This window comes from Terriglobia bacterium, assembly GCA_020072565.1.
Classification (GTDB): Bacteria; Acidobacteriota; UBA6911; order UBA6911; family UBA6911; genus JAFNAG01.
The window spans coordinates 1-57,671 of record JAIQGI010000033.1; the positions used below are offsets into that span (position 1 = coordinate 1).

The window sequence follows — 57,671 nt, forward strand, 5'->3', positions numbered from 1 at the left end:
TCCGAATCGCCACCTTCGGATCCAGCTTGTGCAATACCTGCGTGATCGCCGACGTCAACGTCGTCTTGCCGTGGTCAATGTGCCCGATCGTCCCGATGTTGACGTGCGGCTTGCTGCGATCGAATTTCTCCTTCGCCATATGTCTCTCCTAGCTTTGCTACAGCCTCGACCTGATGATTGCCTCGATATCGATGACGGCCAACTTAAAGAATTTTGGATTTTGGAATTTGGATTTTGGATTGTGGGTCCTGGAAGAAAAGATCACGAAGTCCATTCTGCACCTGGACTCTGCATTGATCCCTCACTTCCATTTGTCCTTTCAAATCAGAAATCCAAAATCTAAAATCCAAAATCCTTATGGATTCCCCACTTCTCATTTGTCCTTTCAAATCCAAAATCGCAAATCCAAAATCTAAAATTCCTAGAGTTGTGGAGCCCACGATCAGAATTGAACTGATGACCTCGTCCTTACCAAGGACGCGCTCTGCCAACTTAAAGAATTTTGGATTTTGGAATTTGGATTTTGGATTGTGGGTCCTGGAAGAAAAGATCACGAAGTCCATTCTGCACCTGGACTCTGCATTGATCCCTCACTTCCATTTGTCCTTTCAAATCTAAAATCCAAAATCTAAAATCCAAAATCCTTATTGATCTCCCACTTCTCATTTGTCCTTTCAAATCCAAAATCGCAAATCCAAAATTCCTAGAGTTGTGGAGCCCACGATCAGAATTGAACTGATGACCTCGTCCTTACCAAGGACGCGCTCTGCCAACTGAGCTACGTGGGCTGAAACTCTGGAGCGGGAGACGGGACTCGAACCCGCGACCAATAGCTTGGAAGGCTATGACTCTGCCAACTGAGTTACTCCCGCTCGCCAAAGGATTTTGGATTGTGGCTTGTGGATTTTGGATTGGTTCTTCTCAAGCGTACAAATCCAAAATCGCAAATCCAAAATCTAAAATTCCTAGAGTCGCTGGTGGAGAGGGAAGGATTCGAACCTTCGTAGTCCCGAAGGACGCTGGGTTTACAGCCCAGTGCCATTAACCGCTCGACCACCTCTCCCAAAAACCTGCAGATGCGGGATTCCTGGGCCTGCCCTCGACCTCAGGAGTGGATCTAAGAACCGCGGAAGCCGAACACCCTTCACGTCTCCGGCCGCTGAACATCGTGCCCAAACAGTCGGACTCTAACAACCTCGCCCCGCCGCGCCTGGGTTCGCAAATCCTATTCCCGCTGCCGCCGCTATAGCAGAAATGCCGTTCCCGCTCTCCTCAAATGGAGCTGGCGAGAGGATTTGAACCCCCGACCCGCTGATTACAAATCAGCTGCTCTACCAACTGAGCTACGCCAGCGCTGACAAAGCTATTAGTCTAACATTGTCGCGATAGGTCTGCAACCTTAAAAAAGGACACACTACTCCACGGCAAGCCGAACCAAGTCAACCATATAATACCTTTTTGCCAACCGCTGTCACGGGCTAAATTCAACGATCGAGCCGGACCTCGGCCAGCGCCAGCCAGTCGGCAACCAGATCGCCCTGCGGACCGCCCGAAATCCGTATCTCCAAATACGCATCTCCCGCTCCGCTCAGATCGAGCGCGATTTCGAGCGGGATCCAGTCACGGTCCTCAGCCTTCCTGCCGGCATCAAAGTAGCGCCCGTAGACCTGTTTGAGGGCACCGGCGCCTCCTACGAGCACGTCCATCTGCAACCCATCCCCGATATTGAAGACCGGCGTCGCCAGCAACTTCAAGGTGTGGGTCCCTGACAGTCCCGCAAGGCTGGCACGAATCTCAAGCGGCGCGACCAGAGTCATCGCATCTTCCCGCCTGCCGTTGCGGGTAACCACCGCATGCCGATTGAAGGAACCACTGCTCCCCTCTGCGGCCGAAATGTGCCGGCCGATGGTGAATCGATCAGCCAGATCGATCGCGCCCGCGGCAGGCCGATGCGGTTGCGGCGGCGGAGTGCATCCCGCCCCGGCTATTTCTCCGCAGAGGGCGCACAGTATGCTGAGATGGGCGAACGCTCGTTTCATTTCGTTTCCTTCGGCGTCAAAAGAGCTTGCGCGAACGCCCCCGTGATCCCGCTCGGCCCGCTCGCACCATAACGAAATGCAAGCGTCTCACCCGCGGCGACGCTCGCCGGCAGCAAAAGCCGCACAGGCTGCCACTCCCGATCCTCCTTTCGCGTTCCCGGACAGAGACCCTTTTCGATCCGCGACAGGATTTTGCCGCGCGCATCACAATGCAGAATCTCGAATTCAAAAACGGTGTCGCCCGCAGACGCGCCATCATGCAGCACGCCAATTTGAAGGTTCAAAAGCATGGAGTGGCGCAGTTCCCAGGGATATGTAATTCGAGTTCCGGGCTTGGCCAGAACGGCTGTTGTGCCTCCCCCGATAGGCACCAGGCCAGGCCAGGGCATCACCCCGGAGGCGCTTTCCAGGCGTGCCCATGGAAGCCTTTCCACCATGAAACTGACCTGACGGATCTCAAGGGTCTCCAGGCTCTGCGCTGAAAGCGAAAATGGGATCAATCCCCATGCGGTGGAGTAGAAGCCTGCCGGTGTACGCCAGTCCATAGTCCGGAAAGGCGTGCGCAGGTCAAAAGAGAGGCTGGCGTACGGGATGGTCATGGAGACCAGATCCGCAGGTGCATCGTAGGGCATGGCCAACTTCGGTTTGACGAGCAGGCTGCCTCCGCGCACGGAAGACTCCCGAGCCGGCAGCGGTTCTGCCCCGATCCGCGCGAAGTAGCAGCGGAATCCCCATTCGCCGGTGACATAGGAGTCGAGACCGGAAGACAGGCGGGAAAAAGCGGCGGCGGCGCGCGGATAAATGCGGGCAAACTCGAAATCCGCCTGAGCCAGGAACAGTCCCCACGCCAGCGACAGGACCAGGCTGCCACTCGCAACCATGGCCGAATTCAAGATCGGGCTCCGGTCCGAGCGATACTCCGACACCTCGCTGACCTCGAGCCACCGGAAGAAAAAGATCAAAAGGGGTGGAACCAGCGGCAGGATATAGCGCGCCGAGCCCCCCGTAAAGAGAATCAGGCAATATGCCGCGACGCCGAAATACCAGAGCGCGATGAATTGCGCCTCCACGCGCGTGAACCCGAACACCTCGTCTGTTCCCCTCACGAAGGCCTTCCTGAGCAGGGCCAGCATGCGCACCGTAATGAACAGACCGGTGACCAGCCCGACGACGAAAATGGCTTTGTCCACTATGCGATAACCGGGAACTTCCGCCTGGGCCGCGTAAATGGAGACCAGCAGCGCCAAGCCGAAAACGCGTCCCTTCATTCCCCGCGCAAAGATATAGAGCAGGAAGAACGGAAATACGATCAGCCAGCCCTGGTATTGGAGCAGCGCCAGCGCTTTGGTGCCGAGCAGACCTGGAGCGGCGGCCTGGTTCGACTGGACGTACGCGAACGTGTCCCGTAGCACAAGCCGGCCATAATGGGCGGAAGTCACTCCGAGCCACGCGCACATGCCGGCCAGGGGCAGGAGCAGCGAGAACCAGCCGGCAGCCCGCCCGCGTTTGCGGATGTGGTAGAAGCCGAGCAGGGGCACCAGCGCGATGGCCTGATAACTCGCGAACATGGCGGCAAACTGGAACAGGGCGCTTGCCACATACAGACCCTTCCGACTCAATTCAGTGGCCCACAGGAAACAGGCGCTGGCGGCCAGCCAGAAGGCCAGCGTCGGCAGGTCCGCCATCAGCGTGTGCTCCATGATCAGGACCAGCGGGCAGACCGACATGACCAGTGATGGCCAGATCGGTCTCTCCACGAAAACGGCGGCAATGAAGTACATGGACACGGCCGCGAGCAAGGGGAACAGCAGCGCCACCGTATGAAATATCCATTCCCTGCCTTCTCCCTCGCCGGCAAAACGCTGCACAACCGCCAGGAAATACGCCTGCAGCGGCGGGTGGGAATGGGACGCCATGTCGGGCACATGGAAGCCGCCAAAATCGTAAGGCACATCATACGGGTGCAACGGATGGGCTCGGGCGCCGCGCGCCATGTCCATATAAAAGCTGTCGTCCATGTGAAAGGGCTGAGACAGGAAAGGAACGGCACAGCCGATCACGACGAGGACGAGCAATGCCAGGTCGCGATGCACCTGGAAACGCTGCCAGGCCGGGTAACGAGTCGACGCTTTCATAAAAGCCTCAACGCGGAGCACGCAGGGCGCGTAGAGGAGCATGGAATGGAGCTCTGACGGTAGGAAGAAACGATGTCCTTCTCCGCATCGACTCTTCGGGGTCCATCCTCCTCAGTGGAGCTGCGGTGAATGGAGTAGAGGCGCGCGCAACTGCCGTCGGGGAGAATATAGAGTTCCACGAGCCGGAAGGTGCGCGGGTCATCCACAATGATCTCGCTCAGCGCCCGGCTGAATCCCGTCGTCCATGACATTCCCTGATCGCCGTCGGTCATGACCACATATTGAAAGCCGTCGAATGCCTGAACCCCATCGGGCTGGGTCCTCAGGTGCCGGACATGCACGGGCCACCCTCGCAACCGTGCCGTAAGAGTGAAATTCATCGCATTAAACCGGGGCAGATCTGGAATCAGAGCAAGGTCCGGAGGGGCATTTCTGGTTCGGGCATCCTCGGCTACTTTGCCGAGAATCGCCTCCAGCTTCCAGTCTTCGCGGCGTGGCGCTCCCAGAACATGGAAATAGTGCTGAAGGTAAAGATTCCAGTCCCAACGCAGGCTGCCGCTGTAGCCGTGCGCCAGCACGATCTCCTGCGGGAGCCAGCGCACCCCGAAGTTGGCTGCATACGCCTGAAAGCCCAGGACCAGGGCCAGCCCGGCCTTGAGCACGTATACCTGCCGGGTGTTGCTCCAGGATTGCAGCCAGGCACCGGCCACGATGAACATGGGTCCGAGCAGCGGCATGGTGAAGCGGGGATCCTTGGTGCGCAAGAGGGTCATCGCGAGCCAGCCTCCGCACACTGCCGCGATGAGAAACTTACCGTCGCGCAGCAGGCGCCGCCTCCATGTGAAGACGACGGCAAGGATCAGAAGCAGGAACAGGATGCCGAAAAGCTGGTAGCCTTCCAGCAGCCGAAGGTAATAGATGAGCGATTGGAAGGAAAACACTCTCGGTTCGCCTTCCAGCGCGCCGACCTGCGCGTTCTCCATGAAGTAGCGCGTCAGGTTCGGCAGATTCGGGAGGTACCACACACCCGCTCCCAGACCTGCAACCAGAAGAGCGTCGGCGAGGTGAAGCATGCGCGCCCGGTCGCGCCAGATCCGGAACCGGATGCCCACATAGAGCAGGGGAAGAAAGAGAAATGCGGCGAAAAACCACTTTGTGAGCATCCCGAGAGCGCAAGTCAACCCGAAAAGGAAACTGCGAGAATGGGACTCGAACCCTTCCGTCTTCCGGAGCGCGACGAGGCCGGCCGCCACCCAGGCAGCAAGCCAGTAATCGAGCACCGTCTCGCGGGACATCCACAGCAGATACGGCGTCAGCGCTGTGAGCAGGCACGCCCACCTCGCCGCTCGCGCACCGGCTAGATCCCAGCCCAGCATGTAGACCGCCCAAAAAAGCAGCATCGTGGCCGGGATGTTGGCCAGAACCGCGATATGCGGGCTAGGATGAAAGATAAGGAAGCAAAGCGCGATCGTCATATGGACGAAGGGCGGATAGTTTCCGGAACGTGACGCCCACGACATCGCTTGCGCCGGCTCCCGGGACTGCGGCACGTAGTTGAGGGCATAGCTCTGATGCAGCGCCATGTCCCAAACAGGAGGGCGAGTGTCGCGCTGCAACCAAAGGATGTTCACGGCCCAGAGGGCGGCCGTGAACGCGAGCACGGTGACCAGGCACTGAGTCTGCCGTCCCATCGGCATCAATTCCCTTCTTTGATCGCGCGTACCCGAAAGCCGAGCGAAAACTCTCTGTTCTGATCCAGCGGGTCCAGAAAATACAGGAGCAGGGGCAGCAGCAGGCCGAAGAAGGGGGCCAGAGGAACGAACAGAATCCACCGCCAGCCTTGTTGAAAAAAGCCCAACAAACTGACACAACGCCGGGCACATACCCAGAAAAAACCACCCATTGGGCAGAGTAGGTCTACCCGAAGCGGCAAGTTTTCCAGGAGCAGGCGGACGCCGTGACGCGTGAATCGAAGGTAATCATGCGGCGCCTGGTGCTCCTCCCAGAGAAAAGGCACGACGAGAAAGAGCGAGCCGCCGGCCTTGAGGACACGGGCGAACTCGCTCAGCACTCGTCTGGGATCACGCGTATGCTCAAGGACCACCATGCAGAGAACGCAGTCCACGGAGCCCGATCCGAGGGGCAGATGTTCCAGATCCGCCTGAACATCGAGGTGAGAGTAGTCCCAATCCGGATCCCCGGTTCCCGAATCCAAGGCCACATAGCGCCCGCGCGTGAAATATCGTCTATGACGCGCTTCGCCCGCGCCTGCATCAAGCACCACCTGCCCGTCCGCGATCCGGGCTGCAGCGACCTTCGCTTCCGATTCGACGATCTCCTGAATCGGATCCAGCCGCGCGACCAGAAAATGCGGCAGCAACTTTTCTGCAAGCGACTTCAGTCGCGGATTTATCAAGCTACTCTCCTCAAAGTCCCGCTGCACGGAGTGGAGAAAACACTCCCCAACCCATGCTTCGAAAATAGCTCCTGGCGCCTTCGAGTCTTTGAGTTTTGGCGGTTAGCCGCCTGCTTGACCGCCAAGACGCCAGGGCTCCAAGACTCTGTGTTCGCTTCCTCTTCATGCGTCGCCGGGTGGGCCCCCAGCTCTTTTGGGACTGTACCTGAATTTTTCAATCCCGCAGCGCCAAGTCCCTGGCAGAGATCCGATACCTGTGCAGCAACGCGTAGAATTGCCGGTATGTGATCCTCCTGCTGCGGAAAACCATCCTCCGCTTCCTCAGGATTTCGCCCAGGCCTTGCAGGCCGGAAAGATAGGCCCGCACCAAGGCAACAAACAGGCTGCCGGCGCTGTACTCCCTAGTCACGCCGCCCGCCAGACCGCGACTTCTCAGAATGCTGGAAAGATGCCAGAAAAAGCGCCACAAAGTAAACAGCGGAGAGATCAGCAGCAACGGCATCGGGAAAAGCTTCACGGCCACCCAGAGCCGGTTGCGTTCGACGAGAAATGCTTTTTGGGGGGAATACTTGCCGAGACTCCTCGAGTGGCGGTGGTACACCTTGGCCTCCGGGGCGTATCTGCAAATCCAGCCGCGCCAGCGCGCCCGCAAACCGAGGTCAGCGTCGTCCCCATAGGCGAAGAACTGCTCGTCGAACATTCCGATATCTTCGAGCATGCTGCGCCGGTACAGGGCCGCGCAGCCGTCCGGGAAGAAGACATCATCGCTTCGATCATGTTGTCCGCGATCGACATCCCCGGCACCCCGACCCCGATTGAGGCCGTCAGGGTAAAGCAGGTGACCGACCTTGTCGATGATCTGGCGCTGTTCGTAAAAGAGTATCTTTGAGGCCGCCATGCCCACCTCGGGATTCTCCATGCACGCGGCCAGATTGGCCAGCCAGTTGCTATCGGCGACCGCATCGTTGTTCAGCAAGGCAACGAATTCTCCCTGCGAGGCGCGGATTCCCGCATTAACGCCCCCCGCGAATCCCAGGTTTGAAGCCAGCTCGATCAGCCTCCACTTCTCGCCGCACCTTGCCTGCAGCCACGGGCGCGAACCGTCGGTCGAGCCGTTGTCGATCACAAGGAGTTCGGTAGCGAGATACGACTGGCCTTCGATGGAGTCGAGGCACTCTCCGAGATAAGCCAGGCCATTCCAGTTGACGACGATGACGGAGACCAGCCCCTTTTCGATTTTGGATTTTGGATTGGGGGTTTCAGGCTGCAAAAAGTCCTTCCCTTTGCCGGTTCATCCATCAAATGACAGGGAACTAGAAACCAATCCTATTCACAGGGGGATACGGGGCGATCGACAATCTTGAAGATCGCGTACATTCCTGGTCGCCACTCTCCCAACCCAGAATCAGCAATCCAAAATCTCACGATTTGTTTCCGAAGATCGCCTCGTGGTAGTGACGGCTGACCACTTCGGGCAGGGTTCGGTTGAAGATCGCCGGGCGGTACAGGCCCAGGCGCTGGAGCGAAAAGCTGAGCATCACCCCCAGGGTCTTGATCCCATATTTCGTGCTCACACGAAAATTGACGCTTGATGCCTCCGGGAAATAACGCGCCTGAACGGCAATTTCACGGATCTGGAATCCGTAGTTCAAGGCCTGGGCGATCATCTGCGAATCAAAGACGAAGTCGTCGGAATTGAGCAGGAAGGGGACCTTGGTGAGAAGTCTGCGGCTGTATGCCCGGAAGCCGCTGTGGCAATCGGTGAGGCGGGTCCGATAGACGATGTTTTCGAGAATCGTGAGAGCCCTGTTGGCAACGAACTTCCAGAACGGCATGCCTCCGGCAAGCGCCTGTCCGTTCAAGATCCTCGATCCCATGACCATGTCGGCCTCATTTTCCAGGATGGGACGAACCAGTTCCGGAACCAGCTTGGAGTCGTACTGGTGATCCGGGTGCAGCATCACCACAACGTCGGCGCCTTCTTTCAGGGCTTCCAGGTAACAAGTCTTCTGGTTGCCCCCGTAGCCGCGGTTCTGGACGTGGATTACGACTGAGAGCCCGAGCGCGCGCGCAATCTCCACGGTTTGATCGTGGCTCACATCGTCCACAAGAATAATCTGATGGACCTTGTCCTTGGGAATGTCGGCGTAGGTACGCTCCAGGGTTCGGGCGGCGTTATAAGCCGGCAAAACCACAATAATTTTGGATTCTGTCGTCGTCATATATGATAGAGCTCGCGCTTATATTGAGCCGGGCGCGCCTGAAACCATCGGATGGTCTTCTCGAGGCCATCTGCCAGCGATACCTCAGGACGCCAGGAGAGGAGTTCGGCCGCCTTGCGGTTGGACGCATACAGCCGCTCAACCTCGCTCGTGCCCGGCCGTTGCCGCTTCGGTTCAAAAACAACCCGCAGGCGCTTGCCCAGAATGGATCCGATCAAGGCAACCAGCTCTATGACCGAAGTCTCCTGCGCAGAGCCAAGCTGGATGGTCTGGCCTTCGCACGCGGGAGCAGTCGCAGCCGCTGCGAATCCCCGGGCGGTGTCCTTTACATAAGTAAGGTCCCTGCGCGGGTCCGTGCGCCCGAGATGGATGGTCGAAGACTTCAGCGCCTGCACTATGATCGTGGGGATGACTGCCCGCGGCGATTGCCTGGGGCCGTAGGTGTTGAAGGGCCGAATGATGACCACAGGCAAGCCATAGGTGCGATGAAAGCTCTCGGCCAGTTTGTCGGAACCCGCTTTCGATGCGGCATAAGGCGACTGGGGATTCAGCGGATGGCCCTCATCCATGGGCACGAATTGTGCGGTCCCGTAGACTTCACTTGTCGAGACCTGCACCAGCCGCGAGATGCCGGCCTCGACACCGGCCTGCAGTACGTTCAGGGTGCCGACGACATTCGTCGCCACCACGTCTGCGGGATTGGCACAAGAGTAGGGGATACCGATCAAGGCTCCCAGATGGAACACCACAGTGCAGCCCCTGACGGCACCCCGGACCGCCTCGGCATCGCGCAGGTCGCCGGCGACAACCTCGATTTCCCGCAGTTGTCGCTTGGCCAGGCACTCGAGCATGCCCCAGTCGTTCCGCGAGTTGTAGTGCACGAAGGCGCGCACACCGGCGCCCTGGGCAAGCACAAGCTCGCAGAGATGGCTGCCGATAAAGCCGCCGGCCCCGGTGACCAGCACCTTTGCCTTCGACAGTTTGATTTTCTCCATTGCGACTCCTGCGAATTGAAAACTATAACCGCAGATAGCGCAGAGAAAAACGTAAAAATCTGTTGCCAAAGAAAAAGAAGCGGCGGAGGGAATTGCCCTCACAGCACACTCTCGTCGTTTTCTGCGCGCTCCGCGTTGATTTTTTGGCTGCGCGCGTGAACCCAGATCGTTCCTCCGTGCCCGCACAGGCTTTCGATCAGCGCGGGCGGCAGCGCCAGCAGCACGAGCCCGAAATAGCAGAGCTCGAGCGCCCCCTCAACAATCGAGCTCTTGTGCTTCCCGCGCCCCCTGCGCCCGATCGGATCCAGCCTCGTGGCGAGGCTTGATGCCAGGGAAGCCGGATTGTCCCGGAGCGAAAAACGCGAGACCAGCTGACAGGAAAATCCTGCCTGACCTAGAAGAATGGTGAGCGCCTCGGGCGTGAAATTGATCAGGTGGCGCGGTACATCGAGTCCGTACCAGCGCGCGCCGAGCAAGCGCGCCTGAAAGGACGATGCGTTCGGCACCTGCAGGATCAGGCTTCCGCCCGGTTTAAGCAGCCGGCCTGCGCAAGTGAGGGCATGCCGTGGATCATGGAGATGCTCCAGCACGTGGAACATGGTAATGAAGTCGAAACTGTTCCCATCCCAGGCATCTCCGCCGATGTCCCCCTGTCGCACCAGCAGATCGTATTGCTCACGCGCCGCGGCGACCGCGCGCGCCGACACATCCATCCCGTGGCAAAGAAATCCTCGACGGCGCGCAAGGTGGAGAAAGGTTCCGCTGCCGCATCCGATGTCGAGCAGCGACCGGCCGCGGGCTCCGGCCGCGCAGCGCTCCAAAAACCGCACGTGATCCATGGCCACGAACTCGCGATAGGCACGTTCCATGCGGCTGAGGGCCCCGGATAGCTTCGACCCCTGATCTTCCGACCACCAATATTCCTCGGGATAGAATGAAGCAAGGGCGGCAGGTTCAGGAAGAGGGTGCTGGAATATGCAACCGCAGGCCCGGCACTGGTGCAGGTGGAAACTCCCGGCGGCTATGCCGAACAACCGGTCGGGGACGAGAGCGTAGATCGCGGCGCCCGGTGTGGCGCAGATCGGGCATGCGGGATGAGCCTCAGGTCTGCTGGAAGGCCGCTCTGCGATCACGGGAGTTCTCACCCCTGCTTCGCCGTCCTGGCTTCGCGCAGGGCGGAAGGGGTGCGGCTGCGTGTGAAGCGTTTCCGGATCAGAAAAACGAGGTTGCGATAGCCGTCCCGCCAGGGCTGGAGCTTGATTTCCCCCATCCGGTTGGAATAATCGACGTAGATTTCCTTGAAACCGATCCTGCGCTTGCGGATCGCCTCAATCTTGATCTCCTCGCTGAAGGCCATGCCGTCACTCCGCAGATCCATTTCCCGCAAGCTCTCCCGCTCAAAAACCCACATCCCCGATTGTGAATCCCGAACCCAGCGGAAAAAAAGGATGGACAGGAGCATGCTCAGGAGTTTGTTCCCGACCCAATGCTTCAGGGACATGGCGCGCCTGTTTTTCAGCGGGAAGCGCGAGGCGGAGAGAAAACGGACCTCGGAGTGGAGGAAGACTTCGAGCAGATAGGATATTGCATCCACGGGGTAGGAGTGGTCGCCGTCGAGAGTGACGATGATATCCCCCTGGGCTTGCATCAGGCCGGTCTTGTAAGCCCGACCGTACCCCCGGATCTTCTCATGAATGACGCGGGCACCCAAGCGGCGCGCCATCTCCGCCGTACGGTCGGTCGAATCGTTGTCGACGACGATGACCTCGTCGACGAAAGAGGGCATGCGCGAGAGCACCTGCACGATCCCCTCTTCTTCATTGAGGCATGGAATGACAATTGTGATGCGGCGGTCCCTATACACGGTGCGAGATCATAACAAAAGACCACCCCCAGAGAAATGCAGAAAAATTCCCCCGCCCGGGAAGCGTCCATGACGCATAAACGATGCAGAGGGCTGACTGTGCTCGCAGCCGTATGTGAAGGCCCCACCCGGCAGACGACTCATGAGGTACTCGGCACTCATTTGACGGCATGGCGCTTGTTCCACTCCTCGTCCGACATTATCGTGTCAATCTTGGCTTTCGTCTTGAGATCGGCGAGGTGTTTTTTGGTGGCCTCCTGCCTGCCTTGGCGTGCGAGGAAGTCCTTGATTTTCGGCTTGGCCGCTTCCAGAGGGATTTTTCCCGCCGGTTTGAGTTCGATCACGTTGATCAGTTGGTAGCCGATATCAGTCTCTAAGATCGGCGTGAGGGTCCCCGGCCTGGTCGCAAACGCCGCATCCTCGAGGGGCTTGAGCATAGCCCCGCGTTTGAAAAAACCGAGATCGCCGCCTTTCGGACCAGTCGTCTTGTCATCGGATTCCTTGATGGCAGCTTCGGCAAATGTGATCTTGTGGTTCTCTATGTCTGCCCGGATAGCCTCGAGTTTCTTCCGGATCTCAGCCTTCTGCTCGGGGGTGGCGTTTTTATCCACTTTCAAAAACAGGTTCGCGGCGCGCATCTGCTCCGGCTCCTGGAAGGATTGGGAATTTTCATCGTAAAACTTCTGGATCGCGGCATCCGTGGGAGCGGGAATATCTTGAGCCACAAGGTCGAGCACCTGCTGACATAAAATATTGGTTTCAATCGAGTTGCGCAGATCCGCCTCTTTGAGACCCTGCGTCTGCAGCGCCTGTTGAAACTGGGTTTCGTTCTGGAACTGTCCCTTCATCGACCGCAAGGTCTCTTCGACTTTGGCTTTGTCGGCGACGAGGTTTTTCTCTTTGGCTTCATTCTTCAACAAGATGGTCCCGATCAAGGTGTCGAGGGCGTCCCTGTAAAATAGAGTGTTCTTCTGCTGCAGCTGCTGTTCGGTGGCCTGCTGCTTGTTTGCCAGCTGGATCATGAGTTGATTGATAGTATCCAGAACCTGCTTTTCGGTAATGGACTCGCCGAGTACTTTGACGACGACCGGATCGGCAATGGCGCCTTGTGTTGCAGGAGCACCTTTGGCATCCTGACGGCCTTTTTCCACCGACCCTGTCAATGGTGGAAACGCCAGGAACAAGACGATCAGGACCGTCAATTGTTGGATCATCGAAATAAGTTCTCCTTGGAAGACTTTGTATCTTGCAACCGATTCCTGAAACGCGTCCGCGCAGCGTCTGGCTCGATCGAATCATGCCGAACGGCAGCGGGCAGGCTCACGGAAAATCAGCCCTAATTGTCCATAGACCCGGCGTGTCAGTCAAGGAGTTGAGCTTTGGGGGCGCCTGCGACCTATGATAAGATCCGTTCGGCCTTTACTCGCTCAGCCGGCGCCAGGGATGAATGCCGCCAGGAGACTTAGCGGCGGATCGCATTATTTTCCTAAGGTTCCCGGAGATAACGAGTTCCGCATGGGCGCTATCGTTATATTTATGGAACCGATGCGTCTATGACATCGAGCGGATCGACCAACGTGCTGATTTCCGTCGGTCGGTGGTGGGCTTCCGTCCACTCCCCCCTGGAGGAATAGTTCATCATCCCGATTTAATTTAATTGAACATGACCGATTCCGGACGAGACCGTCGTGGATCCGGTCAGGAGGAGTAGAAAGCAATGATTCCCAAGAAACTCTTCAGGGTGGCAGCCGGCGTTTTGCTGTTGGGGCTCGGCGGGTCCCCGCTTTTCGGGCAGGCGATCTTGACGATCGCATCGATTCCGCGGACCGCTGCAGATATCGGCGTTACGGAGTTGAGCGGACAGATGGTCATTGGCGTGGTTTCGGGGACGACGGTTTCGCAGCAGCTTCTGATCCAATATTCGACGCACATCACCAACAATGCGGCAAGGGAGATTTCGATAACTGGGACGGGAGGCCTTGCGGGCGCCTACGTTCCGGTCCTCGTGGCCGGGGGCGATGGTCTCATCCTCGATGTCCCCGGCGGCGGCGGACTCGGAGACGCGATCACCATTCGAGGCGTGAGACTGGCCATAGCAGGTCAGAATCTCACCCACGTCATCGCCACCGTATCTTCGCTGTCGAGTTCCGGCAACGGATTTACTGCAGGTCATAACACAGCCACAGTCATAAGCGACATACAGTCGCCTTTCTCCGTCGATTATGGCGAGTCTAAACCGCTTTCGTTCACCAATGGCAAAGTGACCAATGGCACCACAGCCTTCGATATCGCCCCGAATTACACCGGAGCCTTTACAGACGCCGTAGGAGTTTTTGGCCAGACAGTCTCAACCAGGATCCGGATCATCCCGTTCCCTTCCATCCCCGCCGGCGTCAAATGCGTTTTCCCTGGCAGGGTGACTGCCGAATCGGGCGCGGTACTGACCACGACTTCCGGTGATGACGAGACGATTCCCCGAGACGATGGCACGACTTCCGTCACCTACATCTTCACCTCGGCCCCAGTCTTCACGGACGCCCCGGATTCATTTCAGGTATCGGTCACAATGACGGAGATTCCTACCAGCGGAACAGGGACGATATCATTTCAGGCGGCTCTTTTTCCCATAGGGATCGCCACGCCGAACGAGAACTTTCCGTCGACGGACATTCCACGCTATTGGGAGAACGAGTTACCGAATGCGTCTGACTTGCCGGGCCTGTCGGGCACCACGATGCTGGCATTTCCCTTTCGCGCTCTGGTCGATGCTACCTACACCGGCATCGCCCTCACAAATCCGCTGGATCTCGCCGTTAAGGTGACGCTGACGCCTTTCGATGCTGCAGGTTCCGCCATCGCACAGCCCGTACTCCTTACCATTCCACCGAAGGGGCAAATGGCAAAGCTGGCCACCGATCCCGGTCTTTTTGGACCCGGATTCAACATGCTTTCATTTGGCACCATTCTGGCGGTGGCAAAAGCTCCGGTTATGCCGGGATTCTATCTTCTGGGCGATGACCAGGGGTCGAGGCTGGATGGGGCCACCGCGTATGCAGGCACTCTGCAGAAATGGGTATGGCCCGTCGTCTTCCGTCAGGCCTCAGCTCCTTTTACAGTTTTTGAGCTGTTCAATCCGAATACCACCTCTGCCGACGCAGCAATGACATTGTACGATGCCAGCGGCGCCCCCATCTCGACGGCTTCGTTAAGCATTGCATCCAATGGGACGATGAATCGGAGGCTTCAGGAACTTTTCCCTGGAGTGGTTCTGGACTCGTTCGCAGGCGGCTACATAGCCGGGCAATCCGGGCTCCCTCTGGTCATACGTGAGACCTTCGGCAACTCCCTCGATTCCAACGTGCTGCCGGGACAACAACCACTGCAGCTGAGCACCTTCTATCTGCCCCACTTCGCATCGGGCGGTGGATATACATCAGAGCTGACTTTGGTGAATACCGATGTGAACGTGGTGGCGAATCTCACCGTGACGTTGTTTGACAACAACGGAGCCACACTCGGAAACCCGGCCAAGATTTCGATTCAGCCGGGCGCGCAGGCGATCCAAACGATCGCAAGCCTGTTCCCTTCCCTGGGTGCAACGTTGGCGACCGGATCTATCCGTGTGGACGTAGCACCATTCCTGGTGGGGTGGTTCAGTGAGACGCCGGCCGTCGTAGGATCAGTACGATTCAGCGCCGCGAATGGCTCCGGGTCGGCGGCACTCCCGCTGTCTATTCCTCCGGCCTCCGATTTCGTCTTCTCGCACGTGGCCGAGAATGCAGGTTATTATACCGGTGTGGCAATCCTGAACACCAATCCGTCCGCAGCTGCTTCAATCTCCCTGGAGGTTTTCAATAACTCAGGGATTCGCATCGGGACTTACTCGACAACGCTGAATCCCGGCCAGAAGATGGCCAAGCTGATTCACGAATTGGTACCCGCATCGGCGGGCCAGTCAGGAGGTTACATCCACATACTGTCCAGCGTGCCCGTCACGAGTTTTTCTCTTTTTGGAAGCCTCGACGGACTATCACTGAGCGCGATCCCAGCGCAAAACATAGGCAACTGAGGAATTTGGGATCAATGACGAGCGGCAAATGACGGGGAGTCGCCATTTGTCGCTCGTCATTTTTTGATCGGCAGGCCGGCTTTGCTCATCCACTCCTCGATTTCCTTCAGCCGAATATCGATCGGCTTTGGTTCCTCGTAGTTGAAAATGACGCCGATGGTGAGGCCGCCCTTGCCTTCTACCGGTTTGGCAAAGCCCAGAGAGAGCGGTTCCCGGTAGTTTTTATCTGATGTATTCAGGAGCGCGCTCACCTTGAGCCGGCATTCTCCTCCGGGTGGCAGAGTCTGCGGAAGGGGTTTTACGGCGAAATTGACGCTCTCAGGTGCTGTGATGATCACTTCCGATTTGGAATTGTTCCTAACAATTATCTCTTTTTCGCGCTCGCCGCTCAGAAATTTCAAAACCGCGGGAGTGGAGGATACTGGGGCATAAACGAACCCATGGATGTTGAACTGATATGAAACCCCGACATCCTGCCGGCTGATGACGGTCGTAAACTCCTCATTAATCTCTCCTGCGTAGTTTTCGGTCAGGAGCTCCATCTTTATGTTCCGCCCTTTCCCGGACGGCAATTTCCTGTCCGGGAGGTTACGAACAAATAGAGCCTCCGGAGAGTTTTTTACGGCAATCCCGAGCGCCTCCTCGCCCGTCAGTTGGTACCCCAGGGAGAGACTGACGACATCTCCTTGACGAACGGTCCCGAACTCAAGGGTGCTGGTTTCGAACTGAAGCGCATCCCTGATTGCCTGCTCGCGTTTTTCAACTTCTCCCGGACTTAATGACGGAGTTTTCGCCTGCCCAGGCGAGTTGGGGAACATGGGCATTGCCGAAACCTTCTCCACCAACACGAACCAGTTCCCGTTGCGAAAAACCCACTTCTCTGTCACCGGCCAGGAGACGTTTGCAGGCAACATGGGGAATTTTTTCTTTACCTCGACAGTCACGGATACTTCCGCGGGTTTTCCCGTCAGGGTGAGACCAGTAATCCGGGGCTCGGAAAAATCCGAAGCCTGGCGGTCCTGGAAGTTTTCGCGGGCAGAGGGCTCTACGTACGCCAGCGCCAGGCGCTTTTGCCCTCGCGCCAGCAAAGACCAATACGAGTTCGCCCTTGAGAGAAGCAGATCGAGTGACGGCTTTGCGGCACTCCTGGGTGGGGAGGCGCCGGCGCCTTGGGGGGAGGGCTTTGGCGCACCCTGGCCGCCTGCAAAAACGCCTGAAGGCGCCTGCACGAGGAAAACTCCCAGCAAGAATCGAATTGTGAGCGACCGCAGTCCACCAAGAGGCGTTGGACTGCTGGATAATTGCAGCATCCGGGTCCTACTCTTTCTGAGGCAATCTATCGTTCGTTTTCTTGCAAGACGGCCGATGGCCCTTCGCAAAGAGAATACTACACGAGGAGGCCTCTTTGTAGTATCAGATACACCGACCTTATGACCTTCGTGTCTCGGACGCGGTTGACAACTTGCCGACCGTATTTATTCATCGAGGGAATCGAAGAGGACGGATAAAAAAAGGGGTTGCCCTCGGGCAACCCCTTTTTATCATTGGCAAACCAGGGAAACTAGTTACCTGTTATTTCGGGCAGGAAAGCGCGATTCGAAAGCACCTGCATCAGCGCGCTCTGACCGAATGTGACGAAATTGCTCAGCACAAAGATCCCATGACCGTTCGAGAAGTTTGTGACAGCAATAACGTAGCCATTGAACGGGCCCGGGGTACCGGTTGCTGTCAATAGCTGCGACAACAGCACCACATACGTGCTGCCGGAGATCACGTTCCCGGAGGAATCCAAGCCTGATCCTGGAGAAGTGCCGACCGTCGTATATGGATTGGGGTGCGTTGCAGTCCCCTGTGGGAAGAAGTAGAAGGTAATGGTGCCACTCTGAGGAGTTGCAGCAGTGGTCGTTCCCATTACCGCAGCCCCAGGATCCTGTGTGGTGTTCGAGATCGCGATGCCGGTGTCGAAGCCCGATCCGAACGTGGCATACGGCATCAGCAGGGCAGTCAGGCGACCTGCGATAATCACAAATGGGGCAGGCCCAAGGTCAGTGGCCAGGAAACGGGGGACCCGGTTCGTAATAATCGAACCGTCATTGTTGAAGGCATTCCCCGTCGGCGCCAACGATACCTTGTAATTAAGGACCACAGACGCTAACGGCAAGGTCTCCTGAGTCGGATCGGATGCAATCGCCACCGAGATCGGCAAGAGCTCGAGCACCGAGTCTCCGATGTCGGAGGCGCAATAGTAAAACACCGAAAAGGAATTGCTGCTGCTGCTGAGGGTCGTTGTCGACGTCACCAATGATCCAGTGCTATCCCCTCTCTGGAACTGGCTGCCTACAGCTGCGCCGCTGGCGGCATTCGTGGTTGCCAGCAAATTCGGGAATGTGTAAGTCACCCCCTTCGGCGGCGCATCCACGGTGATCCGGACGCCTACGCCGGTAGTGGCTCCCTGGCCATTGATGGTTCTGTCGGTCCACGCCTGCAGGAACCCTTCCTTGATTGTAATCACCGCGGTAGCAACATCAACGGCGCCTGTTACCGCGTTGATCTTTCCAGGTACGGCCACGGTTATCGGCGGACTGCCACCGTCGGGCACGGCAATCGCGCTAATGCCCGCCGCGATCGAGCTGATCACCAAAGCGGAGGTTTCGCCGGCGACGATAGCATTTCCGGTGGTCGTGAGGGTGACGCTCAGGCTGGTCAGTGAGGTACCGGCAATAGCCACGCGGATGCCGCTGACGATAATCACGTTGCCTGCGGCAACGCCACCCGGAACCGTAATCACCAACAGACCTAAAGCGTTGTTTGAAGCAGTGCTGACAGTCACTCCCGCTCCAATATACCCGGCCGAACTCTTAGTTAGCAGAGTCTGGCCTGCGGTCTGCAGGTCGGGAGAAGTGATCGGCACGCCATAATTGATCGTGATCGTGCCAGCGGCAGAGGTGCCCGATACCTGAGTAAAGGTGACGTCTCCCGTTCTCTCAGCCTGACCGGTGTTGATGACTGTCGTCACCGGGATGCTGCCCACGCTGAACGTCGCCGTATTCTGGGCAAAAGCGGCCGCCGATATAACAACAAAAATCACGGCTGCTATTAAAAGCGTTTTAGTTTTCATCTAGGCTATGCTCCTTATTGAGTGTTGTAAGTACTTACTCACCACTAGTGGTCGTGCTGCAAGAATATCAACTACTGCTATGGGTAATTACTGGTGCCGCTGGATTCGCCTCTCGCTGTCAGCGGGATGCGCCTCCTGACTCAGGCACCGGGCCGCTGATGCGTGCCCGGGTAAGCTTTTTCTGATTCCCGCGAACGGGACAGATTTTTAGCTGTTGATGCACGCCGTACGATGCGTACAGTCATACAGATGCGCGACCCCTTCAAAGGTGGCTAAAAAGTTTCTGCTTTGCGACTTTACCAGGGGTCGAACATCTGTATAATTGCCGGTCGATGAAGAACGACTCGGAGATCAGGAAGCTTGTGCGGGACGCACAGGCGGGAAATCGTGACGCATTCGAAGCGATTTACAGCTGCTTTGTATCCCGCATCTACAACTTCTTGTATAGGTTGCTGGGTTCGCGCGAGGAAGCCGAAGACCTGACCCAGCAGACTTTCCTGATCGCTCTTAAGCGACTTGTAACCTTGAGAGATCCGGGTCAGCTTGAGTCGTGGATTTACAGGATTGCGCGTAACGAAGTCTATCAGAAGTTCCGGCGCAAAAAGGTCGATTCTCTGGCCGCTGAAGACCCTGACGGCAGCAATTCCATCGAGCCCAAGGAGAACCGGCTGCACGCAAATCCTGAGAAAGTTCTTCTGAATGTGGAGTTGGGACAGAGGCTTCAGGCAGTGCTCGACGGCTTGCCACTGAAGCTTCGAGAGGTGTTCATCCTGGCTGTGGTCCAGGAGATGAGTTACAAGGATATAAGCGCTGTGGTCGGCCGTTCGTTGTTATCGGTAAAGACGGATATTTACCGGGCACGTCTAACCGCCAGGGAAGAACTTGGAGGATACCTCAATTTGAATCCTGGCACCAAGGCAAACGGATGATGAGCCACATTTCCCGGAAACAGATCTCAGCCTGGCTGGACAGGCAGCTGGATAGCAGCTCAGCTCAGCATTTGGAACAACATGTTGAATGCTGTCGCAGCTGTCGTGCCCTCCGAGACGAGATGTCCGCGATGAACCGGCTGTTCCGCGAAATGGAGTTTTTCGAGCCGCCTGCGTACCTCTGGTCCAGAATTTCCGTGGGTCTTGATCGGGAAGAACCGGCCTCCAGGGACTGGTTTTCAAATCGCGTGTTCACCCTCGGCAAGCCGGGCTGGCTCCGCTTGGAGGTTTGGGCCCTGGCAGCGACCCTAGTAATTGGATTAAGCGTGGCGTTCTTTCACTGGTCCGCCGTCCGCGCCGAAGCACAGCAACTGGCCGAAATTGATCGTACCTATCACGCACTTTTGCCGCAAAATGCGGAATCATACAATCCTTTCGCTACGTCACCTTGGAACAATACCAAGATCAATCCATTCAGGCACGACGGGCCGGACACCGGATCCAGCCCTTCCCGAACGCTCGAGAAAAGGTGAGAGGAGCGGAGATCATGAATAAGACTAAGTTCGGGAAAATAAGCCACTTACACCGGGGCTGTCTGGTCTTTGTCGTCACTTTTTGCTTAGCGATAACCTCGCTGGCCGCCCCCCCTGCCCAAACCGGCGCACAATCGGGGCAGCAAGGCAATACTGCGGCCGGAGAAGTAAGCCAGCGACAAGTCGATCAGATGCTCTTAAGCGCCGGGGCAAAGCATGAGATTGTCAAGGGTTTGATCGAGCAAGGGCGCTTCGATCGTGTTTTGCCCGAAATGAGGATGATCTTCGCGCTCAATCTGCCCGATAAGGAAGAAGACAAGATTGCGCAATCGGCATCCATCATCGCCGACATGCTCGTCACGGCAAAACAGTTCGCGCTCGCGCATAATGTCTTGGACGAGGCCTTCGCTCGAATGAACAGAAACGTCGACAAGGCCTCCGTGCTTTACATCAAGGCGCATGTCTATGCATCCGAAGGCAAGGTCGATAAGGCGCTGGAGACATATAGCCGGGCTCAGGCGCTTGACAAGTTGTAAATCCCCCCTAAGTGATAGAAATCACAGAAATATGCTTTTTCGGTTGCTGTGCGTTTCAGTTTGTGTACAATAGGGCAGCTATGCCGGGATCGCGTTGAACCTGGGATCCGGTGGTGTAGCCGCAGCGAATTTCGAGTTCAAGCTGGAGCTTAACCAAGGCTCAATCATGCGAAGTGGAATAGCTGTTTTGCTCGCCGCGATGTCGTTGGTCCTCGGCGGCTGTTTCCAAGAGGATCCTGCAGCTCCAGGTTCCGCTCGACAACTGTCTCGGGTGAGCCCGAGAGCCCTCCACGGCCCATCATCGTCAGGAATGCCGGATCAGCTCCCCGAGGTCGACCACGCTGCTCGCGCATCCTGGCGATCTGCCTTTCCGGCCATGGTTTACATGTCCAGCCCCCAGGATCTGGATCTTCCCACAGTGATCGCTCCCGATGCAGAACCGCACCTCATCGTCGCCGGGCAGTCGGGCAATGCACGTGGGACTTTCAGTAACAGGGTGGGAATCAATCGATCCTTCCAGCCAAGAAACCAGCTGGCGACACAGAATTTTGCCGACCTTGTGCTCAATTCCTCTTTCAAATCTCTGTTCACCAGCGTCTTTAATCGCCGCGATGGAGCCTTGACTCGCGACACCCAGGCAGCCAAAGAGGATCTTCCCAACCCCTTCATTGAAGCCAGGAAGAACAGCGAGATCGAGAAAGCGGAGCCCGCCGCTCCTGCGGCAGCCGCCACGGCACAGCAGTCGTCGGCCCCAAAAGAAACAAACCAATCTTCCTCCTCCCAGTCGAGGCAGGCACAGGATATTGTGGGGGGGATGTTGGGCTTCCATGAAGAACGATTCACGTTTCTGGGAGATTTCGACGGCAGCGGTATTCTGCAAAGCGCCTACGCCAAACGTGTCGGCGTAGCCGCATTTTCCTTTGGCGAGACTGAGCGCACGTTTGTCATTTTTGACAATCAAGCGGCAGTGGAAAACCAACGCTCTTTCGCCATGGAAGACCTGGACGGCAACGGGACCATGGATCTGGTCCAAACCAGCCGGGCCTCACTGTTCGGCGCCGTGTTTCACGGGGATGGCTCGGGCAATTTTCAATATAATCCGTATACGGGTTATTTTTTGACTGGATACGAACCCACAGTTACCGTGCCGGGGCCAATGGGAGAGGGGGGACGTGAGATTCTCTCAGTCAACCTCCGCACAGGGTCGTACACAGCCTTCCGCCCCCATGGCGCTTATTGGCCATACCGCCAAGGCAGTCTCAGTTTTGTACCCGACTGTGTCGCCCACCTTGTGGATCTGGGGAGTGGCATGGATTATCTTTGGGCCGCCCGACGCGGGAATGCGTCGTACGCATATCCATGGCCCGGGGGCGGCAGTTTGCCGGCGGCATCTGAGGTCTTGCCGGCAGACACAAGCATCTCGATCAGCGGAAATCCTCAACTCGATGAGGGAATGGGTGCCCTTCAAGTGTATCAAATCGGATCCTACGCCTCGGTCGTGCTTACAAACAGCCAGGGGCAGGCATTCAACGTTGCCAACCTGCGCGTTACGCCCCAGATCTTCCTGGTATTCGGCAACATCGAGAAACGAGGCACGCTCGATGTTGGTATAGCGTACTTGTTGTCAGCTACTCCCTCCAAGTAACCTGATTCATCCGATATCTCAAACCCGACCCACCGCCGCTCAGACAGGAGACCATCCGTTGGCAGATTCGGCCTGATATCTGAAACTCCCATTATGAAACACACCGGAGAATCCCCCATGAAGCGGCATTCGTCCCCGACCGGAAAATCCCAAAACCAGGCTGCTGCGGCACAAGCGAAGAAACATGGGAGGAAAAACTTGCGCGGGTCTGCTGTTGCCGGCGAGGGGCTGATCCCGTTCGTCCGTGACTGGCCGCCGCTGCGGTCATGCGTACTTCTGACAGTTGTCACACTCCTTTGCCTGGTTCCTTTCTCGGGCAGGGCCTTTCACATCGATGACCCGCTCTTCGTCTGGGCCGCGAAGCAGATAGTGAATCATCCATCGGATCCCTACGGTTTCAAGCTGGTCTGGTACAAAATGGCGGAACCGATGTCGGCAGTGACCAAGAATCCTCCTTTGGCCTCTTACTACGGCGCCGTCGTCGGTTATTTCGCCGGATGGTCCGAGCGGGCGTTCCATCTTGCATTTCTCCTGCCGGCACTCGGGATAATCCTCGGCACCTATCGCCTTGCCCGCCGGTTCTGCCGTACGCCTCTTTTGGCCGCTGCAGCGGCGCTCTTGACACCAGGTTTCCTGGTGTCCGCCGGCACGGTGATGTGCGACACAATGATGCTGGCCTTCTGGATTTTCGCGATTATTTTCTGGATCGATGGGCTGGAGCCGATAAAACCACTGTACCTGTCCGCAGCGGGTCTGATGATCGCTGCCGGCGCCCTGACGAAATATTTCGGCATGTCTCTGATCCCGCTCCTGCTGGTATATACGCTGGTCCGGCAACGCCGCTTGGGAAGCTGGGCATGGTTTTTTCTGATTCCGGTCGTCGTCCTTGCCGGGTACCAAATGTGGACGGGCGCGTATTATGGCAGGGGATTGCTCCTGGATGCGGCTCAGTATGCCAGTTCCTTTCAGGGCACTGAAAACGTCTCTACGCTGGCAAAGGGACTGGTCTGCCTCGGCTTCATCGGAGGTTGCATGCTGCCGGCACTGACCTTCGCTCCCGTCCTATGGTCGCGCGTTGTGATCCTCATCGGAGCCATGCTGAGTGGCTGCGCGGCACTGGTCATCGGGATGGACTGGGCGAATGCGGGAGCGCTGGTCGCACCGGACCACGGAGGACTGGTCGGCCTGCAACTGGCCTTGTTCCTCGCCGGGGGGGGCTGCGTTCTGGCGCTGGCAGCCGCCGACATCTGGAAATGGAGAGACGCGAATTCTCTGTTGCTGATCCTTTGGGTGCTCGGCACTCTGCTGTTCGCCGGCTTTTTTAACTGGACGGTCAACATCCGGTCCGTTCTGCCGCTGGTTCCGGCAGCAAGTATTATCCTTGTGCGACGCCTCGAGGCTGTCGGGGCCTCTCCCGGATACCTTTGCGCACGGCTGGGTGTGCCCCTGCTGGTCTCAGGCCTTCTTTCCCTCTGGGTCGCCTGGGCGGACGCCGACTTGGCGAATTCCGCGCGGAGAGCAGCCACCCTCATCCAGGAGAGAGCCCAAAGCAGGCCTGGCGCGGTCTGGTTCCAAGGCCACTGGGGATTTCAATATTACATGGAAGCGTTCGGAGCGCGGCCATTGGATACCAGCAAGAAAGAGCTTCGCCCCGGAGACCTCCTGGTGATACCGGAAAACAATAACAATACTTTTGCAATACCGGCAGAAGTCGTCGCCTCCCAGGAGACCATCGAAGTGGCGATGCACCAGGGGCTCGCAACCATGAATCGCAACCTGGGCGCGGGCTTTTACTTTTATCGCTGGGGCCCGATTCCCTTCGTTTTTGGTTCCGTTCCCCCGGAACGCTACCATCTTCTCCGATTAGCTCCCCTGCCAGGCAGAAAATAGCATCCCTGCTGCAAAAACAGACTTTGCCGGGCGCCCCGACTGTGGGAGAACGACCTGGCATTGGGGATCGACAGCGGGTGGGGTATCGGGCAAAACTCGCGGAAGGCTCAGGGAATCCGTTTTGACCGTCCCAGGCTTGAGAGAATCAGATCACGGTTTCGGCGGGCTTCCGCGTAATCCGGTCTGACGCGCAGCGCCTCCGTGAAAGCATCCAGGGCTTTTTGTACCTGCCCCTGGTTGAACAGCAACGTTCCCAGATTATTGTAGGCATCCGCAAAGTCCGGCTTTACGCGGATCGCCTCGATGTAGTTCGCCACCGCACCCTGGAAATCGCCCTGGCTTCCCAGGGCCACTGCCAGATTGTAGAAAGCGTCTGCATAATCCGGTTTGAGACGTATTGCTTCGCGGTAATGGACGATCGCCTCGGCCTTCTTCCCCTGGCTGTAAAGGGCAACACCCATATTATAGTGCGCTTCGGCATAGTCCGGCTTGAGCCGCAGGGCCTCAGCGTAATGGGATAGCGCCTCGTCGATGCGTCCCTGACTGAGCGAGATATTTCCCAGGGTGTCGTAAATCTCCGGGTAATCAGGCTTGATCTGAAGAGCCTTCTCGAAACTGCGTACAGCATCCGGTGTATTGCCCTGCTGTGCGAGCGCGACGCCGAGGCCGAACTGCGCCTCAACATAAGCGGGCTGCATAGCCAAAACCCGATTATAGACATCTATGGCTTCCTGATTCTTACCAAGCTTTGCGAGGGCATTGCCGAGGGAGGAACAAAGAACTAGGTTCTCGGGCATCTTAGGCTCGGCCCTCCTCAGGAGTACCACAGCCTCCTCGAACTTGCCCTGGTCGTAGAGCGCCTGCCCCATGTTCCTCAATGCGATCGGGTAGTCCGGTTTGATCTTGAGCGCCCTTTGATAGAGTTCCAGCGCCTGATCTTTCTTACCCAGCCTATAAAAAGCATAACCCAGATTGCACATGATCTCAGTATCCGCAGGCTGAAGCCGGAGCACCTCTAAATAATGCCGTATCGCCTCCTCGTACTTGCCATGCAGAGCCAGATCTGTTCCCGCGATTCCGTGCGCCTGGTAGTTGTCGCCGTCAATCTCAAGGGCGTGCGCGAAAAGCGACGAAGTGTTCCGCCATAATCGCACCTGAAACCAGGTTGTCACAGAGCAAGCCAATACCATCATCATTCCGGCCGCCGCCAGGGACCTCTTTGCGCCGGGCCATTTCGCGACCAGATCTGGAACGCCCCAAACGACAACAACAAAAATCCCAATCAACGGGACATAGGTGTATCGGTCCGCCATCGCCTGTCCCCCGACCTGAACCAGGCCGATCACAGGAACAAGCGTACCCAGGTACCAGAACCATCCGACGGCCAGATAGGGAAAGCGGCCCGCAAAATGGAGGGCCAGGACAGAGACACAGAGTAGGAACGCTGCCGCCGCAGTTACTTCCCAGGCTGGATAGCCGCCGAAAGGCAACCGATAAAAGATGCTTAGATTGTGAGGCCAGGCTGTCTTCATGAGGTAGGCAACGTAAGAATGGAGCACATTGGCGATCCTGGTGTCGAACGATATAACTTCGACCGTCCTGACCGCCCCCCCGGCCTTCTGGACAACGAAAGTGATTATGCTGGAGGCGGCCGCGAGCAGGAACAAGGGGATCTTCTCGCGGAGCAGAGGCAGAACAGGCACAAGAAATCTATTGATGATTGACGGCGCCGGCGGCCGAGCGCTCCCCTTTCGGACCGGCAAGTCCAGAGCGAAGCGGCGAAGGGGCCAGAAATCAAGGAGGAGGAGCACGAAAGGAAGGGTGACCAGCATGGGCTTGGCCATCAAGCCGAACCCGAAGAGGAAGAGCATCAGCAGATACCGGTTGCGGCCCGGATTTCGCACGTAGCGGGTGTAAGCCCACAGAGTGAGAAGCCAGAACAGAGTGCTCAAGACATCCTTCCGCTCGGCGATCCAGGCGACGGATTCAACGTGAAGCGGGTGAAGGGCGAAAAGCGCCGCAACAAAAGCAGATTTCCACTCGGCGCGGGTCAGATCCCGGAGCACCAGGAACAGCAGCAGAGTGTTGGCCACGTGGAGGAACAGGTTCACCAGGTGTTGCGGCCCGGGATTGAGGCCAAAGACCTGGCAATCAATCATGTGAGAAAGCCAGGTCAAAGGATGCCAGTTTGAGGCATAACCCGTGGTAAAAGCCCAGATTATATTATTCGCGGTCAGTCCGTTCGCTATACGCCAGTTATCAAGGACGTATGCGCCGTCATCGAAATCAATGAAATCGTGCCGGTACACCTGGGCATAGACCGCCAGCGTGGCAACCGCCAGGAAAACGCAAATCCACACCTGATGCCGATCCCAGTTCTTCTCCAACTTGGGAGTGTTTTTATCGCGAAGGGGACTCGGGCGCAAGCGAAATTATGGGAGTGAAGTTATCGGGAGGATCGTTTGAGGCTGTCCAGGAAGGTCTGAAGCTCAGCGGCCACCTTTGGCGACAGAGTGGCAGCCTTCATTGCGGTTTGGCGTGCGAGGTCCACTTCACCCAGGTCCCGGTACGTGCCGGCCAATCGAGCCAGAACGGTGGCATCGTTGGGGGTTTCCTTGAGTTGCTCCCTGTAAAGCTCGACTATGGGTTCCAGTTTCTTGCTGGCATCGTAAAAGCTGATCACGCGATCGTAGTCCGCCGCAGTCAGCTTGAACCCTCGCTCCTTGAGGTCTTGCCATTCTCTCGCAGCGTCGTTAAAACGGCCGCTCGCGATATACAGAGTAATGAGGTCGACGTGCGGTTCCTTGATCGCGACGCACAGCGCCGCACCTTTTTCAAATGCGGCTAGTCGATCTTCTGGCCGGCCCAGAAAAAGAAAAGTCTGGCTTCTTTCGAGGTACACCTGCGGGCGGCTCGGGCTTAGGACTTCTGCTTTCTGCAGCATTGCCAGGGTTGTCTCTGCCAGCGATCCAGCCAACAGCGGATCGGCCTGACGAACGATATCGGACGTGGCATTTACCAGACTTGCCATGTAGAGGTAGTAACGTGCATTGGCGGGTATCCGTTGAATGCTCTCCTTGAAGAAATCGACTCCCTTCCGGATCACACGGATCTTCCAGTCGATCGGGATATCGGATGAACGAGCCACGTCCAATGCATAGTTGGCAAACACCTCATGCAGTTCATGGCACCCGGTCGTCTGATATTCATCGGCCCGCTGATAAAGCCCCATAAGTCCTTCGCCATAAGCAGTGCGCACTGCGCCTGTTCGCGGATCAATTACTTTGCTGGATAATCTTGCGCGCTGGAGCAGTCGATTCGATTCGAAAGGCCGGCTGACGGCAAAGGTCCAGGCTGCAGGCAGAATTATCGCGGCCGCTCCGATCGAGGCCCGACCCTTCCAAGTCACTCCGGTCTGCACAGGTCTCCGCACCGGATCGGGCTGCGGGCTCTTGGATCCGGCGTGCAGGTAAACGACATACGCCAGGACGAGGTAGAGGGTCACGTCGGTATTTATGGTATCGAAGGTAAAAAGACCCTGGAGCAGATAGGCCAATAACAAAGCGACAAGTACGAGGCTGCCTGCCGGATCTTTCGTCCGATACCACTGCCGCATGAGAAATGTGAGGATCAGGCCATAAAAAGTGAGATAAGCCGCCAGCCCGATCAAACCGGTCGTCGTGGCAACATCAATGAACAGGTTGTGAGCACGATCGAACCATACTTCCGTGTACAACGAGCGATAGATTTCGTTGGGAAAGTGGGCGTCGAAAGCGTTCTTGAAATTCTCAAGCCCCCAACCGAAGATGGGCCGGTCCTGAATGGCAACGGCAGCGGCTCTCCACGTGGCGACACGATTTTCGATGGAGGGGTCTTTGAGGGAGAGCGTGGTGTAGCGAAACAGTGTCGGATGACTCCGCACCCAGGCTGACTGGCGGTTGAGGAGCATGAGCGACGACATCAAAACTACGAATAGGAGCAAACCGCCACACACCAGTTTCGCCTTCCTGGATGCGCTGCCCCACAAATACCAGCCCAGGAGGAACAGAACGGATCCGACCAGACCGAGCATGGCGCCGCGGGTCTGTGTCAGGTACATCCAGAAAATGCACCACGCGCCGAAAAGAACGAGGAAAACCTGGCCGGCGCGGACGTTGCGGCGCATGATGAACCAGCAGATGGTCGCGGCATGGAGGATGAGCGCGAAGATGGCAACTGGGGGCAGTGCCAGTCCGGAAGTGATACCGGCGCCGCTGAACTGGTCCCAGCATATTGCGAACAGATCCAGCAAGACCAAGAGTGTCAGCCACACTTTTGCAATTAGGGGATAGGCCGAGTCCTTATCCTTGCGGCTTAAGAGCCACAGGACAATGAAGAAATTGAGCAGCATGTTGGCGGCAAGAAAGCCCGCATTCCCCGCGGCCCCTTCGATGCGGCTTTCCTGCGGGAACCGATACAGGTAGCCCAGCCCCAGATACTCCACCATGCCCGAGAATCCCATCAGCACGCCGAAGAAAAGCGAAGCCGTAAACAGGCTCAGCCAGTCGCGCTCGCGCTTGAGACTCTGACTCAGAACGAAGAAATAGGCTAATAGATGCAACTGCGAGACCAGGCCTCCCATGCGCCTGAAGTCTCCCCACCAGCTGGTCCAGGCGTCGACGCTGACGCCTGGCAAAGAGCTGATGAACATAACGCCAAACCAGGCAAGCAACGCGTAGGAGATAAGGTGAAGCCGGGGTCGGTACGCGGGAGCAAGCGCTGCCAGCACCACATAGAGCAGGAGCATGCACTCAACCACAGCTCGGAACAGGACGCTTTTCAGGAATATGAGGGAGAAATAAAAGGAATCATTGGCAACTACAGGTAGGAAAAGGGCAAAACCTGCGGCCACCAGGATTGCGCGAGCCAGAATGGGGATAAGAATATCGTCCCCTCGGTGGGTCGCACCGGCCTGTCTCTTTTGTGGTCCTTTAGCTCTCGAGTGAGCCTTTTTCATTGACGGGACAGACGAAAGGAGTCAGGGGCAGAATAAATCCCAGTTGTGCAGCGATCCTTGATCAGACTCTAGCCCGGGGCGACGCTTCGTTTGCCCCGGGCTACCCCTTAAGGCGCTTTCCTTCGGCGCTATCTTCTCACATCTTCTGAATCCCGCCTTCATAATTTTGACTTCCTGCCGTTTACGCTCTCAGATCGTTGAGCATTCCCTTCAGACGGTCCGATGCGGGAAGTCGAAGTCGGGGATCCGAGGTCGAACGTCGGCTGACGGTTCTTCCTCTTTCTTGATCGGCGGAGGCGGATCGGACTTTTGTTCCGACTTTTTTATCTGCTTCTGCTGCTGGTCGAAGCGCTCCTTGAGTCCCTTTTCCTGATCTTCCTTGATCTCCTTCTGCTTCTCGTCCGCGTACTTGCCTACGCTACGCAGGGAATCCTTAATCTGGTCCGTCATTTCCCGGAAGCGTTCCGGCGTCCTGATCACGTGAGGCGTGATCATGATGAGCAGCTCGGTTCGCGTGTTGCTGCGATTGGTGCTCCCGAAGAGGGCGCCCAGCAGCGGGATGTCGGAAAAAAACGGCACGCCGCTGCGCCCGTTTGTGTTCGCCTCCCTGATCATTCCGGCGATGGCAACGCTTTCCCCATCCTTCACCGCCAGAGTGGTCGTCACGTTTGTGGTGTTGAAGGTTGGAGTCGGCTGGCCATTTACCGTAGACGCCGGTCCGATAGTGGTTACGCCCTGATAAATCATCAGGGTCACGGTGCCGGAGGCCGAGATGCGGGGCGTGATCTCCAACTCCGTGCCGGTCGGCACGTAGTCCACGCTTGACGTGGCAAGCGTTCCTCCGATAACGGTCTGACCCGGAATCGGCTGTGAACCGCCGACCTGAATATGCGCCGGCATGCCGTCGATCGCGAGCACCGACGGAGCCTCCAGGATCCTCACTTTTGTCTTGGCGCGCAACGCATTCAAATTCATCAGAATATCGCGCGAGGCCCCGACAAAGGCAAAGCTCTGCGCGGAAAGGGCTCCGGTACCGGCCGCTATGCTGCCGGTCGTGAGGCCATCTCCCGGCTGCCGTGCCTGCAGGGTCGCCGAGACGCCGAAGCTGAGAGATTCCGTCAGGTCGATCTCAAAGATGCGCGCATCGATGATCGCCTGGCGCGGCAGGATGTCCATGCGCTTGATGGTTTCCAGAAGGTATTCATAGTCGGCACGGCTCCCCTGGATAATCAAGGCGTTATTCATGTCGTCGGCCACAAGCCGGACGGTCCCCTGCAGACCCGAGAACTGACCGCCATTCAGCACCTGCGCGGTCATTCCTCCCATTCCCTGATTCAGCCGCGGTCCTCCGATCTGCTGTCCTCCGAAAACCCCTGCACCGTAACCATAGGGGTTGTTAAAGCCACCGTAACCCTGTTGTCCGTAACCCTGCTGCCCTCCGCCGCCAAACATGGAGCTCCCACCGAGGGCCGATGTCATGGATCTTGAACTACCCGGAGCGCTGGAATAGGGGATTCCACCGGTTCCCGTCCCCGTCCCCATGCGGCCGCCCGTGCCTGTACCGCCCGGGGCGCCACCAGAATAGCCGCCGCCTGCGCCCGTCGGTTGCATACCAACGGACGTACCGCTCTCGCTGCCTCCATACAGGAGGGAGAGAACCATGGCGATGTTCGACGCGGTTCCGTTCTCGACTGTATAGATAAAGGTTTGAACGCTTCTGCCGGTCGTCGTATCCAGCCGCGCAATCCAGCGTTTCACCTCCTCGAGAGCGCGCTTGGAGTTAGCCATCACCAAAATGGCGTTAATGCGATCGAGCGAAACCATGTAAATCCCGGTGCCGCTGTCTTTGGTGGTGCCGAAAACCTTCTGCAGGTCCTCGAGCACATCGGCCGCCACATTGAATTTGATCTCGATCAGCTCGATCAGATCCGGATCGAGGTAGCTGTTATCCAGAAGGTGGACGACCTCGAGCAATTTCTGAACGTTATCGGTGTAGTCGGTAATGATCAGCATGTTCTGCCGCTCGTAAGGCATGATCACGCCGCCTTCGGTCATGAACAGTTTGAGCGGTTCGACGAGGCTCTGAACGGGTACGAACTCGACACGAATGATGTGCGTAGCCAGATGGGGCGGAGCTGGAGCCGTAGGGCGTGTCTGCGAGGGGGGAGTCGCCTGCGGCACGGGCAGCGTCTGCGCAGGCGGAGTCTGAGGTGCTCCTGCCGCACCGGCAGGAGGTTGCGTGACAGCCGCGCCGGGAGGCGGCGTGCCTGCAGGTGGGACGGTACCGGGCGGGGCGGGCGGTTTGGCCGGGCCGGCGGCCGCCGGATCCGTTTTCTTCGGAGCATCTTTGTCCGAGGGCGGCTTTGCGGGTGGCGCTGGAGGGGGACTGTCCACAATCTCCAGTCCTTCTCTGAGCCCCTGCGAAATCGGCACGATCTTATAAAAATTCCCCGATTTTACCAGCGCCGCGTTGTTGTTTTTCAAGACGCTGCTGAATATCGGGAACACGTCCTCCTTCGCCATGGCGGTGGAGCTGTAGATGGTGGCAGTTCCCTTCACATCCGGGTCGATCAGAATCGGAGTGATTCCCAGCATATCGGCAACATTGGTGATGAACTCAAACAACGGCATCGCGTCGAACTTCAGCTGGATTTGGTTGAGCGAGTTAGGCACCAGCGGGGCGATGCCTGGAACGGGTGGGGGATTTTGTGGAATCGGGGCCGGAACTGGCGCCTGAACAGGGGTACCGGCTGCCTTCTGCATCTCCTGCAAAAGTTTCTCCAGGTCCTTCTGCCGCTGCTCCAGCAGCGCCTTCTGTTTTTCCGCTGCGGTCTGGTCTTGAGTCTGGCCTGGCGGGTTGGACTGGGATGGCTCCTGGGATACGGCCCCTTCCATAGTAATGCTGCCTGTTGCGGCCAAAATAAATGCAAGGCTGGCTATCCATAGATTTCGTTTGAACGTTTGCACGTGACTTCCTCTTGGTTACAAGGTTCGTTACTTTTTCACCGGCTGTTGCTGGGGCGGGATGGTTTGCTGTTGAACAGGAAAGGTGCCAAATGGTGACTGGGTCATTACCCTGCCCTGAGCATCAATGTATTGGTTCGGATACAACTGCGTCGGTTGCTGAAACTGAATCGCAGGAGCCTGCTGCGTTGCCTGCGCGCTTCCCCGCTGTTGCGCAGGGGTCTGGGGCTGGGCCGGGCGTGACCCGGCAGTGGGTGCCGGACTTGAGATCGGCGTTGTCCTGCCGGCGGCAGCCGAAGTCACGACTGCTGCGCCCCCCGGGCTCCGGGCTTGACCAGGGCCGAAATTCACTACCTGGGTTGCCAGAATCGGAGTCTTACCCTGCTGAGGGGATTTGCCCGGGGCAAAAAGCGGTACGACTTCCCGGCTCGGGCCGGATTCCAGGACCATGCCATTCTGCGTAATATCCGTCACCACAAATCCGCGATAGTTGTCCCCAACCCGCATGGTTTGTGTTCGCCGCGTGCCGGGCACGTTGGGAGCTGTAGGATCATTAATCATAGCCACGCGCTGAGAGCCTGAAACCACGATCCCGACCAGAATGGGCGGGTTGTCCAGCTTCTTGGGAGGCTCCGGCGCCGGCGTGTCTGTCTTTTCCTCCGGCTTGCGGGACTCGGCGAAGAGGTTGGCCGCGGGAATGATGCCATACTCCGCGTCACTGTACTTCTTAACGGGCTGCTGCGCAGGAAGCGCGGCCTCGGGCGCACTTTTCTTCTTTGCCGCCGGCATTCCCTCCAGCTTGGCAAGGCTGTTTTCGGCGTTGAAACGCTGGGCGGAGACATAGAGCTGCCAACTCAGCAACCCCGCACCCAGCAGCAGCATCAGGTTGATCGCAATCCATTTCTTGGTCATAACATCCTCAGTATCTTTTCAGCCCCTACTTCGCGCCGGGAGCCTTTTCCGCGGTTTTTGCCGCGAGGGCCGGAATCGCAACGAAACCTGCCACCCAGAGCGAAGGCCGAATCTGGTCTCTGTTGCGCATCCCCGTCTGCATGATGGAAAGCGCGTCCACTTTCAAGAATTTCTCGTAATTCTCGATCGCGGCGAGAAAGCGGACCAATTGATCCATCGTGCAGGTGACGTCGATTTGAACGGTGACTTTCGTCAGGTTGTCATCGATCTTCTGCTCAGGTTGGATGTTCTTGCGTGACATCTCGACCTGGTTCGCGTCGGCGAGATCCTGCAGCACCTTCTGCAACGCCGGCCCCGCATCGGAAGCCTTCTGGTAAGGTAATAATCGGCTCAGATCCTGATTCAGCCTTTGCTGGTCCTGGTTGATGCGAGCCTTGATGGTCTCTTCCTGGGCGATCATATCCCTCTGCCTCTGCAGCAGGTTTTTCTTGTTTTCCACAGTGGCGGAAAGATCTTCCGGAAGAAGCAGCGGCACCAGGTAAAATGCAAGCACCAAAATCACAGCACCGCCGCCTGCAATCAGAAACTGCCTTTCTCTCATAGATATCTTCACGGCTTATTTCTCGCACTTAGCTTGAAAGCTGAAAATGTCTTTGCCCGTCTGGATGTTTTTAAACGTAGCATTTATCGTGATTACATCCTTCAGCAGAGGCGATTTTTCAATTTTGCTGATCAGGTCCGAAGAAGCAGAGGGAGGACTCTCGCCATTCAGCGTAATCGTGCAATCCTGGTTTCTAAACTGCCTCAGGTAGGTGTCGGAGGGGAGGAGGTTGGTCAACTCCCGCAGGATATCCAGGTTTTGATCGCGTCGCTGCAAAACCTCTTCGAGGGAGGCGATTCTTTTCCCGAGCGCTTGCGATTGGGAACGCAACTCCCTGACGCGATTGGCGGGCGCCTCCAGTTTTTTTATCTCCTGGTCCAGGTTGCGGATAAGGGTTTGCTGCTGAACCATTTGGTGGAAACCGAGTCCAGCCAGAGCGGCGGCAATGCACAGGCCGAGTATGATGGTGGGGACATAGGCCCAGCGCTTCTGGTGCACTCTGCGCTCGGCTGGCAACAGATTGAGCTTCATGGGCAGCCGGCGTGTGATGCCCACGTAGGCCAATCCGAGCGACGTCACGGCCTCCTGAAGAAATGCCTTGTTTTCCGGCGACATCTCAAACCGGAGCCTGTCTCCCATCAGTTCGCAGCCGGGCACGTCTTCCCACAGCTCCTGAAGTGCGCTCTCAGATTCCTCTCCGGCCATGATGATGCCATCGATACTCTCTTCCGGATCGAGCCGCACCTTCCCGACCGCCACTTCCATCTCGCTCAGCAGGAATTGTTTCAAGGGTACACCGCCTGGTCTGGCAGCCTCCCGGCCGTAGATGAGAGCCCCGCCGCGCAGAACGGCGAGTTCTATTCCGCCAGGCTTCAGGTCGGCCATGATGAAGGTCTTATCCCGGCCGTCGTTATGTGTTCCCAAAAACATATTGGCGAGAGCCACCGATCCGGCTGTGACGGCAGCCGGACAGATGCCGAGCTGGCGCATGGTCTCGAGGTGGGCATCCAAAATGGACTTCCGGATCATCATGACCAGGACATGCAGCCTCTTGTCGGGCTGGCCGTTGCGGATGGGCACGAAGTCGTAATACAGTTTCTCCTCATCCGTCGGCTCAAAGGACTGCACCTGAAAGAGCATGACCTGCTTGAGGTTATCCTCCACCTCCTTGGGCAGATCCAGGTAGCGCAAGATGACGTCCTGGCGGGGAAGACCGAGCACGATGTTGTCCCGATTGACTTTTTCCCGCTTGAAAAAACCGTGGATTTCATCGCGCACCTGTTCCGGGTCGCGCTGCCGGTAGCCGGAGACACGCATATAGTTGGTGAATACGCCGCCGGCAAAGTTGCTCCTGAGACAGGAAATGAGCAGATCCTGCTGCCGGATTTCAATCCCCACGCTGGTTTTCAGATAGATCACTTTGTCTCGCCCTACCAGTTTGGAATGTTTTCGTTCCAGTAAAGAATCGTGTATTTTTCCTGCCCGCCGGGATTCAATCGAATGATCGCGCGGATGACTCTGCGCGCCTTCGAGTTCGTCCTGTGGGCAGACGCAGTCAGGGTGAAAATGCCCGTTCGTGTCCACGATATGTATGAAATAATCGCCGGTCCCGGATTCGGCACCACTTCTTTGCTGATCTCATCCCAGCTCGTGAACGGTTTCACCTGCCGCCGCTCGTATATCATCTGGGCTGCCGCGGGGGGCATACCCGGAATCGACAGCAGCACGGGAAGCGGAGCGGAGTTGATATTGATCCGCAGCGTTGCAGGCGCATATACAGTCAGGCACCGCAACAGGCCGTAACGGTCGACGATTTGCCCATCAGGCGTCTTTTCGCGGCGCCCATAGAAATACTGCGGCGTGACACCCCGAACAAGCAGGAGCTCCTCCACGGCCTTCATCCTGGGGGCGTCTTTCCACGTCTGGTACGGAGGCTGCAGAGTCTGGTAGTAGTCATCTTTTGCGCCGTTGGGCCTGGGCATGGTGCCCGAATCGCGCCAGTCCAGGATGGAATCGACGATGACGCTGGCGTCGGGGTCGCTGATGCCGATCACATTGATCAAGGCCCTGAGCTGCTCCTCCATCACGATGTTCAGATTGATCTTTCCTGATTCGTCCTGAATCTCCACCTCGTACTCGCCGTCGCCGAACTGCCCCGTGACTTTTCCGAGGTCGACCGCATCCGGCTGCTGCGCCTGAAGATTCTGCAGTCCTTGCGGCGGGGGGGTCAGGTACATCTTCTGGTAGAGTTGGTAGACGGAAGTCGCGATGCCGGCGCGGGCAATATAGTAAGCATCGGCAAGATCGCGATCATTGCGCGCTGCGGCAACTTCGACAAATGTCTCGCGCGCAAAGCTGAGCGCAATGACGGAGAGTATCGTCAGAATCCAGAGAAGTGCGATCAAGACGACGCCTCGATCATGGTCTCCTGTGCGCATCATCCGATGCGGTCCTCCCACTCTGTCCATCAGGGGGCGAATCGTCATTACCTGCCCCCTCTCCGTCCGCCGGGGGGCGGATTGCCGGGCCCCGGGCCGCCTCTCCGCCCACCGGGCGGATTGTCAAAGCCGGACCCACCCCGCCGTCCACCGGGCGGATTGTTGGAACCGGGACCACCCCGCCGTCCACCAGACGGAGGGCCGCCGGGCACGACCATCCGCCCATCGAACGGGTCGATAAAACCCGGTTGCAGACTTTCTACTTCTGCCATAAAAGGAATGACCAGCTTCCGGCTCTGCAGGGCGCCTACGGCATCACGAGTGTTCAGGGTGATCGACATCGCCGTAGGCAGGCGTCCCAAATCCACGGCACTCCAATCCGTGACCCACTGTGACGGACGGTCGGCTGTGCCGGGGTCTAAGTACTCGAAAGTCCCGCTGGTAAGATGGTCGAAAATGGTGGTAGCCGGCTGATCGCCCTCGGCAAAATCGACGTACTGGGTCGGGTCCCCGCCCAGGTATCGTGTCTCCTGCTCGACGAGCGCAAACTCCCCTTGGTTTGAGGGTACGATCCCATAGGAGACCACGGTCAAACCGGGATTATCTCGAAAGCGGAGCGAGCACAGCGAGATGAATTCAACGCTGGTTTGCGATCCTTCGAATATCGGAGCCTGCCCCGCGCCCGTCTGCAGGTCGACTGGTGGGATCATCGCGGAAACAGATGCCACCTGCTTCTGCATGAGATCCAACGTCGCGCGGTGTCGCTGGTTGGCATCGATCGATTCCGTGCCGCGCTTCCAGGAAGCAATGCTGATGCGCAGTACCGCCCAAATAGAAAGCGCCATCAACGCGACTAAGGTCACGGATACCAGCATCTCGAGGAGGGTAAATCCCTCGGCTCTCAGGATGCGCTGTGTTTGCGGCCGGTTTCTCATTGTGGCACCCGGGCTTGCCCTGGCTGCGGCGGAGGGCTGATCAATTTCAGGGTTTGCAGTTGAAAATCCGGCTTGGGGGAATTCGGTTCCATGACATCCACGACATACGAAAGCATGATGGGCGTCAGCATCTGGAGTTGTGTATTGAGCGGCAGCGCCGTTTGGGGAGCCGGCATTTCAACCTCGCTGACCACGACCGACCAGCGCGTTCCGTCTTCGAAATCGCCGTGAAGCGTGGTTGCGCCCTGGATCCTGTCATCGAGCAGCGCGGTTTCCATCACCGCCTGGGCGTGGTCGATCAGGCGCGTGTGAGCCCTCACCTTCCGGATGTTGCCGAGCGATCCCGAAATCAGGGATAAAGTCAGAGCTACTCCTACGGCCATAATGGTAAGCGCCACCAGCACTTCCAGAAGAGTGAACCCCGACTCGCGCTTCATGGCGCTTTCTCTCCCTGACTCGGAGCGACTTGAGCCCCACCTGTGATGGGGTCCAGCACAATCTTCAGGCTGGCGCCGGTCTCCGACCTCAATAGGATCTGTGCGTCTTCCGAGCTCCCATTGGGAAGAAAACGAATCCTCAGGGGGTCCTGCAGCATCTCCTCCCCGGCGCTCGTCAGCCCGAGGATCCTCACGTCCGCAGGTGGTTGAAACGTCCGGGCGCCATCCCCCACATCGTCGGAAACCGTCACTTGTTGTGTCTGGCTGTCAATCGTCACCATCATCACCTTCTGCTCCGTCACCGCCGTCTCCCGGGCAACGCGGAGAGCATTAATCACATCGCGCCCGATAGCGCGCAGGTGGAACGCCGTCCTGCCGCGCGACAGCGCCGGATAAGTCACCGCCATGACCAGGCTCATCACGACCAGAACCAGTACCAGTTCCAGAAGTGAGAAACCTCGGTCGCGCGGGCGCGCGCAAGGCTCATTTCCAGTTTCCGATTTCCTCACCTTGACCTTCCACACCGCCGGGCCCATACGATAAGAGATCAAAATCGTTCGAGTGGGTTCCTGGGCATCGGTAAACATAAGGCTTTCCCCAAGGATCCATGGGAAGCGCTTTGGCGAGATACGGCCCCCTCCACGCTTCGAGATTCCCCGGGTTGGAAACCAGAGCCTCCAGGCCTTCGGAATTGGTCGGGTAGCGACCGAGGTCGAAGGCAAACATCTGGAGAGCCCCCTCGAGCTCCTTGATCTGGATGCGCGCAATCTGCTCTCTGCTCTTTGACAGTTTGTTGAATATGTTCGGAGCGACGACCGCCGCAAGCAGCCCCAGGATCACGAGCACGACAATGAGTTCGATGAGCGTGAAGCCCTTCTCCGAAGTTCGGTTATTCTCGTTAACAGACATACGTTTTCCTTTATTAGAGCGGCACATCGTTGATGCTGAATATGGCTATCAGCATCGAGACGACAATGGTGCCGATAATGAGCCCCATCGCCAGGATGAGGGCGGGCTCGAAAAAGGAGATGAGATTCTTGACTGCATTGCGAACTTCCACGTCATAGACTTCGGCGACCTGGATCAGCATGGTGTCGAGCTTGCCCGACTCCTCGCCCACTTCGATCAGATGTATTGCCAGCGGCGGGAAGACACCGCTCTGTTTCATCGGTTGGGCAATGCCCTCCCCTTTCTTGATCCCATTGCGAATCGGCTCGATCGCGATGGCGATGCCCTGGTTGGAGAGAATCTCCCGCACGATATTCATCCCCTGCAGAAGCGGGACGCCACTGTGGAGGAGCGTACCGAGAGTGCGGGAAAAACGTGCCACCTCGATCTTGCGCACTACAGCACCCCAGAGCGGAAGCCGGAGCAGCCAGCGATCCCACTTCAAGCGCCCTTCAGGGCTCGTCCGGAACCGGCGCAGGTAGACACCGGTCAGGATTCCAGCCGCGAGGAGAAGCCACCAGTAAGAGCTGAGAAAGTTCCCCAACCCCTGAAGGATCGCCATGGCAAGCGGGAGGGGGACTCCTATGTCACGGAAAACACCAGCAAAGCGCGGCACGACAAACAAGGTCATGATGGACACGCTGGCGATAGCTACCACAGACAAGAGGGCCGGATAAATCAGGGCACCGACCACATAAGAGCGAAGGTTTTCGCTGGTCTCCAGGAAAACGGCCAGGCGCCCGAGAATTTCCTCGAGGACCCCGCCCACTTCGCCGGCGTGCACCATGTTGACGTACACCTTGGGAAACACCTCGGGATATTGCCCGAGCGCTTCAGAGAAAGATTTGCCTTCCTTGACCGCCCTGAGTACATTCGAGATCACTTCGGCCAGTGCCGCGCTTTCCGCCAGTTTGGCGAGAACGGCGAGGCTGCGGTCGAGCGGGATGCCGGATCTCACCAGGGTGTGGAGTTCATGCGTGAAAACCAGGAGGTCCTTGCGCCGCACCTTCTTGCTCTTCCACGGCAATGGAATGTCGCGCGTAAGGGGAGTCCTTCTTGCAGCGGTTCCGACACGGATAGGGAGCAGGCCCATCTCCTGGAGTCGCAGGGACACAATGCCCAGGTCCATCGCCTCCATGGTCCCTTCGACCAGCTTGCCCTCCATCGTCGCTGCTTTATATGTGTACGCCGCCATAAAATCTTCGCCCTTAAGCCTCTTGAGTGACGCGCAACACTTCGGAAACCGTCGTCAGGCCGCCCCTCACTTTCAACCAGCCGTCATCCCGGAGGGAGCGCATGCCGGATTCGAGCGCCTTTTTGCGGATCTGTCCCGAATCCGCCTTGCCGACAGTCAGTTTACGCACCTCGTCATTGATAAGCATGAGTTCGTAGATGCCGACTCGGCCGATGAAGCCGGTGTTGGCACAGCGCTCGCAGCCCCGGCCTTCATAGAAGCGGTGGGATTGGTGACCGTTGCCGCGCCGGTAGCCGATCTCATCCAGCATCTCCGGAACCGGGAATACCTCAATCCGGCAGTGCGGGCAGATGACCCTGACCAGGCGTTGTGCCAGAACGCCAAGCAGCGATGAGGCGATCAGATAGTCCTCCGCGCCCATATCGATGAGACGCGTGATAGCGCTGGGAGCATCGTTGGTGTGCAAGGTCGAAAAGACCAGGTGCCCCGTGAGCGCGGCTCGGATAGCGATCTCGGCGGTCTCGAGATCGCGGATTTCGCCGACCATGATGACGTCCGGATCCTGGCGCACGATGTGGCGCAGGCCGGCGGCAAAAGTCAGGCCGATCATCGGATTGACCTGGATCTGGTTGATGCCGTCCATCTGATATTCGACCGGATCCTCGATGGTGATGATCTTTTTATCCGGCAGATTGATCGTGTCCAGGGCGCTGTAGAGCGTGGTCGTCTTACCGCTTCCCGTCGGGCCGGTTACCAGGAGAATCCCGTGAGGCCGGCGGATGAGCGCCTCCAGATCATGCAGTGAATCCTCCGGAAAACCCAGACGCTTGATATCGTAAAGATCACTGTTGCTCTTGTCGAGGATACGCATGACGACACTCTCGCCATACATCGTCGGCAGGGTGGAGACGCGCAAGTCGATGTCCTTCCCCAGAACCTTCAATTTGATACGGCCATCCTGCGGCAGGCGCCTTTCCGCAATGTTCAGCTTGGCCATGATCTTGACACGGCTGATGATCGCCGCCTTCAGCTTTTTGGGGGGGGATTCAACATCGTAGAGGATGCCGTCAATGCGGTAGCGGACCTTCAGATCCTTTTCAAAGGGCTCGATGTGGATGTCGCTGGCCCTGCCTTCAATAGCTTTGGAGATGATCAGGTTGACCAGCCTGATCACGGGAGCCTCCGAAGCAAGGTCCTTCAACTGTTCGATATCCTCGATCTCATCCGAAAGGCTCTCGAGGTTCCCCTCGTCAATCCCTTCGATAATGCGGCCGAACGTGGAGGCGGAGGAGCCGTAGAACTTCTCCAGGACGTCCATGATCTCGCTCTCAGCCCCTAAGACGGCATTCACGGCGTACCCCGTAGTTTGCCGCACCAGGTCCTGAGTGGCATCGTCCAGGGGATCCGTCATCGCCAGGGTGAGAACGTTGTTTTCCAGCGCCACGGGAACGAACTTGCATTGCTTCATGAATCGCAGCGTGAGGACGTTTTCCAGAACCGGGACGGCTGGATACTCCACACCGCTGATTGCTGAGATGTTCAGGTGGTCCGCGACCACGGCAAGGCAGTCTTTCTCGGAAACATAGCCGAGATCGACGAGCAGCTTGCCGAGTTTCTCCCGCGATTCGGACTGAAGATTGAGGGCTGTGCGGAGCTCCTCGTCATCAATCAGGCCACGTTCCAGGAAGACTTGACCGATCAGTTTGCGTGATTTGACTGCCTGTACCTTAATACTCAACGATTTTCACCCTTTGCTTGAGCTCGCTGTAGCGTTCCTGCTTGTTCGCCAGTTCGTCCAAATCACTCTTGAGTACGCTCAAAATGAGCGTCTTGCTCAGATTTCCGTCGGGATTGACCGGGTCTCGCTCTTCAAAGACGGCGATGATCGCCACGTACTCATCCTTCTGCAGTTTCACCGCTCCATTGCCGGCACTAAGGAGTATACGCACCAGGTTTCCCTTCAATTCCTCGACGCGCTGTTTTCGCTGCTCGGGCGTCTTATCCGCGTCAGGATCATATGCTCCAAAGGGAGTTTGAACCACGCCGCGGCGAGTATTGACGGCGAAGATGAATTCGTATCCGAATCCCGGCATATAGAAGCCTCTCGCCTTCTGTTCCACGCCGAATGGACCCGGGAACGAGGCGGCGGCGGCGATGTTGAGGGCGGTTTCAAAGCCTTGAATAAATGGGCGCACCAGCGCGCTTTCGACTTTCACTGCCTTGGTGCTCTGAGCGGTCTGGGTGCTCGGGATGCTCTGGGCTCCCAGCGACAGGCAGAAGCATCCAAGAACCAGAGCGCTGAACCATGCTTGTCGTATCCTGCCCTGCGTAGTCACCTGTATTTCCCCCCTAATGCGGCCCTGACCGGACCGGCTAGTTCTTGCTGCGGCTCTCTTTGATCTGGCGAGCAATGCTGCGATACTCGGTAGCGCGCTCTTGGTCGACCGTATCCAGCACTTGATGCGCCATCCGGATGTTGTCATCCCGAGTTTCCTCCATAATCCTCTGGACAATCGCCTGCGTCTCCTCCTTCGTAAAGAAGTCGGAGGAGGGCAGCGGTGCCGGCGCTGCATTGGGCAGAAGGCTGGTCCTGAACGAAAAACCATTCCGGTCCCATCGGATGCTGGCATTCGAAAGCCCCAGGAAAGCCAGTGTGACCAGCACCGCAATGGCCGCGTATCGGGCCATGTGCCAATTGGGAAACCACCAATGGCTGTGGACGGGCTCCGGCCGCGGGATCGTCACCGGCCGCAGCGGCGGCTCGTCCCGCCAGACTTTGAGGGTCGTCTGGAGATCCTTGAGCTCGGCCAGTTCCTTCTGGCAGTTGGGGCACGATCGAAAGTGCGCCTGCAACTCCGGACTGGCCGAAGGAGTCCCCTGTTCATGGTAAAGCAGATCCACAAAGCGTTCCTTGATTTCATCGCATCGCATGGCAAACTTCCTGGCTAATGGCGTTACGAACGAATGCCGATTCGGGCCAGATTGCGCTGCACCCCTCTCAAGCCGTGATACAGCCGAGACTTGGCAGTCGATAGGGGGCAGTCCATGACCCGGGCAACCTCCTCGAGATTGAGCCCCACATATTCCTTCAAAATGATGGCGGAACGGTGCTCCTCGCTGAGTCCCATTAATGCCTTCCGAATCAGATCGCGGGTTTCGACGCTATCGCGCGGCTCATATCCCGCCGTCATCGACAGAGTGAGATCCCTTTCACCGTTCGCGCCACCCTGCAGCGGTTCGTCCAACGCCACGTCGGAGGACCGCCTGCGCCAGCGCGATCGGCAATGGTTAAGGGTGATGCGGTACAGCCAGGTGGGGAAACTGTCCGGATCGCGCAGGCTCTTGGCCGACTTGAAGACGGAGAGAAAGGTTTCCTGAACGACATCCTGCGCGTCTTCCCGGTTGCCCAGATAGCGCCACGCAAAATTGAAAACCTTGGTCTCCCACTGCCTGACAAGCTCGGTGAACGCCTGTTCATCACCTTCCAAAAATCGTCGGATCACCTGGTCTGCCTCATGCCCCTAAGGATCTCCGCTGCAGGCCGACATGATAGGGACGCCGATGGCGGCCAAAAAGTCTAAGCGAAATCATGAAAGAGGGGGAAAACAGGGCACGTTCCGACTCTCCTCGCGGATCCCGGGATTTTAGGGTGTCCCCCCTGGAGATTCGGGAGGCCCACTTTTTATGGGACTTACACAGCAATAGTCGGAAAATCAGGATGTCCCCTTCTTGCGCCTTTCTCACTAGAGTTCGGTTCGGTAGTTGGGAGCCTCTTTGGTCACGAGAACGTCGTGAACGTGGCTCTCCTTGAGTCCGAAGCTGGTAATGCGGATAAAACGGCTTTTCGTCCGCAGTTCACGAATTGTCCGGCAGCCGCAGTAACCCATGCCCGCCCTCAGACCTCCGGTGAGCTGTGGAATCATCACTTCGATACTCCCTTTGTAGGGGACCATCCCCTCGATCCCCTCGGGAACGAGTTTTTTCTCCAGGAACACCCCCTCCTGGGCATAGCGATCCCGGCTCCCTGCCTTCATGGCTTCGAGCGAACCCATGCCCCGGTAAACCTTGTAGCTTCTATTTTGATAGAGGATGGTCTCCCCGGGACTTTCGTCCGTGCCCGCAAGAAGAGAGCCGACCATGACGCAATCGGCCCCGGCAGCCAGCGCTTTGGTGATGTCGCCGGAATACTTGATGCCGCCATCGGCTATGAGCGGGATGCGTTCGCGCCGCGCCGCCCTGGCACAGTTCAGAATTGCGCTGATCTGGGGCACGCCGGAGCCCGTGACCACACGCGTGGTGCAAATCGAGCCGGGGCCCATGCCTACTTTGACGGCGTCGGCTCCTGCACGGATCAACTCCCTGGTCCCCGCCTCCGTTGCCACATTCCCGGCGATGACGTCGATTTCGGGAAACTTGCGCTTGAGCTGTTTCACCGCCGAGATCACCCGCGTGGAGTGACCGTGGGCGGTGTCGACCACGAGGACGTCCACATGGGCCTTCACCAGGGCGGCCGCACGTTCCAGAAAATCGCCGGTGGCCCCGACAGCCGCCCCCACCCGCAATCGGCCGAGCCCATCCTTGCAGGCGCTGGGGTAAGCGATTTTCTTCTGTATGTCCTTCACGGTGATCAACCCTCGCAGGCGGTATTTGTCGTCCACGACCGGCAGCTTCTCCACTCGGTGCCGGTGCAAGATGGACTTGGCCTTTTCCAGAGTGGTGCCCACGGGGACGGTGATCAGATTGTCCTTGGTCATCAGATCCGAAATCTTGAGGTCCAGCCTTGTCTCGAAGCGGAGATCCCGGTTGGTAAGAATGCCCACCAGTTTGCCCCTGGAAGTGATCGGGAGCCCGGAGATCTTGTATTTTTTCATCACCTCCATGGCTTCATGGATTTTCTGCTCCGGAGACATGGTGATGGGATTCACGATCATCCCGCTCTCGGAGCGCTTGACCTGGTCGATCTCCTCGAACTGGGCCTCAACCGACATGTTCTTATGGACAACGCCCATGCCGCCCTGTTGGGCCATGGCAATAGCCATGCGAGAGTCTGTTACCGTGTCCATCGCAGAACTGAGCAGCGGGATGTTCAGGGAGATCCTCCGGGTCAGCCGGGTGGTTATGTCCACTTCCGTGGGAAGGATATCGCTCTTGGCCGGCTCCAGCAGCACATCGTCAAAAGTAATCGCCTCTTTGAAGTTTACGTCTCGAACCATGGCATTCTTTCAGGGATGTTGGGATACCGAGGCAACGAACCAAACCGCGCAGACCTCTAAGACCTCAAAGCACCTTGTTCATTGAGGTCTCTTGGGCCTTTGTGGTTCAATTGGTGCGATTCATTTTCCGTGACATTTTTTAAACTTCTTTCCGCTGCCGCAGGGGCAGGGGTCGTTGCGTCCGACTTTGGCGACATCGCGCTTGCGCTGAGCAACGGACCCGTCGCCACCCGAACCATAGACGAGGCTCTGTTCGCGCGCCTGTCTGCGGCGCATTTCTTCCTGCTGTCGTGCCCGTTCCTGCTGCTCTTCAATACTGATGGGCTCGAACAGGAAGAGGTAGCGGATCGTCTCTTCCTCCCGCCGGGCGTTGAGAGCTTCGAACATCTCGAAGCTCTCCTTTTTGTACTCAATGAGAGGATCCCGCTGACCGTAGCCGCGCAGGCCGATGCCCTCTTTCAGATGGTCGAGGGCCAGCAGGTGGTCCTTCCATTGCACGTCGAGCACCTGGAGCATGATCATGCGTTCCTGGTAGCGCATGAACTCCGGGCCGACTCGCTTCTCCTTGTCCTCGTAAATGCGCTTTATGGTGTCGCTGAGTTTCTCTGACAGCTCCTGGTAGGTCGCCTCCTTGACGTCAAAACCAAGAGCCGTGATGTCGGTACCGAACTGATTTCCAACGCTGATGCGCAGGCCCTCCAGATCCCACTCGCCGGGATGCTTGTCGCGGGGGGCATACTTGTCGATCAACTCGATCAGGATGTCCTCCGCCAGATTCATGATGTATTCCTTCTGGTCGACACCCTCGAGCAGATCGCGGCGGATGGCGTAGATGGCCTCGCGCTGCTTGTTCATCACATCGTCATATTCCAGCAGGTGTTTGCGGATTTCGAAGTTGCGTGCCTCCACCTGCTTCTGTGCCCGCTCGATTTGACGGGTAATAAGCCTGCTCTCGATCGGAACGCCCTCCTCCATTCCGAGCGACTGCATGATGCCCGAGATGCGATCACTGGCGAAGATGCGCATGAGATCGTCTTCCAACGAGAGATAGAAGCGCGAGGAGCCGGGATCACCCTGGCGCCCTGCGCGCCCGCGCAACTGGTTGTCGATACGCCGGGCCTCGTGGCGTTCTGTGCCCAGGATATGCAATCCGCCAAGCCCGACGACGTCGTCATGCTCTCTTTGGCAGACGGACTGCCAATGGTCGCGGATGCGGTCATACTCCTGTTTGGCAACGGTCTCCGGAGCCAGGTTCTTCTCGCGCAGGCTCTGCACGGTGAGGAAGTCGGGATGGCCGCCCAACAGAATGTCGGTGCCCCGCCCGGCCATGTTAGTCGCGATGGTCACAGATTTCTTCCTGCCCGCCTGGGCTACAATTTCCGCCTCTTTGGCATGGTACTTGGCGTTCAGGACGACATGGGGAACACCGCTGCGCTTCAGCAGCGTGCTGAGCTTCTCCGACTTCTCGATCGAGACGGTGCCCACGAGGACCGGCCTGCCCACCTCATGCAGCTCCTTGATCTCCTCAACGACGGCGTTGTATTTTTCCCGTTCGGTGCGGTAGATGATGTCCTGATGCTCGGTTCGGACTAGAGTCTTGTTGGGCGGAATCACGTTGACTTCCAGCTTGTATATTTTGAAGAACTCCTCCGCCTCGGTTTCCGCAGTTCCGGTCATGCCGGCAAGCTTCTTGTACATACGGAAATAATTCTGAAAAGTAACGGTCGCGAGGGTCTGGTTCTCGCGTTCGATCTTCACATTCTCCTTGGCTTCCAAGGCCTGATGGAGACCGTCGCTGTAACGGCGTCCGGGCATCAGACGGCCGGTGAACTCGTCGACGATCACCACCTCGGCATCCTTGACCATGTAGTCCACATCCCTCTTGAAGAGCAGATGGGCCTTCAGTGCCTGGTAGATGTGGTGGACCCAGTCCATGTTCTGGGGCTCAAACAGATTACCGACTGCAAGGAGCTTTTCGGCCTTTTCGACCCCCTCCTCGGTCAGGTTCACGGTCCGCGCTTTTTCATCCACCTGATAGTCGACGTCACGACGGAGCCTGGGAACGATGCGATCGATCTTGTAGTACTTGTCCGTTGATTCTTCGGCCGGTCCCGAGATGATTAGAGGAGTTCGCGCCTCATCGATCAGGATTGAGTCCACCTCGTCCACGATCGCGTAGTTGAATCCCCTTTGTACACAATCGGCCAGGTCGTACTTCATGTTGTCGCGGAGGTAGTCGAAGCCGAACTCGTTGTTCGTGCCGTAGGTGATGTCGGCGCCATAGGCAACTTTGCGCTCTTCGTCGGTCAGAGGATGCTGGATGCAGCCGACCGTCAACCCCATGATCCGGTAAACCTTACCCATCCACTCGCTGTCGCGCCCTGCCAGGTAATCATTGACGGTGACGATGTGGACGCCCTTCCCTTCCAGTGCGTTGAGGTACGCGGGGAGGGTAGCGACCAGGGTCTTTCCTTCCCCCGTCTTCATCTCGGAGATCTTTCCCTGGTGCAGAACCATGCCGCCGACGAGCTGCACGTCGAAGTGACGCATGTTGAGGGTGCGCCTGCCCGCCTCCCTGACGGCCGCAAACGCCTCAGGCAAAATGTCGTCCAACGACTCTCCGTCCGCAAGTCGCTGGCGGAATCTGGGCGTCAGCTCCGCCAGTTGCAGATCCGAAAGGCGCTGCATTTCCGGTTCCAGCTCATTGATGCTCTGGACCGACGGCGCCAGCTTTTTCAGATCGCGCTCGTTTTTGCTGCCGACGATCTTGGTGAGAATCGTGTTGAACATGCAGGGAGATCTCCGGACGGGTATAAGCGATGTAATGTAACAGATAGACCTATCCCAGTCAACGAGTTACGGAAGAGAAAAGCGCGTTCCCGGCTCGACTTATGCAGACTCCGGGAGGCTCGGATAGCGGCGACGAAAGCCCTCCCGCATCGAAGGGAAAGTGCGGCATTGCATAGAGGGAACGGAATGCTTGATCGCGGCCAGGATTCTTGGGATGCGGCCGGCTTCAGGGCAAGCTGCCGCGGAAGTTCGAAGATGGCTGGAAATATTTCATCGGGTTAAGACACCGGTCATTTTGCCAAACCTCATAGTGGAGGTGCGGCCCTGTCGCCCTGCCGGTTTTGCCCACGGATCCAATGATGTCGTAACGGGAAACGTGCTGGCCCACCTGCACGTCCATCCGCATCAGGTGAGCATAACGCGTCGTCATCCCGAACTTGTGGTCGATTACGATAATGTTCCCGTAACCGGCACGCTGGCCGGCGAATATGACCGTTCCATCAGCCGGAGCGAAAACGCGGCTCCCCATGGGAGCTGATATATCCACCCCTGGATGACTTTCCGTCACGCTTGGATCGAAGGGGTCGTTCCGGCGACCCCAGCCGGCGGTCACGTATCCCTTGACCGGCTGAATATTGGGAAAGGCAGCCTCGAAGAGAACGCCATCGGTGATCTGATGATCAAGGTTCAGGAACTTCTCTTCGAGAGTGACCAGTTTCTTGTCATAGGAGGGGATCGACTGCAGGGTGCCCGCGGAAACCGGCCGGGGCCGGGTCAGAGTATCCGCCGACATGCCGCCAACACCTCCGACAGCCTTGTCCGAATTATAGCCTGAAAAGACCATCAGTTTGTGAGCGAGATTCTCGAGGGAATCGATCTTCTCACCCAACTGGGCAGTTTGCACCTTGTACTCGTGGTTTTCGAACCGAAGAGCGTCGTTTTCCGAGAGGCGGTCCTCGTAATCGCCCACCTTGAGGATCATCTGCCCGTACTGAAATGCCGCTCCGCCCACCGCGATAATGCCCACGAGCGCGAAAACGCCGAGAATCGCAAGCACCGAGTAAGGAAGCGAAAGGCGCCAGACCTTTCCATCCGCGTGGCCGGCCACGATGAAAGTATAAAGCCTCTTTTTGAACATTTGGATCCCTTCTTCTCCAAAAGATCAAACTCCGGCGTCAGAGGACTGCCAGTAACTCAGCTTCCAGGTTGCTGGTTGATTGGGGCATTCTATTTACCACTTATCGGACTGTCAACCTTATTTCATGCAGAATTTTGAATGAAAAATTCAGAGGCCAAAATTGGGGGTACGAAGGCAACGGACGACGGAGTTCCTCGGATGTTATCCGGTCGCTCTCGAGAATGCTCCACGAGGTCATGCCTGTTCATTCAATGAATAATGGCGAGAGTCAACTGCGACCTTGGCGGAGTCGCCGGGCTGACGCACAGCTTCTCAAGCCAAACTCCGTTCTCCTGACTCTCATTGACTTAGTCCGGAAAGAGCAAATATGATATAAATATAGAGTTACTAATGGGGGTGAACTGGATTCGACGGGGGTCAAAGAGGCTGCAGAGGCATGCCGAGTGCTCCGCGACTCGTAAAATCGTGGAAATAACTTAACTGCTGACACTCAGTTAGCACTGGCCGCTTAGGCGGTCACGTCTCGCCGATCCTGCCTGCGGGGTTGGATTGAGGCGCCGATCAGCAGGATAGGCGAGGATCCAGGCTCTGAGATCCGAGCCGAAACCCTACAGGGCTAGCGGCGTATCGACCTTGCCGATTCGATCGCTGCGTCCGCGAAACTCAACGAATACGGATACGCATGTAGGCTTTGCACGCTGAAGGCTCTCGGACGCGGGTTCGATTCCCGCCACCTCCACCAAAACTGCCGGTCTTAGATCTCCGACTCCCTGCCGGACCATGCGAGGAACTTACATACTACCGGTCGTCGGATCCTGGCCGGCCAGCCAAGATCTTCGACTTCTCAACGCAGCTCGCGGAGAACGCAGAGTAAGACAATTTGACAACACTTCAATCTTCTCTGATCTCCACGGCCCCTGCGTTGAGATATATCGAATGCGGCTATGCCCTGCCCTGTTCTCCGTGCCTGCTCGTGCCGTCATTCGCTGATGGACTCGCCCGGCCGGTGAGTGACATAATCGCCATCTAAGGCAAATAGACAATGACGGATCTGAAGGCAGCCAGGATGTTGATTGCCGACGATCAGCCCGATGTGGTTGAAGCACTCCTCATGCTGCTCAAGAGTGAGGGCTACCACACGGAGACCGCTGCTTCGCCCGCCGCGATACTGCAGGCGCTCGAGGCGCGCGATTTCGACGTCCTGCTCATGGACCTGAACTATACCCGCGACACCACCTCCGGGCTCGAAGGTCTCGACCTCCTGTCGCGCATTCAGATTCTCGATGGAGGGCTCCCCATAGTAGTCATGACGGCCTGGGGCAGCGTTGAGCTGGCAGTGGAGGCGATGCGGCGCGGAGCGCGGGATTTCATCCAGAAACCCTGGGACAACTCGCGCCTCCTCACAATTCTGCGCACTCAAGTCGAGCTCGGGCAAGCGCTCCGAAAAGGCCAGCGTCTGGAGGCCGAGAACCGGCTGCTGCGAAGCGAGTCGCGCCCGAAGCTCATTGCCGGTTCTCAGATCATGAAACCGATTCTCGAGCTCATCACCCGGGTGGGGCCATCGGATGCCAACGTACTCATCACCGGCGAACATGGCACCGGCAAAGAAGTAGTGGCTCAGGCTCTGTACGCTGTTTCGCGGCGCTCCACCAAACCCATGGTCACCATCAACGCCGGTGGGCTCTCGGAGGGCGTTTTTGAGAGCGAGTTGTTCGGGCATGTGCGCGGCGCTTTCACTGATGCCAAGGCCGATCGCGTGGGCAGGTTCGAGCTCGCCGAGGGCGGCACTCTGTTCCTCGACGAGATCGCAAACGTGCCTCTCAACCTCCAGGCCAAGTTGCTGCGGGTTCTTGAACTTGGGGAGTATGAGAGAGTGGGATCCTCCAAGACACGGAAGGCGGACGTCAGAATCCTGAGTGCCACCAACACTGATTTGAGCGAGGAGGTTCGCGCCGGTCGCTTCCGGCAGGATCTGCTCTATCGCCTCAATACCATCGAGATCCATCTCCCTCCCCTGAGGGATCGAGGCCCCGACATCCTGCTCCTGGCAGAGCATTTCCTCCGTCAGCATGCTGCCCGGTATCGGAAGGCCCTGACCGGTTTCGACAACCCGGCTCGGGAGATGATCCGAACCCATAGCTGGCCGGGCAACGTGCGCGAACTGGACCATGTTGTGGAGCGGGGCGTGCTCATGGCGGAAGGGGAGATCGTGAAATCCCAACACCTCTGGCTCAATACTGAACACCAGAGCGGCACACGGATAGAGGACATGAGCCTGGAGGACGTCGAGTGCTTCTTGATCCGAAAAGCTCTGGCACGCTTCGAAGGAAATGTAAGCCGCGCAGCGGAGGCCTTGGGATTGAGCCGCAGCGCGCTCTATCGCCGGCTGCAGCGTTACGGGATCTAGGTGAAAAACGATGTCAGCGTCTCCGTCGTTGAAGGAACCTCTCGAGCCTCCGGCTGGGAATGACGCCGGCGGCGGCTTCCTCGCCAGGCGTCACGCCGCCCGGAAGGCGTCCATGCTCCGGCGCCGGGGAATACAATTGAGTCACGACTCCCAAATCGTGATCCTGGCACTGGTGGCCGGCTTTCCTGCTGCGCTGGCGGCCATGTTGCTGCTCTGGCTGGGTGACCATACCCCGAAGGTCGATTGGACCCTCACCGTCGTTATCCTGGGATCCTGGCTCGGATTCTCCTTTGCCCTGCGCAGCCGGGTCGTTCGTCCGCTGCAGACAATCTCCAATCTGCTGGCAGCTCTGAGGGAAGGAGATTTCTCGATCCGCGCCCGTGGATACGATCGCGCCGACACTCTCGGTGACGTGATGGCCGAGATCAACGCGCTCGGCGCCACTCTCCAGGAGCAGCGCCTCGGCGCCGTCGAGGCCACCGCCCTTCTGGGAAAGGTCGTGGAGGAAATCGATGTAGCCCTGTTCGCTTTCGACGGCGACCGGATCCTGAGGCTGGTCAATCGTGCCGGCGAGCGGCTTCTCGCACAGCCATCGGACCGCCTGGTCGGACAGGGCGCCGCGGAGCTGGGGCTGGCGGATTGCCTGGACGCCGAGGACTCGAGGCTGCTCGAGGTTTCCTTCCCTGGAGGCAGCGGGCGCTGGGAGTTACGGCGCACCACTTTCCGACAGGATGGGCTGCCACACCAGCTGCTGGTCCTGTCGGACTTGACCCGTGCCCTGCGTGAAGAGGAACGGCAGGTTTGGAAACGACTCATCCGGGTTCTTGGTCACGAACTCAACAACTCGCTCGCGCCCATCCGTTCCATCGCGGCCAGCCTCGACCGACTGCTGTCACGCGATCCTCGCCCCGATGACTGGAAGGAGGACATGCACCGGGGATTGGCCATCATCGGCAACCGCGGCGAAGCTCTCAGCCGGTTCATGGACGGCTATTCGCGGCTGTCCCACCTGCCGTCGCCTCAACGACGGCCGCTGGAAGTGCGCACCTGGGTCCGGCGCGTGGCCAGTCTGGAAACCAGGCTGGCAGTGTCGGTCCTTGAGGGTCCGGATATTGTCATTCAAGCCGACGGAGATCAACTGGATCAGCTCCTCATCAACCTCCTGCGCAATGGCGTGGACGCAGCGCTGGTCACCGGCGGCGGCGTAAGTGTCGGGTGGACCACGACGGCGGCTCAACTCGAAGTCTGGGTGGAGGACGAAGGGCCCGGTCTCCCGAATACGGGAAATCTGTTCGTACCCTTCTTCACCACCAAACCGCACGGCTCGGGAATAGGCCTGGTTCTGAGTCGCCAGATCGCAGAGGCCCACGGCGGGGCGCTCAGCCTCGCGAACCGCAGTTCCGGGCAGGGGTGCAAGGCACTCCTCCGCCTCCCCCGCGAGCAGGCTTGATAGGAGACCGGCTTCGGCAACCAAGAAATCCGCAAGCGATCCTTATGCGCGCATCTCGCGGTGTCGGGCTCTTCTCAAACTCGTGATTGCAGAACTCGAAATACCCGTTCTTGAACCGTCTCGAGTGGGATGTTGCCCATACATGTGTGGGCGGCCCCAGGTTCTTCCTCGCAGGCGATACAACCGCGCGTGTTCCGCACGACGACCACCTGCTTCCCGATCGGGGCCCAGTTTCCAGACGAAGTGGGACCGAAGAGAACCACACACGCGGTCTGCAAACCAGCAGCCAGGTGCGCGATCCCTGAGTCGTTGCCGACATAGAGGCGGCAGTGCGACAGCACCCCGGCCAGTAAGGGCAAAGGGAGACTGGATGCCAGATACGTGCCCGGATTGCACGCGCCGGCCAGTTCACGGCCAATCCCAGTCTCGGCGGGGCCTTCTACGACCAGTGGGTCTCCCAGCGTGCCCAGCCACTGCGCCAGTCCCTGAAACCTCTGCAGCGGCCAGCGCTTCGCGGCACTTCCGGCGCCCGGGTGCAGTGCCAAAACAGGTTTCCTTCCCTGCCAACCCTGTTCCCGCAGCCATTCCTCTCCCTGCACTCGAGCCGTCGCCTCGAGCCTGATTCCCGGCGGGACGATCTCCCGCGGTGGAGAGAACCATGGACGCAACGAATCCATGAACAGGCTCGCGACATGCGCCTCCTCACCGGCGGCCGGCCTCCAGGATGCCACGAGAACGCAGGGATGCAGCTGCGCAAACTGTTTCGTAAATCCTTCCGCGCCTGACCCGGTCCAGGAAATGATCCGGTCGTAGGAACGCCAGAGCATCACGTCTTCGAGCGGTATGCTTTCGGAGCCGTGGAGCCGGTGCAGGGGAAGCGCGGACAGGGATATGATCTGGTCGGCATAGCCGGTTGCCACCGCGCCGGCAAAGTCGATGTTGGCTGCGAGGGTGATGCGTGCGTGCTGGAACCGTTCGCGCAGCACTTGGAGCGTGGGAAGCGAGAGTATGACGTCCCCCAGCGCTCCAGGATGCAGGATCAGTATCTTCACTACTCTATGACCATGGCACTCAGGTTGTTCTGGTTGGCAATACTGATCTGAGCCGCTACATTGGCCGCAATTTGCGCAAAGGCCTTCCCTGCCGGTGATCCGGGCTCCTCGAGGACGATAGGCCGTCCGCTGTCTCCACCTTCCCGAATGCCGAGGTACAGCGGCACTTCTCCCAGAAACGGCACGTCGTACTTCCGGGCAGTAAGCTCGCCGCCGCCGTGGTTGAAGATGTGAGTACGGGTACTGCACTGCGGGCATTCGAAGTACGACATGTTCTCCACGATACCCAGGATCTCAACCCGCACCTGGCGAAACATCATGATTGCTTTGCGGGCGTCCTGCAAAGCCACGTCCTGCGGCGTGGTGACAACCACGGCACCCATGAGGGGGACAGTTTGCGTCAGCGAGAGCTGGACATCTCCTGTCCCGGGCGGGAGATCCACGAACAGGTAGTCCAGCTCGCCCCAATCCACCTGGCGTACGAACTGCTGAATGACGTTGTGGAGCATGGGACCGCGCCAGATGAGCGGCGTGTCTTGAGCTGCCAGAAAACCCATCGACATGACCTTCACGCCGAGATTGGAGAGCGGCTGAATCCGTTCGTTCACCGCATGAGGCTGCCCCGCGATTCCCATCATCAAAGGGACATTGGGGCCGTAGATGTCTGCGTCGAGCAAACCAACATTCGCACCCGTATTGGCGAGGGCCACGGCCAGGTTGACCGTGACGGTGCTCTTCCCGACTCCGCCTTTGCCGCTGCCGACGGCTATGATGTTCTTGACCCCGGCAATATCCTGTTTGCCCATGCTGTGCCGGCCGGCGGTGACACTGGACGACATCCGGATCTCGACCTCCCGAATGCCTTTTACCTGCAGGACCGCCTCACGGGCTTGCTGTTCCATCTCCTTCTTGACCGGACATGCCGGCGTCGTGAGTTCGATGGTAAAGGATGCCTTGCCCTGATCCACGCTCAGGCCTTTGATGAAGTTGAGTGTGACAATGTCCTTGTGCAGATCCGGATCCTTGACGCGGCGCAACGCATCGAGAACGGCCTGTTCCAAAGGTGCTACATGACGATTTTCTGAATGCTGTCCCATGCGGCAAAACTATATGCCGCCGAGGTACACCTGTCAACGCGACGAGTCTGCGGATCAGCGAAATGCGGAAACCTGGTGCTGGCGGTTCTACTTCTTGAGGAGGTAAACGACCAGGGTCAGAATGAGACTCAGGAGGATCGAAGTGGTGATGGGGAAATAGAACCGGAAATTGTCCCGCTTGATTGCGATATCACCCGGAAGGCGTCCAAGCTTGAGAAAAGAGAAAAAATTCGAATAGCTCAGGAGGAGACCCAGGACTATAAGGACAATGCCGACGACAATAAGCAGCCGGCCCATGGGAATCATGGGAGTCTCCTGTGAGCGCGGGATCTCCGGCCATCCCCCTCCGAGCGCTGGTTCGGGGGAGTCACGAAGAGGGAAGCCGGAAAGCCCGAACGCTCACATTAAAGAATCGCAAGATCTCGGCTCAGTTGCAAGCCTCGATCCGGCTGAAAAAGTACGCAGTCTCAAAAGCAGCCGTATCCGGCCCATCGGAGCCGTGGGTCGTGTTGCGCTCGATGGAAATGCCGAATTCTTTGCGGATCGTCCCCGCGACGGCCTTGGCCGGATCCGTCGCACCCATCAGATCGCGCCAGGAGGAAATGGCTCCCTCACCCGACAGAATCATCAGGACGACCGGCCCTTCCGACATGAACGTGGTCAGGCTGTTGAAGAACGGCCTCTCCCTGTGGACCGCATAGAAGCCCTCCGCCTGCTTTTTGGACAGATGCGCCATCTTCAGCGCCTTCACGGTCAAGCCCTGCTCCTCGATGCGCCGGATGATGGCACCGATCAGGTTGCGGGCAACTCCATCAGGTTTGATGATCGCAAGGGTTTGCTCGATCATTTTTTCCCCTTAAGCGCTCTGGCGACCGCCTCGCCGATGTCGGCGGGACTGGTAACGACGTGCAGCCCGGCACTCCGCATGGCTTCCATCTTCTCGGCCGCGGTCCCCTTACCTCCGGAGATTATGGCGCCGGCGTGCCCCATCCTGCGTCCAGGAGGCGCCGTCTGTCCGGCGACAAATCCGACCACCGGCTTCTTTACGTCTTGCTTGATGTAGGAGGCAGCCTCTTCCTCCGCGGTGCCGCCGATCTCACCGATCATCACGACCGCATGAGTGTCCGAATCGGCGTTGAACAGCTTGAGCGCGTCGATGAAGTTGGTGCCGATGATCGGGTCCCCGCCAATTCCGATGCAGGTCGATTGTCCCAGGCCCCTGCCTGTCAGCTGGCCGACTCCTTCATAGGTCAAGGTCCCGCTGCGTGAAACCAGGCCGACGTTCCCTTCCTTAAAGATTCTGCCCGGCATGATCCCGATCTTGCATTTCCCCGGCGATATGATGCCGGGGCAGTTCGGCCCGATCAGCCGGCTCTTGGAGCCGGCGAGCATGGACGAAACCCGGACCATGTCCAGCGTAGGCACCCCCTCGGTGATGCACACGATCAGCGGCATTTGCGCCGCAATGGCTTCCATGATCGCGTCAGCGGCAAATGGAGGGGGAACAAAGATCACGGTGGCGTTGGCACCTTCCTTGGCGACCGCCTCGGCGACGGTATTGAAGACGGGAATGCCCTCGTGCGAGGTGCCTCCCTTGCCGGGCGTTACGCCCGCGACCACTTTCGTTCCATAAGCAATGCACTGCTGGGTATGAAACGATCCCTCACGTCCCGTAATTCCCTGCACTGCCAAACGGGTGTTTTTATCAACGAGTATGGACAAGGCGATTCTCCTTATGTAGCCAGTGCAACAACTTTTTCCGCAGCGTCCTTCATGCCGTCGGCGACCGTGAACTTGAGCCCGGAGGTTTTGAGAATCTCCTGGCCGCGTTCGACGTTCGTTCCCTCCAGCCTGACCACGATAGGAACGCTGATGCCCATGGAACGTGCCGCCTCGACAACACCGCTGGCAACTATGTCGCAGCGCATGATTCCGCCAAAAATATTGATGAGGACTGCTTTGACGTTCTTGTCGCCCAGCAGAATCTGGAATGCATTTCGAACCATCTCGGTCGTGGCGCTGCCTCCGACATCGAGGAAGTTGGCCGGACTGCCGCCCGCAAGTTTGATGATGTCCATGGTGGCCATGGCGAGTCCGGCGCCATTGACCATGCAGCCGATGTTGCCATCGAGCCGGATGTAGTTGATGCCGTAACGCGATGCCTGGATTTCGAGCCCGTCCTCCTCGTAATAATCCCGTAGCTCCAACAGTTCCTTGTGGCGGTAGACCGCGTTGTCGTCGAGGTTGATCTTGGCATCGAGTGCCAGCAGCCTTCCATCCTCGGTGAGGAGAAATGGATTGATCTCGACCAGGGATGCGTCCGTGGCCTCGAATGCCCGGTAGAGCGCGGTCATGAATTTGGCCGCAGGTGCAAGCAACTCTCCCGTCAATCCCAGGCCGAAGGCCAGGCGACGGGCATTGAAGGCCTGAAAGCCTACCTTTGGCTCAATATATTCCTTATTGATCAGATGGGGCGTTTCCGCGGCCACCTTCTCGATGTCCATGCCTCCTTCGGTCGATGTCATAAAGACGGCACGCTGGCTGGCCCGATCGATGACGATGCCCAGGTAAAACTCCTTCTTGATGCGCATGCCTTCTTCGATCAGCACACGTCTGACCGTGCGTCCTTCGGGGCCGGTCTGGTGGGTCACCAGCGTCATGCCGATGATCTGGTGTGCAAGTTTCTCGGCTTCCGCGGGGCTGGCGG

The 57,671-nt window shown here is 58.0% G+C and carries 47 protein-coding genes, 4 tRNA genes and 1 other RNA gene (1 of these 52 running past the window's edge); 9 read left to right on the forward strand and 43 right to left on the reverse strand.

All coding sequences use genetic code 11. The features are described 5' to 3' along the window. From tuf to LAP85_19165, 16 genes are all read right to left on the reverse strand, one after another. Window positions 1-139: elongation factor Tu (gene tuf / locus LAP85_19090; protein MBZ5498511.1), on the reverse strand; the 139-nt coding region annotated here is incomplete at its 3' end. A gap of 64 nt (window positions 140-203) precedes the next feature. Then, on the reverse strand, window positions 204-563 hold the full coding sequence (locus LAP85_19095; GenBank protein ID MBZ5498512.1) for a hypothetical protein: 360 nt from the start codon (window positions 561-563) through the stop codon (window positions 204-206). Between the two features lie 149 nt (window positions 564-712). Further along, window positions 713-788 (reverse strand) — tRNA-Thr (locus tag LAP85_19100). Window positions 789-796: 8 nt separating this feature from the next. Further along, a tRNA-Gly gene (locus LAP85_19105) sits at window positions 797-872 on the reverse strand. Window positions 873-975: 103 nt separating this feature from the next. Beyond that, window positions 976-1,063, reverse strand: a tRNA-Tyr gene (locus LAP85_19110). A gap of 214 nt (window positions 1,064-1,277) precedes the next feature. Further along, window positions 1,278-1,353: transfer RNA gene (locus tag LAP85_19115), tRNA-Thr, on the reverse strand. A 131-nt stretch (window positions 1,354-1,484) separates the two neighbouring features. After that, window positions 1,485-2,039 (reverse strand): hypothetical protein, encoded by a 555-nt coding sequence (locus tag LAP85_19120; GenBank protein ID MBZ5498513.1) that lies wholly within the window; start codon window positions 2,037-2,039, stop codon window positions 1,485-1,487. Further along, entirely contained in the window at window positions 2,036-4,174 is a 2,139-nt protein-coding gene (locus tag LAP85_19125) for a hypothetical protein (protein ID MBZ5498514.1), read from the reverse strand. The genes LAP85_19120 and LAP85_19125 overlap by 4 nt, the downstream gene beginning before the upstream one ends. Continuing rightward, entirely contained in the window at window positions 4,171-5,871 is a 1,701-nt protein-coding gene (locus LAP85_19130) for a glycosyltransferase family 39 protein (protein MBZ5498515.1), read from the reverse strand. Before LAP85_19130 ends, LAP85_19125 begins: the two co-directional genes overlap by 4 nt. Next, window positions 5,871-6,590 (reverse strand): class I SAM-dependent methyltransferase, encoded by a 720-nt coding sequence (locus LAP85_19135; GenBank protein MBZ5498516.1) that lies wholly within the window; start codon window positions 6,588-6,590, stop codon window positions 5,871-5,873. The genes LAP85_19130 and LAP85_19135 overlap by 1 nt, the downstream gene beginning before the upstream one ends. A 214-nt stretch (window positions 6,591-6,804) precedes the next feature. Continuing rightward, the gene (locus LAP85_19140; GenBank protein ID MBZ5498517.1) at window positions 6,805-7,860 is read right to left on the reverse strand and encodes a glycosyltransferase family 2 protein; all 1,056 of its coding nucleotides are present in this window, start codon (window positions 7,858-7,860) and stop codon (window positions 6,805-6,807) included. Window positions 7,861-8,011: 151 nt separating this feature from the next. Continuing rightward, entirely contained in the window at window positions 8,012-8,812 is an 801-nt protein-coding gene (locus LAP85_19145) for a glycosyltransferase family 2 protein (GenBank protein ID MBZ5498518.1), read from the reverse strand. Then, window positions 8,809-9,807, reverse strand: a complete 999-nt coding sequence (locus tag LAP85_19150) for an SDR family NAD(P)-dependent oxidoreductase (protein ID MBZ5498519.1) — start codon at window positions 9,805-9,807, stop codon at window positions 8,809-8,811. The genes LAP85_19145 and LAP85_19150 overlap by 4 nt, the downstream gene beginning before the upstream one ends. 98 nt (window positions 9,808-9,905) lie before the next feature. Continuing rightward, window positions 9,906-10,940 (reverse strand): class I SAM-dependent methyltransferase, encoded by a 1,035-nt coding sequence (locus LAP85_19155; GenBank protein MBZ5498520.1) that lies wholly within the window; start codon window positions 10,938-10,940, stop codon window positions 9,906-9,908. Window positions 10,941-10,948: 8 nt separating this feature from the next. Further along, window positions 10,949-11,671, reverse strand: coding sequence for a glycosyltransferase family 2 protein (locus LAP85_19160; protein ID MBZ5498521.1), 723 nt, complete (start codon window positions 11,669-11,671; stop codon window positions 10,949-10,951). 158 nt (window positions 11,672-11,829) lie between these two features. Further along, a complete protein-coding gene (locus LAP85_19165; GenBank protein ID MBZ5498522.1) occupies window positions 11,830-12,885 on the reverse strand; it encodes a peptidylprolyl isomerase in 1,056 nt (351 codons plus the stop codon). A 503-nt stretch (window positions 12,886-13,388) separates the two neighbouring features. On the opposite strand from LAP85_19165, the gene LAP85_19170 reads away from it, so the two are divergent. Next, complete coding sequence (locus LAP85_19170; protein MBZ5498523.1) at window positions 13,389-15,740, forward strand: hypothetical protein; 2,352 nt, start codon at window positions 13,389-13,391, stop codon at window positions 15,738-15,740. 56 nt (window positions 15,741-15,796) lie between these two features. Here the strand turns inward: LAP85_19170 and LAP85_19175 are convergent, their stop codons facing one another. Together LAP85_19175 and LAP85_19180 are read right to left on the reverse strand one after the other, a co-directional pair. Continuing rightward, complete coding sequence (locus tag LAP85_19175) at window positions 15,797-16,969, reverse strand: hypothetical protein (protein MBZ5498524.1); 1,173 nt, start codon at window positions 16,967-16,969, stop codon at window positions 15,797-15,799. A gap of 332 nt (window positions 16,970-17,301) precedes the next feature. Then, window positions 17,302-18,858 carry a hypothetical protein gene (locus LAP85_19180; protein MBZ5498525.1) on the reverse strand — a complete coding sequence of 519 codons (1,557 nt, stop codon included), beginning with the start codon at window positions 18,856-18,858 and terminating at the stop codon, window positions 17,302-17,304. 332 nt (window positions 18,859-19,190) lie between these two features. On the opposite strand from LAP85_19180, the gene LAP85_19185 reads away from it, so the two are divergent. From LAP85_19185 to LAP85_19205, 5 genes are all read left to right on the forward strand, one after another. Further along, window positions 19,191-19,787, forward strand: a complete 597-nt coding sequence (locus LAP85_19185; GenBank protein ID MBZ5498526.1) for a sigma-70 family RNA polymerase sigma factor — start codon at window positions 19,191-19,193, stop codon at window positions 19,785-19,787. Then, window positions 19,784-20,320, forward strand: a complete 537-nt coding sequence (locus LAP85_19190) for an anti-sigma factor (protein MBZ5498527.1) — start codon at window positions 19,784-19,786, stop codon at window positions 20,318-20,320. Before LAP85_19185 ends, LAP85_19190 begins: the two co-directional genes overlap by 4 nt. A gap of 14 nt (window positions 20,321-20,334) precedes the next feature. Continuing rightward, window positions 20,335-20,856 (forward strand): tetratricopeptide repeat protein, encoded by a 522-nt coding sequence (locus LAP85_19195; GenBank protein MBZ5498528.1) that lies wholly within the window; start codon window positions 20,335-20,337, stop codon window positions 20,854-20,856. A gap of 310 nt (window positions 20,857-21,166) precedes the next feature. Next, window positions 21,167-22,501: a hypothetical protein gene (locus LAP85_19200; protein MBZ5498529.1), complete on the forward strand. Its 1,335-nt coding sequence runs from the start codon at window positions 21,167-21,169 to the stop codon at window positions 22,499-22,501. A gap of 117 nt (window positions 22,502-22,618) precedes the next feature. Continuing rightward, entirely contained in the window at window positions 22,619-24,391 is a 1,773-nt protein-coding gene (locus LAP85_19205) for a glycosyltransferase family 39 protein (GenBank protein MBZ5498530.1), read from the forward strand. Window positions 24,392-24,498: 107 nt separating this feature from the next. Here LAP85_19205 and LAP85_19210 read toward each other — a convergent pair whose 3' ends face one another. The 19 genes from LAP85_19210 to LAP85_19300 form a co-directional block, all read right to left on the reverse strand. Continuing rightward, window positions 24,499-26,751 carry a tetratricopeptide repeat protein gene (locus tag LAP85_19210; protein MBZ5498531.1) on the reverse strand — a complete coding sequence of 751 codons (2,253 nt, stop codon included), beginning with the start codon at window positions 26,749-26,751 and terminating at the stop codon, window positions 24,499-24,501. A gap of 86 nt (window positions 26,752-26,837) precedes the next feature. After that, entirely contained in the window at window positions 26,838-29,177 is a 2,340-nt protein-coding gene (locus LAP85_19215) for an O-antigen ligase family protein (protein MBZ5498532.1), read from the reverse strand. Between the two features lie 420 nt (window positions 29,178-29,597). Then, entirely contained in the window at window positions 29,598-32,354 is a 2,757-nt protein-coding gene (locus tag LAP85_19220; protein MBZ5498533.1) for a hypothetical protein, read from the reverse strand. A 27-nt stretch (window positions 32,355-32,381) separates the two neighbouring features. Then, window positions 32,382-33,263, reverse strand: a complete 882-nt coding sequence (locus LAP85_19225) for a hypothetical protein (protein ID MBZ5498534.1) — start codon at window positions 33,261-33,263, stop codon at window positions 32,382-32,384. 25 nt (window positions 33,264-33,288) lie between these two features. Further along, window positions 33,289-33,864, reverse strand: a complete 576-nt coding sequence (locus tag LAP85_19230; protein ID MBZ5498535.1) for a type II secretion system protein M — start codon at window positions 33,862-33,864, stop codon at window positions 33,289-33,291. 15 nt (window positions 33,865-33,879) lie between these two features. After that, the gene (gene pilM / locus LAP85_19235) at window positions 33,880-35,283 is read right to left on the reverse strand and encodes a pilus assembly protein PilM (GenBank protein ID MBZ5498536.1); all 1,404 of its coding nucleotides are present in this window, start codon (window positions 35,281-35,283) and stop codon (window positions 33,880-33,882) included. Window positions 35,284-35,294: 11 nt separating this feature from the next. Continuing rightward, on the reverse strand, window positions 35,295-36,350 hold the full coding sequence (locus tag LAP85_19240) for a general secretion pathway protein GspK (protein MBZ5498537.1): 1,056 nt from the start codon (window positions 36,348-36,350) through the stop codon (window positions 35,295-35,297). After that, complete coding sequence (locus tag LAP85_19245) at window positions 36,350-37,237, reverse strand: prepilin-type N-terminal cleavage/methylation domain-containing protein (GenBank protein ID MBZ5498538.1); 888 nt, start codon at window positions 37,235-37,237, stop codon at window positions 36,350-36,352. Before LAP85_19245 ends, LAP85_19240 begins: the two co-directional genes overlap by 1 nt. Further along, window positions 37,234-37,674: a type II secretion system GspH family protein gene (locus tag LAP85_19250; GenBank protein ID MBZ5498539.1), complete on the reverse strand. Its 441-nt coding sequence runs from the start codon at window positions 37,672-37,674 to the stop codon at window positions 37,234-37,236. Before LAP85_19250 ends, LAP85_19245 begins: the two co-directional genes overlap by 4 nt. After that, window positions 37,671-38,183 carry a GspH/FimT family pseudopilin gene (locus LAP85_19255; protein ID MBZ5498540.1) on the reverse strand — a complete coding sequence of 171 codons (513 nt, stop codon included), beginning with the start codon at window positions 38,181-38,183 and terminating at the stop codon, window positions 37,671-37,673. Before LAP85_19255 ends, LAP85_19250 begins: the two co-directional genes overlap by 4 nt. Continuing rightward, window positions 38,158-38,583: a type II secretion system major pseudopilin GspG gene (gene gspG, locus LAP85_19260; GenBank protein ID MBZ5498541.1), complete on the reverse strand. Its 426-nt coding sequence runs from the start codon at window positions 38,581-38,583 to the stop codon at window positions 38,158-38,160. Before gspG ends, LAP85_19255 begins: the two co-directional genes overlap by 26 nt. A 13-nt stretch (window positions 38,584-38,596) precedes the next feature. Next, a complete protein-coding gene (locus LAP85_19265; protein ID MBZ5498542.1) occupies window positions 38,597-39,817 on the reverse strand; it encodes a type II secretion system F family protein in 1,221 nt (406 codons plus the stop codon). A gap of 13 nt (window positions 39,818-39,830) precedes the next feature. After that, complete coding sequence (gspE, locus tag LAP85_19270; protein MBZ5498543.1) at window positions 39,831-41,555, reverse strand: type II secretion system ATPase GspE; 1,725 nt, start codon at window positions 41,553-41,555, stop codon at window positions 39,831-39,833. After that, on the reverse strand, window positions 41,545-42,153 hold the full coding sequence (locus tag LAP85_19275) for a hypothetical protein (protein ID MBZ5498544.1): 609 nt from the start codon (window positions 42,151-42,153) through the stop codon (window positions 41,545-41,547). Before LAP85_19275 ends, gspE begins: the two co-directional genes overlap by 11 nt. 37 nt (window positions 42,154-42,190) lie before the next feature. Beyond that, complete coding sequence (locus LAP85_19280; GenBank protein MBZ5498545.1) at window positions 42,191-42,748, reverse strand: hypothetical protein; 558 nt, start codon at window positions 42,746-42,748, stop codon at window positions 42,191-42,193. A 23-nt stretch (window positions 42,749-42,771) separates the two neighbouring features. Continuing rightward, window positions 42,772-43,320 (reverse strand): sigma-70 family RNA polymerase sigma factor, encoded by a 549-nt coding sequence (locus tag LAP85_19285; protein MBZ5498546.1) that lies wholly within the window; start codon window positions 43,318-43,320, stop codon window positions 42,772-42,774. A 240-nt stretch (window positions 43,321-43,560) separates the two neighbouring features. Then, complete coding sequence (gene guaB / locus LAP85_19290; protein MBZ5498547.1) at window positions 43,561-45,030, reverse strand: IMP dehydrogenase; 1,470 nt, start codon at window positions 45,028-45,030, stop codon at window positions 43,561-43,563. A gap of 120 nt (window positions 45,031-45,150) precedes the next feature. Next, window positions 45,151-47,820, reverse strand: coding sequence for a preprotein translocase subunit SecA (gene secA, locus LAP85_19295; protein MBZ5498548.1), 2,670 nt, complete (start codon window positions 47,818-47,820; stop codon window positions 45,151-45,153). A gap of 226 nt (window positions 47,821-48,046) precedes the next feature. Next, window positions 48,047-48,958: a M23 family metallopeptidase gene (locus LAP85_19300; GenBank protein MBZ5498549.1), complete on the reverse strand. Its 912-nt coding sequence runs from the start codon at window positions 48,956-48,958 to the stop codon at window positions 48,047-48,049. Window positions 48,959-49,350: 392 nt separating this feature from the next. On the opposite strand from LAP85_19300, the gene ssrA reads away from it, so the two are divergent. The 3 genes from ssrA to LAP85_19315 all read left to right on the forward strand — a co-directional run bounded on the left by ssrA (window position 49,351) and on the right by LAP85_19315 (window position 52,815). After that, window positions 49,351-49,700: a transfer-messenger RNA gene (gene ssrA / locus LAP85_19305) on the forward strand. A gap of 324 nt (window positions 49,701-50,024) precedes the next feature. Further along, window positions 50,025-51,365, forward strand: coding sequence for a sigma-54 dependent transcriptional regulator (locus tag LAP85_19310; protein MBZ5498550.1), 1,341 nt, complete (start codon window positions 50,025-50,027; stop codon window positions 51,363-51,365). 112 nt (window positions 51,366-51,477) lie between these two features. Continuing rightward, window positions 51,478-52,815 carry a PAS domain-containing sensor histidine kinase gene (locus LAP85_19315; protein MBZ5498551.1) on the forward strand — a complete coding sequence of 446 codons (1,338 nt, stop codon included), beginning with the start codon at window positions 51,478-51,480 and terminating at the stop codon, window positions 52,813-52,815. A gap of 74 nt (window positions 52,816-52,889) precedes the next feature. On the opposite strand, the gene LAP85_19320 is transcribed toward LAP85_19315, so the two are convergent. From LAP85_19320 to sucC, 6 genes are all read right to left on the reverse strand, one after another. Beyond that, entirely contained in the window at window positions 52,890-53,867 is a 978-nt protein-coding gene (locus LAP85_19320) for a glycosyltransferase family 9 protein (protein ID MBZ5498552.1), read from the reverse strand. Next, window positions 53,867-54,964 (reverse strand): Mrp/NBP35 family ATP-binding protein, encoded by a 1,098-nt coding sequence (locus tag LAP85_19325; protein ID MBZ5498553.1) that lies wholly within the window; start codon window positions 54,962-54,964, stop codon window positions 53,867-53,869. The genes LAP85_19320 and LAP85_19325 overlap by 1 nt, the downstream gene beginning before the upstream one ends. 87 nt (window positions 54,965-55,051) lie before the next feature. Then, window positions 55,052-55,261, reverse strand: a complete 210-nt coding sequence (locus tag LAP85_19330; GenBank protein MBZ5498554.1) for a DUF2905 domain-containing protein — start codon at window positions 55,259-55,261, stop codon at window positions 55,052-55,054. A gap of 130 nt (window positions 55,262-55,391) precedes the next feature. Further along, window positions 55,392-55,811, reverse strand: coding sequence for a nucleoside-diphosphate kinase (ndk, locus tag LAP85_19335; GenBank protein ID MBZ5498555.1), 420 nt, complete (start codon window positions 55,809-55,811; stop codon window positions 55,392-55,394). Then, window positions 55,808-56,686 carry a succinate--CoA ligase subunit alpha gene (gene sucD, locus LAP85_19340; GenBank protein ID MBZ5498556.1) on the reverse strand — a complete coding sequence of 293 codons (879 nt, stop codon included), beginning with the start codon at window positions 56,684-56,686 and terminating at the stop codon, window positions 55,808-55,810. The genes ndk and sucD overlap by 4 nt, the downstream gene beginning before the upstream one ends. 11 nt (window positions 56,687-56,697) lie before the next feature. Further along, window positions 56,698-57,671, reverse strand: partial view of an ADP-forming succinate--CoA ligase subunit beta gene (gene sucC / locus LAP85_19345; GenBank protein MBZ5498557.1) — the 3' portion only. Its footprint extends 184 nt past the window's final position; the window shows 974 of its 1,158 coding nt (coding positions 185-1,158); its start codon lies beyond the right edge, outside the window; it ends in the stop codon at window positions 56,698-56,700.

Excerpts from the sequence above, each read along its gene's own strand:
- LAP85_19250 (MBZ5498539.1), bottom strand. The coding sequence starts at position 37,674 with ATGAAGCGCGAGTCGGGGTTCACTCTTCTGGAAGTGCTGGTGGCGCTT.
- LAP85_19310 (MBZ5498550.1), top strand. The coding sequence starts at position 50,025 with ATGTTGATTGCCGACGATCAGCCCGATGTGGTTGAAGCACTCCTCATG.
- LAP85_19205 (MBZ5498530.1), top strand. The coding sequence starts at position 22,619 with ATGAAGCGGCATTCGTCCCCGACCGGAAAATCCCAAAACCAGGCTGCT.
- LAP85_19200 (MBZ5498529.1), top strand. The coding sequence starts at position 21,167 with ATGCCGGATCAGCTCCCCGAGGTCGACCACGCTGCTCGCGCATCCTGG.
- guaB (MBZ5498547.1), bottom strand. The coding sequence starts at position 45,030 with ATGGTTCGAGACGTAAACTTCAAAGAGGCGATTACTTTTGACGATGTG.
- LAP85_19170 (MBZ5498523.1), top strand. The coding sequence starts at position 13,389 with ATGATTCCCAAGAAACTCTTCAGGGTGGCAGCCGGCGTTTTGCTGTTG.
- LAP85_19190 (MBZ5498527.1), top strand. The coding sequence starts at position 19,784 with ATGATGAGCCACATTTCCCGGAAACAGATCTCAGCCTGGCTGGACAGG.
- LAP85_19225 (MBZ5498534.1), bottom strand. The coding sequence starts at position 33,263 with ATGACCAAGAAATGGATTGCGATCAACCTGATGCTGCTGCTGGGTGCG.
- LAP85_19315 (MBZ5498551.1), top strand. The coding sequence starts at position 51,478 with ATGCTCCGGCGCCGGGGAATACAATTGAGTCACGACTCCCAAATCGTG.
- LAP85_19125 (MBZ5498514.1), bottom strand. The coding sequence starts at position 4,174 with ATGAAAGCGTCGACTCGTTACCCGGCCTGGCAGCGTTTCCAGGTGCAT.
- LAP85_19215 (MBZ5498532.1), bottom strand. The coding sequence starts at position 29,177 with ATGCTCCTGCTCTATGTGGTGCTGGCAGCGCTTGCTCCCGCGTACCGA.
- LAP85_19150 (MBZ5498519.1), bottom strand. The coding sequence starts at position 9,807 with ATGGAGAAAATCAAACTGTCGAAGGCAAAGGTGCTGGTCACCGGGGCC.
- LAP85_19180 (MBZ5498525.1), bottom strand. The coding sequence starts at position 18,858 with ATGAAAACTAAAACGCTTTTAATAGCAGCCGTGATTTTTGTTGTTATA.
- gspG (MBZ5498541.1), bottom strand. The coding sequence starts at position 38,583 with ATGTCTGTTAACGAGAATAACCGAACTTCGGAGAAGGGCTTCACGCTC.
- LAP85_19095 (MBZ5498512.1), bottom strand. The coding sequence starts at position 563 with ATGGACTTCGTGATCTTTTCTTCCAGGACCCACAATCCAAAATCCAAA.
- LAP85_19280 (MBZ5498545.1), bottom strand. The coding sequence starts at position 42,748 with ATGCGATGCGATGAAATCAAGGAACGCTTTGTGGATCTGCTTTACCAT.
- LAP85_19325 (MBZ5498553.1), bottom strand. The coding sequence starts at position 54,964 with ATGGGACAGCATTCAGAAAATCGTCATGTAGCACCTTTGGAACAGGCC.
- LAP85_19300 (MBZ5498549.1), bottom strand. The coding sequence starts at position 48,958 with ATGTTCAAAAAGAGGCTTTATACTTTCATCGTGGCCGGCCACGCGGAT.
- secA (MBZ5498548.1), bottom strand. The coding sequence starts at position 47,820 with ATGTTCAACACGATTCTCACCAAGATCGTCGGCAGCAAAAACGAGCGC.
- LAP85_19230 (MBZ5498535.1), bottom strand. The coding sequence starts at position 33,864 with ATGAGAGAAAGGCAGTTTCTGATTGCAGGCGGCGGTGCTGTGATTTTG.
- LAP85_19120 (MBZ5498513.1), bottom strand. The coding sequence starts at position 2,039 with ATGAAACGAGCGTTCGCCCATCTCAGCATACTGTGCGCCCTCTGCGGA.
- LAP85_19185 (MBZ5498526.1), top strand. The coding sequence starts at position 19,191 with ATGAAGAACGACTCGGAGATCAGGAAGCTTGTGCGGGACGCACAGGCG.
- LAP85_19240 (MBZ5498537.1), bottom strand. The coding sequence starts at position 36,350 with ATGACGATTCGCCCCCTGATGGACAGAGTGGGAGGACCGCATCGGATG.
- LAP85_19130 (MBZ5498515.1), bottom strand. The coding sequence starts at position 5,871 with ATGCCGATGGGACGGCAGACTCAGTGCCTGGTCACCGTGCTCGCGTTC.
- ndk (MBZ5498555.1), bottom strand. The coding sequence starts at position 55,811 with ATGATCGAGCAAACCCTTGCGATCATCAAACCTGATGGAGTTGCCCGC.
- LAP85_19195 (MBZ5498528.1), top strand. The coding sequence starts at position 20,335 with ATGAATAAGACTAAGTTCGGGAAAATAAGCCACTTACACCGGGGCTGT.
- LAP85_19265 (MBZ5498542.1), bottom strand. The coding sequence starts at position 39,817 with ATGGCGGCGTACACATATAAAGCAGCGACGATGGAGGGCAAGCTGGTC.
- LAP85_19245 (MBZ5498538.1), bottom strand. The coding sequence starts at position 37,237 with ATGAGAAACCGGCCGCAAACACAGCGCATCCTGAGAGCCGAGGGATTT.
- LAP85_19330 (MBZ5498554.1), bottom strand. The coding sequence starts at position 55,261 with ATGGGCCGGCTGCTTATTGTCGTCGGCATTGTCCTTATAGTCCTGGGT.
- LAP85_19145 (MBZ5498518.1), bottom strand. The coding sequence starts at position 8,812 with ATGACGACGACAGAATCCAAAATTATTGTGGTTTTGCCGGCTTATAAC.
- LAP85_19165 (MBZ5498522.1), bottom strand. The coding sequence starts at position 12,885 with ATGATCCAACAATTGACGGTCCTGATCGTCTTGTTCCTGGCGTTTCCA.